Annotated in this window: 67 protein-coding genes, 1 tRNA gene and 1 pseudogene (1 of these 69 running past the window's edge); 49 read left to right on the forward strand and 20 right to left on the reverse strand. The window is 61.2% G+C overall.

The features are described 5' to 3' along the window. The 13 genes and pseudogenes from GTP55_RS25370 to GTP55_RS25425 form a co-directional block, all read right to left on the reverse strand. Window positions 1–1,063: pseudogene (locus GTP55_RS25370) on the reverse strand (hypothetical protein); the annotation flags it as partial. 16 nt (window positions 1,064–1,079) lie between these two features. Continuing rightward, entirely contained in the window at window positions 1,080–1,934 is an 855-nt protein-coding gene (locus GTP55_RS25375; RefSeq protein ID WP_161047579.1) for a lambda exonuclease family protein, read from the reverse strand. Further along, entirely contained in the window at window positions 1,931–2,914 is a 984-nt protein-coding gene (locus GTP55_RS25380; protein WP_161047580.1) for a RecT family recombinase, read from the reverse strand. The genes GTP55_RS25375 and GTP55_RS25380 overlap by 4 nt, the downstream gene beginning before the upstream one ends. A gap of 120 nt (window positions 2,915–3,034) precedes the next feature. Next, on the reverse strand, window positions 3,035–3,169 hold the full coding sequence (locus GTP55_RS30120) for a hypothetical protein (RefSeq protein WP_267876876.1): 135 nt from the start codon (window positions 3,167–3,169) through the stop codon (window positions 3,035–3,037). Continuing rightward, on the reverse strand, window positions 3,156–3,380 hold the full coding sequence (locus GTP55_RS25385; RefSeq protein ID WP_161047581.1) for a hypothetical protein: 225 nt from the start codon (window positions 3,378–3,380) through the stop codon (window positions 3,156–3,158). Before GTP55_RS25385 ends, GTP55_RS30120 begins: the two co-directional genes overlap by 14 nt. After that, window positions 3,377–3,514, reverse strand: coding sequence for a hypothetical protein (locus GTP55_RS25390; RefSeq protein WP_161047582.1), 138 nt, complete (start codon window positions 3,512–3,514; stop codon window positions 3,377–3,379). Before GTP55_RS25390 ends, GTP55_RS25385 begins: the two co-directional genes overlap by 4 nt. Window positions 3,515–4,054: 540 nt before the next feature. Next, window positions 4,055–4,459 (reverse strand): hypothetical protein, encoded by a 405-nt coding sequence (locus tag GTP55_RS25395; RefSeq protein WP_161047583.1) that lies wholly within the window; start codon window positions 4,457–4,459, stop codon window positions 4,055–4,057. Continuing rightward, a complete protein-coding gene (locus GTP55_RS25400) occupies window positions 4,456–4,752 on the reverse strand; it encodes a hypothetical protein (protein ID WP_161047584.1) in 297 nt (98 codons plus the stop codon). The genes GTP55_RS25395 and GTP55_RS25400 overlap by 4 nt, the downstream gene beginning before the upstream one ends. Window positions 4,753–4,997: 245 nt before the next feature. Beyond that, a complete protein-coding gene (locus GTP55_RS25405) occupies window positions 4,998–5,279 on the reverse strand; it encodes a hypothetical protein (RefSeq protein ID WP_161047585.1) in 282 nt (93 codons plus the stop codon). A 132-nt stretch (window positions 5,280–5,411) separates the two neighbouring features. Further along, the gene (locus GTP55_RS25410; RefSeq protein WP_161047586.1) at window positions 5,412–6,284 is read right to left on the reverse strand and encodes a hypothetical protein; all 873 of its coding nucleotides are present in this window, start codon (window positions 6,282–6,284) and stop codon (window positions 5,412–5,414) included. Continuing rightward, window positions 6,275–7,000: a hypothetical protein gene (locus GTP55_RS25415; RefSeq protein WP_161047587.1), complete on the reverse strand. Its 726-nt coding sequence runs from the start codon at window positions 6,998–7,000 to the stop codon at window positions 6,275–6,277. Before GTP55_RS25415 ends, GTP55_RS25410 begins: the two co-directional genes overlap by 10 nt. A gap of 201 nt (window positions 7,001–7,201) precedes the next feature. Then, window positions 7,202–7,684 (reverse strand): hypothetical protein, encoded by a 483-nt coding sequence (locus tag GTP55_RS25420; protein WP_161047588.1) that lies wholly within the window; start codon window positions 7,682–7,684, stop codon window positions 7,202–7,204. A 16-nt stretch (window positions 7,685–7,700) separates the two neighbouring features. Further along, the gene (locus GTP55_RS25425; protein ID WP_161047589.1) at window positions 7,701–8,447 is read right to left on the reverse strand and encodes a LexA family transcriptional regulator; all 747 of its coding nucleotides are present in this window, start codon (window positions 8,445–8,447) and stop codon (window positions 7,701–7,703) included. A gap of 81 nt (window positions 8,448–8,528) precedes the next feature. On the opposite strand from GTP55_RS25425, the gene GTP55_RS25430 reads away from it, so the two are divergent. The 9 genes from GTP55_RS25430 (at window position 8,529) to GTP55_RS25470 (ending at window position 13,583) form a co-directional block, all read left to right on the forward strand. Then, on the forward strand, window positions 8,529–8,801 hold the full coding sequence (locus tag GTP55_RS25430) for a transcriptional regulator (protein WP_161047590.1): 273 nt from the start codon (window positions 8,529–8,531) through the stop codon (window positions 8,799–8,801). Continuing rightward, window positions 8,798–9,169, forward strand: coding sequence for a hypothetical protein (locus tag GTP55_RS25435; RefSeq protein ID WP_161047591.1), 372 nt, complete (start codon window positions 8,798–8,800; stop codon window positions 9,167–9,169). Before GTP55_RS25430 ends, GTP55_RS25435 begins: the two co-directional genes overlap by 4 nt. A gap of 79 nt (window positions 9,170–9,248) precedes the next feature. Continuing rightward, a complete protein-coding gene (locus tag GTP55_RS25440; RefSeq protein WP_161047592.1) occupies window positions 9,249–9,518 on the forward strand; it encodes a hypothetical protein in 270 nt (89 codons plus the stop codon). 47 nt (window positions 9,519–9,565) lie between these two features. Continuing rightward, complete coding sequence (locus GTP55_RS25445) at window positions 9,566–10,276, forward strand: phage antirepressor KilAC domain-containing protein (protein ID WP_202423863.1); 711 nt, start codon at window positions 9,566–9,568, stop codon at window positions 10,274–10,276. A gap of 50 nt (window positions 10,277–10,326) precedes the next feature. Beyond that, window positions 10,327–10,569: a hypothetical protein gene (locus GTP55_RS25450; protein WP_161047593.1), complete on the forward strand. Its 243-nt coding sequence runs from the start codon at window positions 10,327–10,329 to the stop codon at window positions 10,567–10,569. A 2-nt stretch (window positions 10,570–10,571) separates the two neighbouring features. Next, window positions 10,572–10,718 carry a hypothetical protein gene (locus GTP55_RS25455; RefSeq protein ID WP_161047594.1) on the forward strand — a complete coding sequence of 49 codons (147 nt, stop codon included), beginning with the start codon at window positions 10,572–10,574 and terminating at the stop codon, window positions 10,716–10,718. A gap of 47 nt (window positions 10,719–10,765) precedes the next feature. Next, window positions 10,766–10,972 carry a hypothetical protein gene (locus tag GTP55_RS25460; protein ID WP_161047595.1) on the forward strand — a complete coding sequence of 69 codons (207 nt, stop codon included), beginning with the start codon at window positions 10,766–10,768 and terminating at the stop codon, window positions 10,970–10,972. After that, entirely contained in the window at window positions 10,969–11,301 is a 333-nt protein-coding gene (locus GTP55_RS25465) for a hypothetical protein (RefSeq protein WP_161047596.1), read from the forward strand. Before GTP55_RS25460 ends, GTP55_RS25465 begins: the two co-directional genes overlap by 4 nt. A 104-nt stretch (window positions 11,302–11,405) precedes the next feature. Continuing rightward, the gene (locus GTP55_RS25470; RefSeq protein ID WP_161047660.1) at window positions 11,406–13,583 is read left to right on the forward strand and encodes a DNA cytosine methyltransferase; all 2,178 of its coding nucleotides are present in this window, start codon (window positions 11,406–11,408) and stop codon (window positions 13,581–13,583) included. A gap of 19 nt (window positions 13,584–13,602) precedes the next feature. On the opposite strand, the gene GTP55_RS25475 is transcribed toward GTP55_RS25470, so the two are convergent. Then, window positions 13,603–14,073, reverse strand: a complete 471-nt coding sequence (locus GTP55_RS25475) for a hypothetical protein (RefSeq protein WP_161047597.1) — start codon at window positions 14,071–14,073, stop codon at window positions 13,603–13,605. Between the two features lie 38 nt (window positions 14,074–14,111). Between GTP55_RS25475 and GTP55_RS25480 the strand changes: the two genes are divergently transcribed. Then, window positions 14,112–14,549: a hypothetical protein gene (locus GTP55_RS25480; protein ID WP_161047598.1), complete on the forward strand. Its 438-nt coding sequence runs from the start codon at window positions 14,112–14,114 to the stop codon at window positions 14,547–14,549. Next, window positions 14,546–14,968, forward strand: a complete 423-nt coding sequence (locus GTP55_RS25485) for a phage protein NinX family protein (protein WP_161047599.1) — start codon at window positions 14,546–14,548, stop codon at window positions 14,966–14,968. Before GTP55_RS25480 ends, GTP55_RS25485 begins: the two co-directional genes overlap by 4 nt. On the opposite strand, the gene GTP55_RS25490 is transcribed toward GTP55_RS25485, so the two are convergent. Then, window positions 14,947–15,252 carry a hypothetical protein gene (locus GTP55_RS25490; RefSeq protein WP_161047600.1) on the reverse strand — a complete coding sequence of 102 codons (306 nt, stop codon included), beginning with the start codon at window positions 15,250–15,252 and terminating at the stop codon, window positions 14,947–14,949. The genes GTP55_RS25485 and GTP55_RS25490 overlap by 22 nt on opposite strands. A gap of 35 nt (window positions 15,253–15,287) precedes the next feature. On the opposite strand from GTP55_RS25490, the gene GTP55_RS25495 reads away from it, so the two are divergent. From GTP55_RS25495 to GTP55_RS25530, 8 genes are all read left to right on the forward strand, one after another. Next, window positions 15,288–15,995, forward strand: coding sequence for a recombination protein NinG (locus GTP55_RS25495; RefSeq protein ID WP_161047601.1), 708 nt, complete (start codon window positions 15,288–15,290; stop codon window positions 15,993–15,995). A 17-nt stretch (window positions 15,996–16,012) separates the two neighbouring features. Then, window positions 16,013–17,536: a DNA-methyltransferase gene (locus tag GTP55_RS25500; RefSeq protein ID WP_202423864.1), complete on the forward strand. Its 1,524-nt coding sequence runs from the start codon at window positions 16,013–16,015 to the stop codon at window positions 17,534–17,536. Beyond that, entirely contained in the window at window positions 17,533–18,210 is a 678-nt protein-coding gene (locus GTP55_RS25505; protein WP_161047602.1) for an HNH endonuclease, read from the forward strand. Before GTP55_RS25500 ends, GTP55_RS25505 begins: the two co-directional genes overlap by 4 nt. 8 nt (window positions 18,211–18,218) lie before the next feature. Next, on the forward strand, window positions 18,219–18,482 hold the full coding sequence (locus tag GTP55_RS25510) for a hypothetical protein (RefSeq protein ID WP_161047603.1): 264 nt from the start codon (window positions 18,219–18,221) through the stop codon (window positions 18,480–18,482). After that, a complete protein-coding gene (locus tag GTP55_RS25515; RefSeq protein ID WP_161047604.1) occupies window positions 18,475–19,386 on the forward strand; it encodes a hypothetical protein in 912 nt (303 codons plus the stop codon). Before GTP55_RS25510 ends, GTP55_RS25515 begins: the two co-directional genes overlap by 8 nt. Beyond that, the gene (locus tag GTP55_RS25520; RefSeq protein WP_161047605.1) at window positions 19,383–20,225 is read left to right on the forward strand and encodes a hypothetical protein; all 843 of its coding nucleotides are present in this window, start codon (window positions 19,383–19,385) and stop codon (window positions 20,223–20,225) included. The genes GTP55_RS25515 and GTP55_RS25520 overlap by 4 nt, the downstream gene beginning before the upstream one ends. Further along, window positions 20,225–20,650: a hypothetical protein gene (locus tag GTP55_RS25525; protein WP_161047606.1), complete on the forward strand. Its 426-nt coding sequence runs from the start codon at window positions 20,225–20,227 to the stop codon at window positions 20,648–20,650. Before GTP55_RS25520 ends, GTP55_RS25525 begins: the two co-directional genes overlap by 1 nt. A gap of 77 nt (window positions 20,651–20,727) precedes the next feature. Then, entirely contained in the window at window positions 20,728–21,273 is a 546-nt protein-coding gene (locus GTP55_RS25530) for a hypothetical protein (protein WP_161047607.1), read from the forward strand. Here GTP55_RS25530 and GTP55_RS25535 read toward each other — a convergent pair. Then, window positions 21,270–21,815, reverse strand: coding sequence for a hypothetical protein (locus tag GTP55_RS25535; RefSeq protein WP_161047608.1), 546 nt, complete (start codon window positions 21,813–21,815; stop codon window positions 21,270–21,272). The two genes, GTP55_RS25530 and GTP55_RS25535, sit on opposite strands and share 4 nt — an antisense overlap. Window positions 21,816–22,140: 325 nt before the next feature. Between GTP55_RS25535 and GTP55_RS29655 the strand changes: the two genes are divergently transcribed. Both GTP55_RS29655 and GTP55_RS25540 read left to right on the forward strand, forming a co-directional pair. Further along, on the forward strand, window positions 22,141–22,305 hold the full coding sequence (locus GTP55_RS29655) for a hypothetical protein (protein ID WP_202423865.1): 165 nt from the start codon (window positions 22,141–22,143) through the stop codon (window positions 22,303–22,305). Between the two features lie 543 nt (window positions 22,306–22,848). Next, window positions 22,849–22,920, forward strand: a tRNA-Gly gene (locus GTP55_RS25540). A gap of 21 nt (window positions 22,921–22,941) precedes the next feature. Here GTP55_RS25540 and GTP55_RS25545 read toward each other — a convergent pair. After that, window positions 22,942–23,103: a hypothetical protein gene (locus GTP55_RS25545; protein WP_161047609.1), complete on the reverse strand. Its 162-nt coding sequence runs from the start codon at window positions 23,101–23,103 to the stop codon at window positions 22,942–22,944. A 307-nt stretch (window positions 23,104–23,410) separates the two neighbouring features. Between GTP55_RS25545 and GTP55_RS25550 the strand changes: the two genes are divergently transcribed. The 13 genes from GTP55_RS25550 to GTP55_RS25610 all read left to right on the forward strand — a co-directional run bounded on the left by GTP55_RS25550 (window position 23,411) and on the right by GTP55_RS25610 (window position 34,880). Continuing rightward, entirely contained in the window at window positions 23,411–23,656 is a 246-nt protein-coding gene (locus tag GTP55_RS25550; RefSeq protein WP_161047610.1) for a hypothetical protein, read from the forward strand. After that, complete coding sequence (locus GTP55_RS25555; protein ID WP_202423866.1) at window positions 23,656–24,300, forward strand: putative metallopeptidase; 645 nt, start codon at window positions 23,656–23,658, stop codon at window positions 24,298–24,300. Before GTP55_RS25550 ends, GTP55_RS25555 begins: the two co-directional genes overlap by 1 nt. Before the next feature lie 32 nt (window positions 24,301–24,332). Then, window positions 24,333–24,812 (forward strand): DUF2280 domain-containing protein, encoded by a 480-nt coding sequence (locus GTP55_RS25560; RefSeq protein ID WP_161047611.1) that lies wholly within the window; start codon window positions 24,333–24,335, stop codon window positions 24,810–24,812. After that, window positions 24,787–26,106 (forward strand): phage terminase large subunit family protein, encoded by a 1,320-nt coding sequence (locus tag GTP55_RS25565; RefSeq protein WP_161047612.1) that lies wholly within the window; start codon window positions 24,787–24,789, stop codon window positions 26,104–26,106. Before GTP55_RS25560 ends, GTP55_RS25565 begins: the two co-directional genes overlap by 26 nt. Window positions 26,107–26,118: 12 nt before the next feature. Beyond that, window positions 26,119–27,552 carry a DUF4055 domain-containing protein gene (locus GTP55_RS25570; protein ID WP_161047613.1) on the forward strand — a complete coding sequence of 478 codons (1,434 nt, stop codon included), beginning with the start codon at window positions 26,119–26,121 and terminating at the stop codon, window positions 27,550–27,552. After that, the gene (locus GTP55_RS25575; RefSeq protein WP_161047614.1) at window positions 27,549–28,610 is read left to right on the forward strand and encodes a phage minor head protein; all 1,062 of its coding nucleotides are present in this window, start codon (window positions 27,549–27,551) and stop codon (window positions 28,608–28,610) included. Before GTP55_RS25570 ends, GTP55_RS25575 begins: the two co-directional genes overlap by 4 nt. A gap of 12 nt (window positions 28,611–28,622) precedes the next feature. Further along, complete coding sequence (locus GTP55_RS25580) at window positions 28,623–28,853, forward strand: hypothetical protein (RefSeq protein ID WP_161047615.1); 231 nt, start codon at window positions 28,623–28,625, stop codon at window positions 28,851–28,853. Between the two features lie 157 nt (window positions 28,854–29,010). After that, window positions 29,011–29,805, forward strand: coding sequence for a DUF6651 domain-containing protein (locus GTP55_RS25585; RefSeq protein WP_161047616.1), 795 nt, complete (start codon window positions 29,011–29,013; stop codon window positions 29,803–29,805). A 157-nt stretch (window positions 29,806–29,962) separates the two neighbouring features. Further along, window positions 29,963–31,318 (forward strand): major capsid protein, encoded by a 1,356-nt coding sequence (locus GTP55_RS25590; RefSeq protein ID WP_229258163.1) that lies wholly within the window; start codon window positions 29,963–29,965, stop codon window positions 31,316–31,318. Between the two features lie 54 nt (window positions 31,319–31,372). Continuing rightward, a complete protein-coding gene (locus GTP55_RS25595; RefSeq protein ID WP_161047617.1) occupies window positions 31,373–31,801 on the forward strand; it encodes a hypothetical protein in 429 nt (142 codons plus the stop codon). Window positions 31,802–31,867: 66 nt separating this feature from the next. Further along, window positions 31,868–34,111 (forward strand): SGNH/GDSL hydrolase family protein, encoded by a 2,244-nt coding sequence (locus GTP55_RS25600; protein ID WP_161047618.1) that lies wholly within the window; start codon window positions 31,868–31,870, stop codon window positions 34,109–34,111. After that, entirely contained in the window at window positions 34,111–34,656 is a 546-nt protein-coding gene (locus GTP55_RS25605; protein ID WP_161047619.1) for a hypothetical protein, read from the forward strand. The genes GTP55_RS25600 and GTP55_RS25605 overlap by 1 nt, the downstream gene beginning before the upstream one ends. Before the next feature lie 2 nt (window positions 34,657–34,658). Further along, window positions 34,659–34,880, forward strand: coding sequence for a hypothetical protein (locus GTP55_RS25610; RefSeq protein WP_161047620.1), 222 nt, complete (start codon window positions 34,659–34,661; stop codon window positions 34,878–34,880). A gap of 59 nt (window positions 34,881–34,939) precedes the next feature. Here the strand turns inward: GTP55_RS25610 and GTP55_RS29950 are convergent, their stop codons facing one another. Further along, on the reverse strand, window positions 34,940–35,596 hold the full coding sequence (locus GTP55_RS29950; RefSeq protein WP_161047621.1) for a PEP-CTERM sorting domain-containing protein: 657 nt from the start codon (window positions 35,594–35,596) through the stop codon (window positions 34,940–34,942). Window positions 35,597–35,727: 131 nt separating this feature from the next. Between GTP55_RS29950 and GTP55_RS25620 the strand changes: the two genes are divergently transcribed. The 14 genes from GTP55_RS25620 (at window position 35,728) to GTP55_RS25685 (ending at window position 50,739) form a co-directional block, all read left to right on the forward strand. After that, complete coding sequence (locus GTP55_RS25620; RefSeq protein WP_161047622.1) at window positions 35,728–36,243, forward strand: DnaT-like ssDNA-binding protein; 516 nt, start codon at window positions 35,728–35,730, stop codon at window positions 36,241–36,243. Further along, window positions 36,240–36,614, forward strand: coding sequence for a hypothetical protein (locus GTP55_RS25625; protein ID WP_161047623.1), 375 nt, complete (start codon window positions 36,240–36,242; stop codon window positions 36,612–36,614). Before GTP55_RS25620 ends, GTP55_RS25625 begins: the two co-directional genes overlap by 4 nt. After that, window positions 36,611–36,985: a hypothetical protein gene (locus GTP55_RS25630; protein WP_161047624.1), complete on the forward strand. Its 375-nt coding sequence runs from the start codon at window positions 36,611–36,613 to the stop codon at window positions 36,983–36,985. The genes GTP55_RS25625 and GTP55_RS25630 overlap by 4 nt, the downstream gene beginning before the upstream one ends. Continuing rightward, window positions 36,985–37,383 carry an HK97 gp10 family phage protein gene (locus tag GTP55_RS25635; protein WP_161047625.1) on the forward strand — a complete coding sequence of 133 codons (399 nt, stop codon included), beginning with the start codon at window positions 36,985–36,987 and terminating at the stop codon, window positions 37,381–37,383. The genes GTP55_RS25630 and GTP55_RS25635 overlap by 1 nt, the downstream gene beginning before the upstream one ends. Beyond that, window positions 37,380–37,802, forward strand: a complete 423-nt coding sequence (locus GTP55_RS25640) for a phage tail terminator-like protein (RefSeq protein ID WP_161047626.1) — start codon at window positions 37,380–37,382, stop codon at window positions 37,800–37,802. The genes GTP55_RS25635 and GTP55_RS25640 overlap by 4 nt, the downstream gene beginning before the upstream one ends. A gap of 69 nt (window positions 37,803–37,871) precedes the next feature. Next, window positions 37,872–39,050 (forward strand): phage tail tube protein, encoded by a 1,179-nt coding sequence (locus GTP55_RS25645; RefSeq protein ID WP_161047627.1) that lies wholly within the window; start codon window positions 37,872–37,874, stop codon window positions 39,048–39,050. 125 nt (window positions 39,051–39,175) lie between these two features. Next, window positions 39,176–39,631: a hypothetical protein gene (locus GTP55_RS25650; RefSeq protein ID WP_161047628.1), complete on the forward strand. Its 456-nt coding sequence runs from the start codon at window positions 39,176–39,178 to the stop codon at window positions 39,629–39,631. A gap of 89 nt (window positions 39,632–39,720) precedes the next feature. Further along, window positions 39,721–39,963 (forward strand): phage tail assembly chaperone, encoded by a 243-nt coding sequence (locus tag GTP55_RS25655; protein WP_161047629.1) that lies wholly within the window; start codon window positions 39,721–39,723, stop codon window positions 39,961–39,963. 67 nt (window positions 39,964–40,030) lie between these two features. Next, on the forward strand, window positions 40,031–45,748 hold the full coding sequence (locus tag GTP55_RS25660) for a tape measure protein (RefSeq protein ID WP_161047630.1): 5,718 nt from the start codon (window positions 40,031–40,033) through the stop codon (window positions 45,746–45,748). Next, entirely contained in the window at window positions 45,745–46,887 is a 1,143-nt protein-coding gene (locus GTP55_RS25665; RefSeq protein ID WP_161047631.1) for a hypothetical protein, read from the forward strand. The genes GTP55_RS25660 and GTP55_RS25665 overlap by 4 nt, the downstream gene beginning before the upstream one ends. After that, the gene (locus GTP55_RS25670; RefSeq protein WP_161047632.1) at window positions 46,887–48,923 is read left to right on the forward strand and encodes a hypothetical protein; all 2,037 of its coding nucleotides are present in this window, start codon (window positions 46,887–46,889) and stop codon (window positions 48,921–48,923) included. The genes GTP55_RS25665 and GTP55_RS25670 overlap by 1 nt, the downstream gene beginning before the upstream one ends. 276 nt (window positions 48,924–49,199) lie before the next feature. After that, window positions 49,200–49,646 carry a hypothetical protein gene (locus GTP55_RS25675; RefSeq protein ID WP_161047633.1) on the forward strand — a complete coding sequence of 149 codons (447 nt, stop codon included), beginning with the start codon at window positions 49,200–49,202 and terminating at the stop codon, window positions 49,644–49,646. Window positions 49,647–49,672: 26 nt separating this feature from the next. After that, window positions 49,673–50,179 carry a glycoside hydrolase family 19 protein gene (locus GTP55_RS25680; protein WP_161047634.1) on the forward strand — a complete coding sequence of 169 codons (507 nt, stop codon included), beginning with the start codon at window positions 49,673–49,675 and terminating at the stop codon, window positions 50,177–50,179. Beyond that, window positions 50,176–50,739: a hypothetical protein gene (locus tag GTP55_RS25685; protein WP_161047635.1), complete on the forward strand. Its 564-nt coding sequence runs from the start codon at window positions 50,176–50,178 to the stop codon at window positions 50,737–50,739. The genes GTP55_RS25680 and GTP55_RS25685 overlap by 4 nt, the downstream gene beginning before the upstream one ends. A 59-nt stretch (window positions 50,740–50,798) precedes the next feature. Here GTP55_RS25685 and GTP55_RS25690 read toward each other — a convergent pair whose 3' ends face one another. Further along, on the reverse strand, window positions 50,799–51,725 hold the full coding sequence (locus tag GTP55_RS25690) for a hypothetical protein (protein WP_161047636.1): 927 nt from the start codon (window positions 51,723–51,725) through the stop codon (window positions 50,799–50,801). 241 nt (window positions 51,726–51,966) lie between these two features. Then, window positions 51,967–52,668, reverse strand: a complete 702-nt coding sequence (locus tag GTP55_RS25695; RefSeq protein WP_161047664.1) for an SOS response-associated peptidase — start codon at window positions 52,666–52,668, stop codon at window positions 51,967–51,969. A gap of 99 nt (window positions 52,669–52,767) precedes the next feature. Here GTP55_RS25695 and GTP55_RS25700 point away from each other — a divergent pair, with 99 nt between their 5' ends. Then, window positions 52,768–53,132: the 5' portion of a hypothetical protein gene (locus GTP55_RS25700; protein WP_161047637.1), read on the forward strand. It continues 310 nt past the right edge of the window; the window shows 365 of its 675 coding nt (coding positions 1–365); its start codon is at window positions 52,768–52,770; its stop codon lies beyond the right edge, outside the window.

Consider the following 53,132-nt stretch of genomic DNA (forward strand, 5'->3'; position numbering starts at 1 on the left):
CGTCGAGGCGCTCACGCTCGGCGCGCGCTGCGGCGGCCTGCTCGTTGGCGGCGCGCTCGGCGGCGGCCTGGCGCTCCGCTTCCTCGGCGTCGGCTTTGACCTTCGCGGCGGCGGCCTGCTCGGCGACCAGCTTCTCCTTCGCAGCGGCGATCTCGGCCCGCTCCGCATCCAGCTGTGCCTTTGCTTCGGCGGCGGCGCGGTCGATAGCAGCCTGCTGGTCGGCCAGTCGCTGGGCCGTGGCCGCATTCTCGGCGGCGATGCGCGCATTCTCCGCAGCCTCTTCGGCACGGCGCTGGTCGGCAGCAGCCTGCTCGGCGGCGAGGCGCGCGGCCTCGGCGACGCGCGCAGCTTCCGCTTCGGCAGCAGCTACCTCGCGCTGCTGCGCGGCGCCGAACATCGCCACCAACTCCTGGCCGGCGGCGTCCAGTGCAATGCGCGCCTCATCGGTGAATTCCGCGAACTCCTCCTTGGCGATCACCCGGGCGGCCACTCGCTCCAGCAGCGCGCGCAATTCGTCGGATGACTTGCCTTCCGCACGCGAGGGCAGGGCGCGGATTGTTTCGATGGCTGCTTTAATGCCGCCTATGCGCTCCGCTTCCGCGCGCTCCTTTGCCGCCTTGATTTCCGCCTTGCGCTTCTCTTCGGCCTTGATAGCCGCGTCGAATTTCCCCTCGTATGGCGCCGCTTCCTCGACAATCTCCTTGAAGGTCGAGTCAATCAGGCGGCCGATTTGAAGGATAGGGGCTTTACGCGCAGTCTTTGTTTTTTCGACATCGAGGCGCACATCGTCGCGGAACCCGGCGCGATACTTCACGGCGATCGCCATGCCCTCGGTAGTGCTGATGTCAACGTATCGGTGCGGTGCGTCGAAGGTGCGCTTATCTTCGAAGTGGATCGTATCGGCTTCGGCCTTCAGTGCCGCCAGCTTGCTGCGGAAGGGCGCGAACACTTGGGCCACGTATTCCTCGGGTTTGATGGTCAGCAGGGAAAGCGGGTTGATTTCTTCGGGCACGGCCGGCGCGGGGATCAAATCCGGCTTGAGCATATCGGTTGTCATTTCCATTTGAGGCTCCTAGTTTTTATACTGCGGTTTTGAGAAAAGCGGTGCGCCAGTCGGCGACGGGTGCGGCGGCGGGTGCTGCGGTTGCTGGCGTGGGTGCCGGCATTGGCGCCGGGCCGTAGCGCAGCAAGCGCATATTGGCTTCGACCATGGCGTCAAACTTCGCCAATCGCAGCACCATGTCATCGATGAATGCGTCGTCGCGCATCACGCGCTTGATGTACAGGTCCTTGTTGATTGCAGCCAGGTCTGGCGCGTACATCAGAAAATCGCACCACTTGCGGCCGGTGATCCACATGCCGCCCTGCATTTGGTGCATGTATTCGGACACGTCGCCAGTGACCCACATCTCGATAATCTTGGCGCTGTCGATGGGCGCCTTCACTTCGATCAGCCCATCGTCATCCACCAGGCCATCAGTCGAGTACCCGAAAATTTCATCATCGGTCAGGCAGATGCCGGCCTCGGTGACGAGCGCCTCCATACGAGCCTCGTAGTGCATGCGCGCCAGCTCTTCCATCTTGTGCCCGCGTTCCAGCACCCATGCGCGCGCCGGCTCGCCGAAGGGGCTGCCGCTGATGCGCTCGATGGTCAGGTCGGCGGCGTAGCGCTTGGCGATATCGGACGGCACGGCAGTGTCTTCGCCCAGAAGGGCCCGGCGCACCAGATCCGACGAAGGGAGGACTTTGTAGCCTGCTTTGGCGGCGGCGTCTGGCTTGTCCATGCCGCCACGCACCAGGGCGACGTATTTAGCCTGACGCTCATCCAGCCCGCCGACGGTGCTGATCGCGTCAGCGAAGCGGGAGGCGGTGATCTTGCCGCAGCGGGAGGTGTGCCATTCCGGCGTTCCTTGTGCGCACGTCACGAATTTCATTGCGCACTCCGCGCCAGGTCGGCGGCCAGCGCCTCGTCGTCGGTCATCGCGACGCCAGTCGGCTCCATTTCGACGGTATGCGCTTCGGCGGCCCGCTTCGCCAGATCGGCCAGCTTCATGCCGTGAGCGATCATCGCGTCTTTGAGTCGCTTGTGATCGGCTGGCTGGCCCGCGAGCGCGGAGTTGTTTTCCTGCCAATAGGCCTTTGCGTCAGCGGCCGTCGTGGTGCGCAGCACTTCCGCAATCATCGGCGCGACGTCCACCCAGTTGTCCGGGCGATCAGGCGCTAAGCCTTCGCCTGTCGTGTTCAGATGTGTCATGGCGGCGTCGAGGCGCTCGGTCTTAGGCCACAGCTTGTATGCCCGTTTGATGACCGTCTTCTTGATCATTTCGCCCTCGTCGCTGGCCCACGGTGTGCTCTTGATCTTCTTGGCGCAAAAAGCCTTCCAACCTTCGGAGCGGTCGCGGATGCTGCAAACCTCGTCCATATCCATCATCGTGGTCAGGAAGTCGCCGTTGTGCAACTTCGCGACAACGTAGGCCCCGATGATCAGGCCACGGTTCTTGCCGAACGGCTCGAATTCATGGACCGGCTGCTTGTCCATGCCGACGCGCTTAAACAGGTCGTGCTCGCGCACCAGCTCAGCCTGGCCCCAAAGGATCGACCCCGAGGCCACGGCCAGATCGAGCAGGCCGATGTAGCTGATGTCCAGGCAGATTTGACCGTCACGCGGCACGAGGTAGGCCTGCTTGCGGGCGGGGTTCAGGCTAATGCCGATCGCGGCCATATTGGTGACGGCGTTGATCACCGACGCCTTGTTCTTCATGGCGACGCCGAGTGTGTAATCGTTCTTCTGCAGCTGCTGGATGGCGAATCCTGACTCCCGCTCAAAACTCAGACTGCGGTCGCCGAGCACGCGGGAGAAATCCTCGCGAGCTTCTTGAATTGCGCCAGTGACTATGGCGAGGGCGTTACTCATTTTCTTCTCCGGTGTAACTTCGTTAAGCTGCATTCAGCAGGGCAAGGCGTACAGCGTGTTGCGGGCGGTGGCCGGCGCGCAGGTTGCGCAGCGCCTGGCCGGCGATGTGGGCGAGGGCGGTCATTTGTCCGACTTCCCGGCCCACGCCGCCTGGTCGCGCTGCGCCGCCTCTTCGTCGGCCTGCTGCATGAAGGCGTAGGCGCTGCCGATCAGCATTCCCAGCAGAGCGATGGTCAGGGCGTCACGCAGCTTCACTGTCGCCTCCGATCTGCCGCGCGGCGACGTGCTGCAGTGCCACCTCGCGGCGCTCCTGAAGAACCTTCTGGATTTCCGCGTTCCGAGCGTTGGTCGGCACACCCAGGCCTTCCAGCGCCAATTCCATCAGCCGGATCTGGCGGCTTATTCGATGATTCGGGCGGCGGCACAGCTTGACGATGCGCACGAGCGCTCTCTGTTCACGCGTCATGGCATCACCACCGGCGGAAGCACCAGGTCGACCAGCCATTGCGACAGCACGGTCAGCAGCAGCACGGCGCCGAGCATTACGCGAGGGTGACGGCTGCACCAGTCGCCCGGCGTGCCGAAGAGGAAGCGCGCCATCATGCAAACACCTGCGTTTGCGAGAGGCTTTTAGCGCGTGGAGGGCGCACCTTGAAGCCGCAGGCAATTAGATTTTGTACGAGGACCGCCGGCACATTGGTCCAGAAAAGGCCGCCCGGGTATTTTGCTTGCCAGTGATTCGTGCTGTTCATCCTGCGCTCCCTATTGACTTCGTTGTTCGGGGAGCGCGTACGCCGCTCTCTGCGTGTGGTGCTTCGGTACTGGCGCGGTCTGCTGCCGGCACTCCGCGAGGCGTGCGTACTGGCGCATTCCCTACTGGTTCACTACATGGCAGGCGGCTGATGGTTGGCCGGACAGTCCAACTTATCCGAATGCTCGTTCCGCTTTCCTCCCCATTGAGCCTTTTCAGGTTGTCTCCGGGCGGGGCAATCAACCGCCTGCCATGTGGTCCCGCGCTTGCCCTTGCGGGCCGACTGCGCGGGGAGTCGAGGCATTTCAGATCCTGCTGGGCGCATTTCTATCGCCTGGCCGACGGCTATCGCTGCGTTGTGCACCGGGGCAGCGCGCTCCGGTTTCGGTTCAAGGTGGCTCGGCCGCAAAGTTGCGCTGCCACTGCAGGCGCTCGGCCCGGGCGTCCTGCTGCGACACCAGCTTCAGTTCGTGCGCGCTGGGCAGATGGCGGTCGCACCAATCGCTCATCTGGCGCAACTGCTCCCGCGTCAGCCAGACAGCGATGTCGATCTGGTCCAGCGCGCCGGTGAGCGCCGCGTGTTCAACTTCGTAGCCGGCAGCGTCCAGCGTGCCGTACAGGTCGATCCGCAAGCCGTCATGCTCGTAGCCGGCGCGCAGCAGTCGGGCGGCGGTTGGGACCAGCGGCTGCTGGACCACGTACACGGTGCGCAGCGGCTCGTCACCTTGAGTCACCGGCGCGGCGACCTGGCCGGCGCGCAGCTGGAGCAGGGCAGCGGAAATAGGGGCGTTCACAGCGTCTCCGCGTCTATCTGTTCGTAAGCCAGCGCCAAGAGGTCGGCACGGTACGAGTTCACCTCGCCGAACAGCGCGCACGGCACCTTCACCGGCTGCAAGTCCTGCTTGCGGCTCAACGCGGAGGCGCGGCGGCCGATGCGGTTCATGTCGGTAATCGAGAGCGAAATGTCGCGCTCGGCGCACAGCTGGGCGACGGTCTGCATGCCGTTCTCGCCCATCGCTACTGGCAACGACTTCACCAGCTCCAGGCGGCGCGCCGGCGCGGTCATTTGCTCAGCGGCTAACTGCATTACGTTCATGCCGGCAGCACTCGGTAGACCAACGATCAGGGCGATCATTTGCGCACCTGGGCGGCATAGGCGGCATCGCCGCGGTGGGTTGCTTCTGCGAGTGCTGCAAGTTCAGCTGGGGACATTTCGTTCTCCATCGGTGTGTCGATGGATGAATAATAGCAAAGCTATTTTTAATATGCAATAGCGATGCTATTAAAGAATTCGGTAGCGTTGCTATTTATCGAAAAATCAGAGTTGCTGGCTTAGAAGGGAGTTTCGCCAGCTTGAACTGGTAGCGCCGCCATCTGCCAGTCAATCTCATCCGTATTGATGTGTTTGATGATGTTGGTGGTGTCGAAGTGCGCGAAGCTGCGCGAGAAGCCGCCGATGCGCGGCGACACCAGGATGATGGGGAGGGTCGGGAAGTAGCGCTGCACCCCGGCGATTAGGCGGGTGCCAGGCGCAGTGTAGGTCTGGTACGAGTCAACCAAGAACGCGGCGACGGTGAGGTGGTTGATGGTGACGACAGCGGAAGGATATTGCATTTAGGAATTATGACAGATGCTGCATGAAGCCCAGCCTCCTTTTTTTTTCACTGCCGGTGAGCACACACTGTAAGACAGCCTGACAGAAGTGCGCGACGCCGAAGACTCACCTGTTTATTCGCCCCTCATTGATTAGGCGAAAGTCTCAAGGGTATGCACGGCTTCTTGCTTTGACCGGACTTCGATCGACTCGACATCGTGCTGGCCAGCGAACCATACGAACCGTTCGTTTGCCTCGACGCCGATTTTATGAAGCTCGCCAGACTCATCTAAGACTGGTTGCTTATTGATAATAAGAATAGTTTTTGTCGATGCTTGAACAAATTTTCGTGCAGTGATGAGTTCTAAGATTTTGCTTTCTGCCTCTTTTTCCAGATACCGTCTCTGGCCGACCGTGGCGGGAATGCTCGCAAATTGGACCAGCCACTTATCGTGTGCATAGTCGAGCATAACCTGCCTCGCTCCTTCACTGGTGAAACGCTTGAAGAAGCGAGAGCGGCGCGTCTTATCGTCAACGGAGAACTCGGCCTGCACAGAGCGAAGAAACGCGAGCGTAGTTGCGGAAGAGCGACGGCCGGGCCCATCTACCTCCAAAATCTCGTCCGCGTCGCCCAGCGCCGACACCATTTGCACAGCGCCAGAAAGGACCTGCTCCTCGGAAAACGCCCTGATCTCCCTTGGCTTTCCAACTGTAAATCCGCCGAATGGCGCATCCAGTTCTTCAAGGGTCAGACCAGCGGCCAATCTAGTCGTCATAAACTCAGCGACCAAGCTCAAGATGCCGTGGGCGGAGCTACCGCGCGTCATACCAAGCATCGCTTTTAGACGACGTGCGGGCAAGACAACGTGAGCGATAGGAGACAGATCCGAAGCGCCGGGTTCCGGCTCAATGGCGACAAGAGCGGTAATGCGCTCCTCGCTGCCGACCATCGGTTCCCAATATATTGGCGAAAACCGGGCTGCCACGGTTGGTGCCTGAAAATCCATTCCGTAGTCTAATTCCATAGGCTTTCTGCACTCGGTTGCGCTATTCGGTTCGATATGTGCTGCGCCAAAGGCGGGAGACGCAATTCGATAGCTGTCAAAAGTATAGCAGTGGTCGAGAAAATCTCTTGAATTTTTGGGTGCGTGTGCGACCACTTCGCTGCTGTTAATGATAGTAACGACATCTCAGCCTTGTATCGATCAAACTGAGCCGGCTGGGCAGAAATGTTATTCTGCGACCTTAAGCGGTTAACCATTTGTTCCGCAAGTATGTTGCACCGCGCTGAAAAATTGCACATTAGCGAGCGCTGTGTTTGATCAAGCGGATTCTTACAAAACGCGCCGGAATCCAACAGCGCTTGGTCGTGATCGAAGAGCCACCAGTTCACGCCGTCAAATAACGCATTTTGGTGATGGCGATCTGGATTCGCAATAAGCTCATCCCAAGCCGCACCCTTCGCGCCAGACTCGCTGTCGCAAAGTTTACTCCAGATCAGTTCCTCTGCCGCCGGATTCCTCGACAGAGCTTGCGCAAAAAAAGCATCCGGCGTTTTATATTCGCTCCCAATCAATAAGACCAGCTGCCCGGTTGACGCAGCAGGTAGGCCTGGTAGGTAGTTCTTTGGCGCGAGAACCACTGCTGGTGACGGAACTGGTAGCCGTAGGCATTGAGCCGCCAGAGCGCACGCTAGTTCAATCGATATCGGAAGGTGCCCATCGATCCATTTGAGGATCATGGGGCGAGCGCGCTCTGACGCTGGAGAGGCAACTTGAGCTCTCCATGCTGGATTGGTGTGATCTCCCTCCAGAAGACAAGCTGGGGATATCAATGAATTAATTGCGGGCTGGGATAGCCAATCCGATGCGGTCCTTGCTCTGCTCATCCTCTAGCGCCTCAGGTAGTTTTGTGTGGCATCGTAATTGGCTACAGTTAATGTTTATGCCTTCTCGCAAATAGCCTTCCAGTGATCTTCGAACACTTCGCCGCGCGCGCGATCATAGCGATCAGCATCAGACTCATTCGGGTATTTGAAGTCAGGGTCTTTCGCCTTCATTGCGTTTTGAGCTTTCATGCGATCGATCACTTTATCGGCCAGCAGAAGCACCTCGGCGGTCGTTTCTTCGCCAACCATGCCAGTGCGTTCCAGATAGACTTCTTTGTTGATTCTCCCTGATATAAAGCGCCTAAACCCGACGTAGCCACCCATCGCATTTTTCCCATTCACTTCGCCGCAGTGCCAGTTATAGTCAATAAGGCGATCATTGCGGAATTGTGCACTAAGCGGGTCGTTCAACTTGTCTGCAACGAGCTGCCGAGCCTTCGGCAGGACAAACCAGTCATCATATTTAACGTAGATCGCGAACCCACCGACGACAGCAATAAGAGCAGTGGCCGCAGCAAATGTGACAACTCTGTTCATCAACCCTCCAATTTAATTACAGGCGGTCGCGGAAATTCTTCGGAGTGAAGTGGACAACTCGACCGATGACCAGGCAGTCGGCGCCACGGCAGGGCACTGACTTGAATTCTGGATTGTCTGATGCTAGATACCAGTCGCGGCGCTCGTACAGTAGGCGCTTGATGACGGCCTGACCCTCGTAGTTCATAGCGAATACGCCGCCGGTCTTGCGAACCTTGTCGGCAGTGTTCACGACCGCTATGTCACCCTCGTACATCAAGGGCTGCATGCTTTCGCCTTTTACCTTCACCGCCACGAGCGCGGCAGGGTAAAGGTCATTTTCCTCAAGCCACTGGCGAGGTACATGGTGTTTGCCACCATCGTAATCTATCGGCTCAAGAATGATGCGATCAACGCCGGCCTGCACATCGATCGAAACCATCCGGATCTCAACGTTTGGCTCCGCGTGGTCGTCGTCATCAGTAACCGCGCGCGCACCAGGAATCTCGCCAGCGGCCTGCGACGCTTCGTTAATCTGAGCTGCGATGGTCGGACTGAAGTCGACCACGGCCACGCCGAGGCCTCGCGCGAAGGCTGTCGCGGCCTTGATGTTCAGCGGACGCCGGGCAAGGAGATATTGGGAAACCATCCCCTGAGTTCCAAGCTCAAACTGCGAGCCAAACTCCGACTGCGAAATCTTCGGTTCGCGCTTATCGAACAATGCTTTCAGCCGATCAGCATCATCGACTTGCCATTGCTCTAAAGGTTTGGGATCTGCTTTCATTCGGCGAAGTATAGCAATGCTATTAATCATCGCAACGAGCAATGCTATTGACTTATGTAATAGCGGTGCTATTATTGCGACATGGACCTGAAAAACTACTTCTCAAGCTCGGACACTACGAAGGCGGCCTTCGCTCGCTCCATTGGCGTTTCGTCAGCGCTGCTCCACCAGTGGGTTGAGCGCATTCGCCCAGTGGCGCCGCAGCATTGTCCTCAAATCGAAGTGCAGACGAGCGGTGCTGTGACCCGCGCCGATTTGCGCCCAGACGACTGGCATCTCATCTGGCCCGAACTCGCTGCATCTTCCGCCGCGCCAGCGCCCGCCGCCGTCAACACCACCGGAGAAACCACATGAAGCGCTTCATCAACCGCCTGGTGGCTCGCCTCGGCTACGTGCCAGCGCCGGCCAAGCTCGCGCCCAGCACAATCACCATGGAACTCAACTTCCAGATCGACAGCGCGCCGCTGGATAACGCGATCGCCAAGCTCGACCAGCTCAGTGCTGCCGCCAGCCGCGCCGAGGCCGCAGTGACCGACGCGCTGCTGGCGCACGAAGGTGAGTTCATCGGCGCCGAGCTGGTTGCCGATGAATCGCAAGCTCTCATCCTCACCGCACTGCAAAAGCAGACCACGCTGTTGGAGGTGCTGGCGAAGCAGGGCGATCACGCCGCGCTGCGCACCGCGCCCACCACCGGAGCTGCCGCATCCGGCCCGCCTGGCTGACGGCGCCAGCCCAACGAATCGCAATACCAGAATCATCCGCATCACCTGAAAGCCTGAATCACTTTTATAGGAAACCACCATGAAAACCAAGATGCCGAAACCCCGCGTCCTCGTTGCGAAAGCATTGTTTAACGAGGATGAGTACCGCGACTTCAGTCAGGCCTGCACCGACGCCGGCGAGTCGCAGAGTCGGACGCTACGCCAGTTGGCGAACGACTGGTCAGCGCGTTTTCGTAATGATAAGCAGCGCCGCGCGCAACAGGAATGGCCTAAAGCTGGCCAGAACATGGCCATGTTGCTGCCGGGCCGGGCGAACTACGCGCAGCCGCGCCACCACATGCGCATGTGAATCCTCGGCCAGCCAGTCGCCTACGCCACCAACGCAAAGGAGCCACCGTGAATTTGATCAGCGCCATAGCAGCACCGAAGATGACGAGCCGCGAAATTGCCGACTTAACGGGGAAGGAGCATTTCCACGTCAAGCGCGACATCGAAAAGATGCTTCGCGAGCTGGGCGAGGATGCATCCAAATTTGGATGCATCTATCTCGACGGCTCGAACCGCGAACAGACCGAGTACGCGCTGGACCGCGAGCTGACCGACGTGCTGCTGACCGGCTACAGCGCGATCCTGCGCCGCAAGGTGATCGCACGTTGGCGCGAACTTGAAGCGGTCTCTGCCGCTGGGCAGATCGCTTTGCCGGACTTCACCAACCCAGCGGCTGCCGCGCGCGCCTGGGCTGATGAAGTCGAGGCCAAGCAGGCGCTGCAGGTCGAATTGGCCGCCGCCGCGCCGGCCGTCGAATTCGTCGAACGCTACGTCGATGCGTCTGGTCTGCTTGGCTTCCGTCAGGCCTGCAAAGTGCTGAAGGTCAAAGAAAACGTGTTCCGTGAGTTCCTGCTGACCAAGGAGATTGCATATCGGCTGGGTCGCGAACTTGCTCCGCGCGCTGAGCACCTCAACGCGGGTCGCTTCGAGGTGAAAGCTGGCGTATCGGCGAAGAACGAGCACGCCTTCAACAGCATGCGCTTCACCACCAAGGGTTTGCATTGGGTGGCCGGCGAGTTCGCCAAGCATCAACTGGCAAGCCAGGCACATCACCACTGAATTCGGGATGCCGCGCCCCGTTGTGCGTGGCGAAGAAGATGGAGAACCGCATGCCTCAAGCATCGCAAATTCAACCTGGCGCCGGCGCGGCGCTGCTCGACCACTTTATCGAGAAACTCTGCCTGAAGAACGACGCCGCTCTGGCGCGTGCCTTCGAGGTGGCGCCGCCCGTGATTAGCAAGATCCGCCACGACAAGCTGCCATTCGGCGACAGCATGATTCTCAAGGCGCACGAGAAGTACAACTTCACCGTGCAGTCGATCCGCCAGTTGCTGGCCGGCGAGGGCGCGTAACGATGATGCAGGAGCGCCAGCAGCATGCCGCTGAGGAAGCGCGGCCGATGGATGTAGAACCGGCGCACGTTATGACTCGCGAGAAGCACAAACAGCGCGAGCACTACGAGCGCTTGCTGCGCGAACTGGAAAACGAGCAGCGGAAATAAAAAGGGCCGCGTTGCAGCGCGACCCGATCACCCACTAGAGGAATTACATGCCCACTATTTTACAGCAAGGACCGGCGCCAGCACAGACTGGCACGCCGGAGGAGAAAGTCACGCTCGCGGCCCGTGAATGGCGCGAAAAAGACCGTGAGCACATCGCGGAGAAGAGCGCCACCACCGGCGCTGCGGAGTACCGCGCGCGCCGCAAGCTGCGCATGACGGTTGACCTGACCGACGGGAAGGCTGGCCAGCCATGAGGAAGCTCCCACACCCGACCAGCCTCGCGCATGCGATGCTGCGCCAACTGGCCGCCGGGCCCGGCACCTTTTACCAGATCTGCGAACTGCTCGAATTCGATATCGAAGACGACAAGGTCGAGGCTGTTTGCCGTGCGCACTTCAGCGACCTCGTGGACGCTGGCCATGCTCACCTGGTCGACCTGACCTATCACATCACCACCGCCGCTCGCGCCGCCATCGCGCCGCCAGCGCCATACGTCGGCCAGATCGCCGGACCAGCTTATCGCGGAACGCCGCATCCTATGCCAGTCACCATTGCGCGCCGCGCAGCGGGAGCGCGGGCATGAAGCGCGATGACTTCAACTTCGATCTGCCTCTCGAGGATGTCGCCGCCATGATGGCTGCGCCGCTTCCGGCATCCCGGCCGGTCGCGCGCCGCACGCCGCGCCGCATGAAGCGTGACATGCTGACGCCGCAGCTGGACCTGGGCCATGAGCTGATCATCGACAACTTCGCCGGCGGTGGCGGTACCAGCACCGGCCTTGAGGAGGCGTTCGGCCGGCCGGTCGATATCGCGATCAACCATGATCCCGAGGCGCTGGCGCTGCACGCGATGAACCACCCGCACACGAAACACCTGTGCGAGAGCGTGTGGGACGTGGACCCGATCAAGGTCACGAACAATCAGCCGGTGGGCCTGGTCTGGCTGTCGCCGGACTGCAAGCACTTCAGCAAGGCCAAGGGCGGCACGCCGGTCGCGAAGAACATTCGCGGCCTGGCGTGGGTGACGCTGCGCTGGGCGGCGAAGTGCAAACCGCGCGTGATCATGCTGGAAAACGTCGAGGAATTTAAAACCTGGGGACCACTGCTGGTGGACGCCGAGGGCAACTTCCGTCCAGATCCGGCGAAGAAGGGCAAGACGTTCGAGAGCTTCCTGCGCCAGCTGCGCGGCCACGGCTACACGGTCGACCACCGAGAGCTGCGCGCCAGCGACTTCGACACGCCGACCATCCGGAAACGCTTCTTCCTCGTGGCGCGCCGCGACGGCCTGCCGATCCGCTGGCCGGCGCCGACCAACGGCGCTCCGACGTCCGCCGGCGTGCTGGCCGGGAACCTGGCACCGTGGCGCACGGCCGCCGAATGCATCGATTGGTCCATTCCATGCCCTTCGATCTTCGAGCGCAAGCGCCCGCTGGCCGACGCCACGCTGCGCCGCATCGCGAAGGGCATTCAGCGCTACGTGGTGGACGCGGAAACACCGTTCATCATTGGCCAGGGCGGTCCGATCTACTCGGGCAAGCCGGTGTCGGCTGGCCAGCCGTTCGGCACGCTGACGACGGAGAACCACCGCGCCATTGTCGTGCCCAGCATCGTCCCTGTGACGCATCAAGGAAGCGACCGCAGCGAATCGGTTCACGAGCCGTTCCGCACCATCACCGGCGCGCAGCGCGGAGAGAAGGCGCTGGCTGTCGCTACCATGGTGCAGACCGGCTACGGTGAGCGTGATGGCCAGACGCCCCGCACGCTGGACATCGAGAAGCCGCTCGGCACGGTCGTGGCCGGTGCCAGCAAGGCGGCGCTGGTGACCGCGTTCTTGAACGAGCATGCCAATTCAAGCAACCAGCGCACGATGCCTGCCGACGAGCCGCTGCGCACCATCTGCGCCCAGGTCAAGGGTGGTCACTTCAGCGCCGTCTCGGCGACGCTGGTGGGCGTAGGCGGCCGTGCCGGCGACAGCCGCCCGCGTGGCGCCGACGAGCCGGCCGCCACGATCACCGCCAAAGGCGACACCGCATTGGTGACCGCGCATATCCAGCGTGACATGGGCATGAGCGTTGGTCATCCGGCGGACGTGCCGATGGGAACGGTGATGCCAGGTGGTGGTGGGAAGTCGGCGCTGGTAACCGCGCATATTACTAAGTTCCGTGCCGGTGCGGTTGGCAGTTCGCCAGAAGAGCCGCTGCACACAGTGACGGCTGGCGGCACTCCGGCACGCGCCAGCACTGGCAATACCATGGGCATCGTGACCGCTCACATCGAGGCCATGTATTCGCAGAAGGGCGACGAATCTCGCGGCCAGGATGCGCGTGGGCCTATCAAGACCGTGACGGCCAGTGCGCGGCATGCGGTGATGACAAGCAGTCTGGTGAAGCTGCGCGGCACCAGCAGCACCGCCGGCATGGACGAGCCTCTGCACACGGTCAGCGCCGGCGGCCAGCACCACGCCGAAGTGCGCGCCTTCCTCGTCAAGTATTACGGCTCCGATCAGGACCCGAGACTGGAAGAGCCGCTGCACACGGTCACGACGAAGGATCGTTTCGGCCTCGTGACCATCGAAGGGGTGGACTACCAGATTGTCGACATCGGCCTGCGCATGCTGGAGCCGGCCGAGCTCTACCGCGCGCAGGGCTTCCCGGCCGGCTACGTGATCCGCGAAATTCCGGATCCGAAGCTGCTATTCAAGGATGGCCACCAGGCCGAGGGCAACCCCTTGGAATTGCCGCGTGTGCCGCTGACGAAATCAGCGCAAGTGCGCATGTGCGGCAACAGCGTTTGCCCGCCGATGGCCCGCGCGCTGATACAGGCGAACTTCATGCACGAGCGTGAGATGGGCATGGTGGCGGCGTGAACAATCATCAAAACATAAGTTACACCACCGGAATTAGCCTTAGCGAGCCGTTGACATCTATGTCACCAATTCTAAAGACCATGGTTTTGGTTTTGGGACTTTCGAGGCTATCAAAGTGTGACAGCGCCATTTTTGCAACGATGTCTGCTGTCACTGACTCACTTGCGAGTGGCGGCATGGTGCCACGAAATTTATACGTCAGTGTCTGTACTAAGTCGCACGGTCCCCAGGAGACTTCGGTGATCGCGCCGGAATTAGTCAAGCGTGCCGAAACCAAGACTTCCCCATGTCGAGTCGACGCATTGAAACGATTGTTGGTGCCCGTTGGGGAGCTCGCATCGGACCAACGCTCGAAGTCTGCAAGCGCTTCTTCTTGGCTACTGAATCTTGCCGTCGCGTCATGAATCCCGATTCCGAGCTCGCCAAGATTCCGAATGGTCCAGAACCATTCCCCATTGGGGTCTTGCTCGAAGCGAGGGTCAACAACCATTTCCGTCTCCAATTTGATGAACGAATAGGAATCCTACCATGATGTACGACCTGAGCCGCGAAGAGCGGCGCCACCTCGCGATCAACCGCGAAACCACGACCGGCGCGCTGATCCCCAAGCGCTGCGCCTGCGGCAAGGCGGCCAAGGCCAAGCAGCTGGACCAGCACGGCAAGTGCGTCGCCTGCCAGCTGGCCGACCGCGTCGCTACGCTGCACGAGGGTGACCTCGACATCCTGCGGCACATGCTCGGCGCCACGCCGCATCACGCGCAGGTACGCTGGGGCTTCCGCAACGAATACTTGGTGAATCGCCGCGACGCCGCGGCGCTGGAGCGCTTGGTCGCCGCCGGCTTCGCACGCGCCGGCCGGCCTCTGCTCCAGCTGCAATACTTCCATGCGACTGATGTCGGTTGCCGTCTGGCTGGTTTGTCGGCGAAACGCGCAGCCGTGGCGCTGTCACTGGGAGCAAAGCCATGATGGCCGTTGCTGATCTGAGCGGTGCCGACCTGGCGGTGTGGGCCGCGCGCGCGCAGAGTCTGAAGGTCGTGCGTGATGGCGATCATGACGGCGCCCCCTGGATCGTCTACTTTCCAAACGGATTTTGCAGATCATTCGGTGAGCACGGTTATCGCCTTGATTTGAACTGGGAGCAGGGCGGTTCGATCATCCAGCACGCCAATATCTCACTCCACCCGCCGACAAGTCCGGTGCACCGCTGCGGCGGCCCGAATGCCGGCGCTGGCCAGAGCGGCGTGTGGTCAGCATGCACCTGGACGCGCGGCGCTAGCGGCAAGCGCGCTTTCGGCATGGACGATCACAGCCCGCTGGTGGCGGCAATGCGCTGCTATGTTCGTTTCGTCTTTGGCGAAACCGTTCAGGATGAGGTGAGCCCTTGATGTTTTTGCATCCGCCTAATCTCATCGATCTTCTCGTGCGCCTCACGTTTGAGCGACCTGTATGCCTCATTCCAGTCGTAGAACGTTCGGGCTCCGTGCTCTGGGATCGTGAACTGCTTTTGGCCCGTCCATTCGAACGGAAATTCTGGCGTATTGTGCAAGCGCGCCCGCAGATTGGCCAAATAAGGGATAGGCTCGCCAGGCTTCCAATCGTCAGGCTTATTTTCGTGGCAATGGGCGTCGATATCCCAACCATCATAGCTACTCGTATCTGCGGTGATCATTCGGTGTTCCTTTGTAAAAAGAGCATCGTAGCATGATGCGCCGCACACCCATGAAGCCCGGCGCCGCGCCGATGAAGCGCACCGCGTTTGCGCGCGGCGAGCGCATCGAGGCTCGCGAGGTGACGAAGATCGCCACCAAGGCTGCGCGCGAGAAGAAGCACAAGTGCGCGGTCCGCACCTGCCGCGCCGAGTTCGTGCGTCCGGCGCCGTTCGTAATCTGGTGTTCGCCGGAATGCGGCACGGTGCTGGCCATGGCGAAGCTGGAGAAGCAGAAGCAGACGACGGCGCGCGCCGAGCGCAAGGATCGCCAGCAAAAGCTGGTCAAGTTCAAGCGCAAGGCTGACCACGTGGCCGACTGCCAGAAGGCGTTCAACGCCTGGGTGCGATTCCGCGACCGCAATGAGCCGTGCATCGACTGCAATCGGTATTCAGACGGCTCCGCGCTGACCGGTGGCGAATATGACGCTGGACACTACCTCTCGCGCGGCAGCCATCCGCACCTCCGCTTCGACGAGCGGAACGTGTTCAAGCAGCTGAAGGGCTGCAACCGGCCCGGCGGCACCACGGCTGCGTCGTTCCGCGCCGGCGTCATCGCGCGCATCGGCTTGGCCGCCGTCGAGGCGCTGGAGGCGGACAACGAACCACGCCACTACACGGTCGACCAGCTGGTCGCGATGACCGCGCGCTACAAGAAATTATTGAAAGACCTGAAGGCAACTGCTGCACCAGCTGCTGGAATTTAACCTGAAACGGAAAAGACATGAGCGCATTTAGCCCTGAAGAACAGGAGCAGATCGCCGCGGCAGCATACACGCTACACGCGGGCGACTGCATCGAAGTGATGAAAACCTTGCCGGACAACAGCGTCGACTCGGTCGTCACCGATCCGCCGTACGGTATTCGTTTCATGGGGAAGGCCTGGGACGGCGCTGATATCGAGGCACGTGCCGACCGGCGCCGCAGCTTCGCCAGCCATGCGCCGGATGCAGGCCCAAACGGCGGACACAAGTCGATCGCAGCCGAGGCTGGCAAGTACGACCTTGCGCCGGCCGCGATGCGAGCATTCCAGCAATTTAGCGAAGAGTGGGCGCGCGAGGCATTCCGGGTATTAAAGCCTGGCGGACACCTGCTTTCATTTTCGTCGCCGCGCACGTTTCATCGCATGGCCTGCGGCATCGAGGACGCCGGCTTCGAGATCCGCGACCAGATCATGTGGGTTTTCGGCTCCGGGTTCCCGAAGTCGATGAATGTGGCCAAGGCCATCGAATCCGGCACCGGCCGGCCGAAGGACATCCGTCGCATGCAGATGGGTGAAGACTACAGCCCATCCGGGCGCGGACCGGGGGATTACGACTACCCTGGCCAAGAGACGATGAACGGCACGACTGCGCCATGGGTTCCGTTCACAGAGGCAGCCAAGGAGTGGGAAGGCTGGGGCACCGCGCTGAAGCCGGCGCACGAGCCGATCTGCGTCGCACGCAAACCACTTTCAGGAACCGTGGTTGCCAATGTTCTGCTGTTCAGCACTGGGGCGCTGAATATTGATGCCTGCCGTGTCGAGCCAACGGGCGAGAGTCGCGAGCGCGCTGGCGAGACATCGCAGGACCAGCGGTACACAAGTGCCGGCAGTGCAAACTTCGCCGCGAAGCCCGGTGTGCGTGGCGACGCTCCAGAGGGGCGGTGGCCGGCAAATTTGATACACGACGGCAGCGAGGAAGCGTTGTCGATGTTTCCGCAGGCTCCCGGGCAGCAAGCGTCAGTGCGCGGCAGCGAGCCAAGCGCCAAGACGGCCCACGCGTATGGCGAGTTCTCCGGCCGCGCGCCAAGCGCACCACGGGGCGACTCGGGCAGCGCCGCTCGGTTTTTCTATTGCGCAAAGGCCAGCCGCCAGGACCGTAATGAAGGCCTGCCAAGCAGTCTAGAGCCAGCGGTGAGCACAGACGCCACCATGCGCGCCTGCGAAGACGCCGACTGGACGAAGCGCAATGGCAACCACCACCCGACGGTCAAACCCACGGATCTGATGGCCTACCTGGTGCGATTGATGACGACGACTGGCGGCACGGTGCTCGATCCCTTCATGGGCAGCGGAAGCACCGGGAAAGCTTGCATGCGCGAGGGGATGCAGTTCATAGGCATAGAAATGGAACCCGACTACCTGAAGATCGCTGAGGCTCGGGTTAAATATGAAATTGGTGCGGTGGCCCGCCGCGCGGAAGAGGCAGCGTTGGTGGCGAAAGCCGCGTCGCAGCAGAAAACGATTTTTGAATTGGACGGAATATGAGCGCTACAAAATCTACTATCCCACGGCCAACTAATGAGCAACTGGCTGCGCTCTACGTCGAGCGGAAGCTGGGCTGCGGCGAACTTGGCAAAATGTTTGAGCGCGACCCCAAGACCGTGTACTACTGGCTGAAACAGGCGGGCATCCAGACCCGCGCGCGTGGCACTGACCCAGCGCAATGGTTTGCGAAGGGTGGCCAAGACCCGCGCAGCTTCTCCGGGACAAAGCACTCAGCCGAGTCGAAGGCGAAGATCGGCGCAGCGTCTCGCGGACGAACACCCTGGTTGCGAGGCGGCGTGCACTGGTTGCATACCGTTCCAGCCGATCGAAATCCGAAGTGGAAGGGCGGCATTACGCCGGAGCGCCAAGAATTCTATCGCTCTGCAGAGTGGAAGCGGGCGGTCAAAGCAGTTTGGTGCCGCGCGGACGCTTGTTGCGAACGGTGCGGCCTGGACTGGCGCAACGTTGATCGTAAAGCTACGCCTACGTTCCCAATCCACCACATCGTCACCTTCGCGGTCAGTGAGCTGCGCGCGGCAGTTGACAATCTCGCGTTGCTTTGCCGCCCATGCCACATTTGGGTGCACAGCAATGAGAACTCGATCCAGGCTTTCCTCGCATCGCCGTGGCCGCGACGTGATTTCGCCGCGCTGGACCAGGAGAATGCATCGTGAGGGGGCGGATGAATCGTGACGAATGGCAGCAGCGGGCGCGCGAGTTGGCGCAGCGCGGCGAGGCGCTGCCGCAATCTAAACTCACGGACGACGATGTCTTGGCGATCCGTGCCGCACAGAAGGAGCGCGACACCCAGCGGCAGCGCATCGCAACCGAGCTGAGCAATGCGGCGCTGGCGCACCGCTTTGGTGTACATGTCCGCACGGTGGAGAAGGTGCTGCAGCGCGATAGCTGGTCGCATTTGCTGCGGAAGGAGTCCCCTCATGCGTGACTATTCGAAGGTCGGTCCGAAGTTCTGGATCGGGAAGACCGGCAAGGCGCTTAAGAAGCAGGGTATCGAAACTGTTGTGGTGGCGATGTACCTGCTGACTGCGCCGCACGCGAACATGCTGGGTCTTTATCACGTGCCGCTCGTCTATATCGCTCACGAAACTGGATTGGGCTTGGAAGGGGCTTCAAAGGGCCTTCAAGGTGCTATCAAATCCGGGTTTTGTGCATACGATGAGGATGCTGAGATGGTTTGGGTGTACGAAATGGCTTCTTATCAAGTCGCCGATCACCTCGAGCCGCGCGATAACCGCTGTTCCGGAGTTCAGCGTGAGTACGATGACCTGCCGGAGAACCAGCATCTGCGCGGGTTCTACGAGAAATACGCCTCCGCTTTTCACATGAAAAACATGCGTGATTTCGGAAGCCCCTCGAAAGCCCCTTCCAAGGCCCTTGCAAGCCAAGAACAGGAACAGGAACAAGAACAGGAGCAAGAACAGGATCAAACACTTGTCGAGCAAAAGCAGCTCGACCCCGTACGAACGATCTTCGAGTACTGGCAAAAAATCATGAACTCCCCAGGCTCGAAATTGGACGACAAGCGCCGCAAGGCGATCGTGAAGGCGTTGAAGAGCTATTCGCCCGCCGACGTCTGCCGTGCCATCCGTGGGTGCGCGAAGACTCCGCACAACATGGGGATGAACGACAGCAAGACGAAGTACAACGCCATCGGCCTGATCCTTCGCGATGCCGACCACATTGACCGCTTCATCCTGAACGACGCAGGCAATGCTCGTGCGCCAGCCGGCGCCGAAACGATGGAGCAGACAAACGCGCGCGTCATGGCTGAGCTGCTGGGCGATGCTGCGCCAGCAGGCGGCGAAATCATCGACATGGTGCAGTCATGACGCCCGCTGACAAGTCGGAGTTCGGGCAGTTGCTGGCCGAAACGCTGGCCGCCTATGGCAAGCCACTGCCCGAGGCGACGATGGTCAAGGCCTGGCTGGCGAATCTAGCGCCGTTCCCGATGTCGGTGGTGCGCGCCGCGATGCAGGCCTATCGCGACCAGAACGGCGAGTTCGCGCCAGTGCCGGCCGGGATCGCGATGCGCTGCAAGCTGCTGGATGGCCGACCGGGCGCCGAGGAAGCCTGGGCGATCGCGCTGCGCAGCCAGGACGAGGCGGACACGGTGGTGTGGACCGCCGAATGCGCAGCAGCGTTCGCGCTGGCCAGCCCGATCCTAGCGCTGGGTGATGAGGTCGGCGCGCGGATGGCGTTCAAGGAAGCTTACGTCCGGATGGTAGCAGCGGCACGCGCGGATTGCGTGCCGGCCACGTGGTCAGTGTCGATCGGCTGGGATGGTGCGCGGCGCGACGCGGCGATCAGCCGCGCGGTGGTCGCGGGACAACTGCCGGCGCCGGCGGCGCAGGTGATGCTCGGTGGGCCGGCCGGTGGCGAAGCCGACACCGATGCAGCCCGTGCGCAGTTGGCCAAGGTGAGGCAGTTGCTCGCCGACGGCGCCGCCATGCGCGATGCTCGCCGCGAGGCCGCGTTCGATGCACGGGTCGCCGCAGAAGATGCGGAGCGGTTGGCACGCGCCCAACAAGTGGCCGAGTACGCAATGCAACATGGCCTCAACCTGCCGAAGGCATCTGCGGCTTCACCAGGAGCCCGCCACGCAGCGAATGGCATCGCGGCGCTACCTGCGGACACGTCACTCCAAAAAAATCGCCCTGGGAGGCTCTGATGGCAAATACGAAGAAAACGCGCAAGGCATACAAGCCGAAGCCATGCGTCCTTCCGCTCGGCATGCGCAAGGCCATCGCCTTCGAGATGCCGGGCTTCCAGGCCAGCGTCGCGCTCGGTATGGACCACTTGGAAGAACAGCACGTCTACGACCTGCTGTCGAACGCGGATATGGTGCGCCGAATTGCGCCCGACGGCCACGAGATACTTCCGATCGCGCACGAGATGGTGCTGGCCGTGGCCGAAATCCAGGCCCGGGCGCAGCGGGTCGGCAAGTTGGGCGTGACGGGCGATGAGATGCGTGTGCTTCGCGAGGGCGTCGGCCGGACGATGGTCTACCTGCGCACGGTGTCGAACTTTGCCATCGACCAAGCGGCGCGCGCAGCGTTGGCGGAGTTTAATCGCGCGGGGGTGTTGCGCGTTTGAACGAATTGCCACATCGACAGTCTAGCGCAACGGCAATACCTGTGTTAACGTCCAGCCACACCTCTTGGAGCAGCGAAATGGGCTTTGCCGACCGATACCTTCATGCCGTCAACTCGTCCGACCTTCGCGACGATGAGCACCACCACGCTACGGATGCGCTGTGCGCGGCGGCGCTGGCCGACACCGCCGGCGCGGGCATCGGTTCGCTGCTCTCGCGCGTGAAGTACGCCGACGGCACGCAGCACAAGCTGTTCGAATCCGGCAGCGCCAATCTGGCCCAGCTGCTGCGCATCTGGACCGCGCGCGTGATCGAGAAGGGGCGCGAGCGCAAGTGGGTTCGCGAGGGCACAGCATGGGATGCACAGGCAGCGCAGGCGCTGTACCGCCGCGTGGCCGAGCGGTCGCTCGCGCACTGGTTGGACGGCAAATGCGAGGGGTGCTCGGGCAGCGGCAACACGGCAGACCGACGTATCTGCGTGCCTTGCAAGGGAACTGGTCGCGGAGAGATCGGTGGCGGAGGTTTCGAGCGCGAGAAGGCGCTTGATATGGTCAGCGAATTGGAAGCTCTGCTGCAATCGCATAACGCCCGCGCTTCTGCACTTGATCGTGGAGCGCGGGTTTAGGACCAAATCTCTTTGACTCTGTCCGATATCTTCATTTTAAAATTGAATGCCGCCTTCTCAAATTCAACTTGCTTTTGCTCGAATTTTTCAGTGCTGATGTTTCTAGAAGGTGCCGCCTGAATGAACGGAGTGATATCGCGCCGACACTGCTCAATCGAAGTATATTCTTTCGCCAAGTCGGGGAAGTAGACGTTCATAAGCATTTGAACTTTTTGATGCTCTCCTAATTCCGCTCGGGCTTTGTTCCGTTCCAACTCCAAGTCGAGAAGATCCGCATATTCCAATTTATGCTTCTGGAAACGTAGATGGTTTAAATACGTGATGCTGTAGTTCATCTGCCATCTGTCAAACAAAAAATACAGCTCTTCAAGCTTTTGGATCTTTAGTTCTCTATCTTTCGCCGCGGTCTGGTTTTTCGCTAATATTCTTTGACTGCGGATATTAAAAAGATTTGCGACAACGACTCCACCCAATGAAATGAGTGCCCCTACCCCTGCGGATATGATTGGGATTGCTTCCTTAAGTCCTACGTCGGTGATCATAGCCGGGCCTAAATAAAAATGTAGGAGTAGCATCATACCGTGGACGGACTGCTATTAAGTGCGTGGAATAGGTGATTTTTCTCAAAAGTATCCTTCTCGCGTTCGTTGACATGGGTCGGAAAGTACGTTAACGTCGGTTCCTACACATTCACCGCACGCGTAATGCAGGCTCCGCGCCTCGCCGCTAGCAGTGATTCGAAGATAGCACCCACTATGTTGATGCTTTCGCTCGCGTGTACCGCTCACTTCGCAGATAGCGCTGGAGCACCAAACCGAACCGCCCTTGTGGCGGTTTTTCTTTTTCCGCATCCGAAGTGAGGCGGCCATGACGCAGGCGACAAAGCCCTCCAAGGAAGACGTCCGCGAGTGGTTCGAACGCCGCACGCACGCGCCATTGGACCCGCCGCCAAGCCCTGACGAGATCCGTCGCATCCTGGGCTGGCACCTGCTTCCGCAGAACCGCCAGCCGGACCGCGACGAGCGAGATTGAAATGAGCAGGCCGCGCGAAGCCGGCCGCCAAGGAGGTGCATCATGAAGAAGTAGCGAAGCCAAAAGCCCGACCGCCAGCCGCCATCGCGGCGCGCCGGCGGCGTAGAAGCGCGACGTGATGCGCACGGGGCAAAAATTGGCTGATGAGTTTCGGAGCACCCGCCCGGAGATACTCAGGGGGCGCCACAAAGCGCAGCTATCGAATTCACGGCCCGCGGGCCAACACCAGCCGGACGCCGCCGCAAGGCCGCGCGCCAGACCGGCACCGGACGCTGTACCCGGTAACCACACCTCCACGCATTGCCGAACTGTCGGCGCGCAAGGAGCGCTTTCAGCAGGCATGCTGGCAGCGCGATCTGTGCGTCACAGCGAGGTTCCTCTGGGCGCGCTGCAGCGCAAACAGATCAAGACCAGTGCGTGGAGGTGTGGTTGTGGAACCTGCGTTAATCCCGAAGCTACGGCAAAGGATGAGACCGCAGGGCGGCAATAAGCAGCGCCGGTTTCAACGCGGTTCAGGCCCGGGCGTCCCGTGTGCCTCAATGCGCGTGTAGCTCAATGGTAGAGCCGAGGCCTTCCAAGCCTATGACCAGGGTTCGATTCCCTGCATCCGCTCCAGAATTCTCTCTGAGCTATGAATTACATAATTTCCCCGCTGTAATTCGGCAATTCGATTTCACGCTCCGACCAGACGACGAGCGCCGCCATGATGGCCACAAGTATAAGCATGATGATGGTGTTGCGATGCTTCTGGAGTGCGGTTTTGGATTTGGCAGCCGCCTGCGCACGGGTATCGTCCATGAGTCCTAATTTGTATTGGTATGTTTATATCGATTCTATCCAATATGAAATGTGTTGGAAAGAAAATAAACGTAGCAAATAGCAATAGGTAACCCTCTGCGCCATGGCCGAGATTAGCGCCGATTGCGAACGTGAGAGTCCCTGCATGAAGTCTCGTTGTTGGCCGTCCTTCGCGTTCCAGCGGACGGGCTTAAAAAGCGGACGCAGTCGCTGACGAAACATGACCGGGTGGTTCCGGCCGCCGTGTGCAGCCCATCGCGCCGGCGGTTCCAGCCCGGAGCGGGCAGCGACAACCAGAAAGAACGCAATGAATAAGCACCAGCACCACACGAACAACGCAGTGCTGGGCGCACCCAAGGATTGGGACCAGGCGCAGCTGCCGTGCGACGCGCTGCCGATCACCCGCATTGAGGTTGAGGGCATGTCCGCCGTGGTCAGCTACTGGAAGCCGTCCGAGAACGAGCTGGCCATGCTTGCCGCCGGCGGGGCGATCGCGCTGACGGTGCTGGGCGTGACGATGCCGCCGGTGATGCTGGCGGTCGACCCGCTGTAATGGCGAAGAAGCCAGTCGCGCCCGGGCTGTCCCGCCCGGTGCCGCCGGAGAGCTTCACTGACCCGCTGTCGGCGAGATACGCACCAGCACCCGAGGTGCTCACCTGGGCCCGGTCCACGATCCTCACCGAAGGCGGCCAGCTGCACAATCCCGATCACGCGCACTTGGAGTACTGCGACGTGCAGTTTCTGTGGGCGCCGAGCGGCTTCAACAAGCAGGGCCGCACGGTGATCGGCCAGTGCGAAGAGGTGCTGTTCCGCTGCGGTCCGTGGCAGAAGGGGCGCCAGCAACAGCAGATGGTCGACTGGTTTGGCATAGTGCCCGATTATCTGATCACGTTGGATGCCAGTTACTGCCTCAAGTGTAGCGACGCCGAGTTCTGCGCGCTGGTTGAGCACGAGCTGTATCACATCGGCCAGGAGCAAGACGAGTTCGGCTCGCCCGCCTTCACCAAGGACGGGATGCCGAAGCTGATGATCAAAGGCCACGATGTCGAAGAGTTCGTCGGCGTCGTCCGCCGCTATGGTGTCGGGCATCCCGAAGGCACGCTGGCCCAGCTGGTCGCCGCTGCAAACGCCGCCCCAGAGGTGGCAAAGATCAATATTGCGAGGGCGTGCGGTACCTGTCTGCTGAAGGCGGCTTGACATTGACGGCCCCTTGACGGAAGGCAATCCCCATGGCGGCACTCAAGGATGACGTAAAAGCCTTCATCGTGCAGGCCCTGGCGTGCTTCGACAAGCCCACGCAGGTGGTTGCGCAGGTCAAGGAAACCTTCAAGCTCGACGTCACCCGCCAGCAGGTGGAGACCTACGACCCGACGAAGTACGCCGGCCGGACGCTGAATATCAAGTGGCGCACGCTGTTCGAGGACACTCGGAAGCGCTTTCGCGAGGAGACGGCCGAGATCGGCATCGCCAACCGCGCGTATCGCCTACGCGCCCTGGACCGCCTGGCCGAAAAGGCTGAGAGCAAGGGCAACATGCCGCTGGCCATGCAGATCATCGAGCAGGCCGCCAAGGAAGTGGGCGACCTGTACGTGAACCGCCGACTGGACGCCCCGAAAGCGCCCGTCGGTACCCAAGAGGGCGGCATTCCTGCTGCGCCGGAGTATGTGCTGAAGCCTGACGAAGATGTCCCAGACCAGCCCGTACTCTGATCCGCCGGTAAAGTTGACGCCGAAGCAGGCGAACATCTACTGCTGGGGATTTCAGAAAAAGGCCCGCTTCCGCGACGCGGTGTGCGGCCGGCGCTTCGGCAAGACGTTCCTGGGTAAGGCAGAGATTCGCCGCGCGGTGCGACTGGCAGCCAAGTGGAATGTCAGCGTCGAGGACGAAATCTGGTACGGCGCGCCGACGTTCAAACAGGCGAAGCGCGTTTTCTGGCGCCGGCTGAAGCAGGCGATCCCGGCCAGTTGGCGCGCGAGCAAGCCGAACGAGACCGAATGCTCGATTACGACGAAGGCCGGCCACGTGGTCCGCATCGTTGGTCTGGACTCCTACGACAACCTGCGCGGCTCGGGCCTGTTCTTCGTGCTGGTGGACGAATGGGCGGATTGCCCATACGAGGCCTGGGAAGAAGTACTGCGCCCGATGCTGTCGACCTGCAAGTATGAGATCGACGGCGAGCAGCGCGTCGGTGGCCATGCGCTGCGGATCGGCACGCCGAAGGGCTTCAATCACTGCTACGACAGCTATCTGGATGGTCAAGGCCGCGAGCCGGACCACAAGAGCTGGCTCTACACCTCGGTGGACGGCGGCAACGTGCCGGCGGAAGAGATCGAGGCGGCGCGGCGCAAGATGGATCCGCGCACGTTCCGCCAGGAGTATCTGGCCAGCTTCGAGAACTACCAGGGCGTTGTCTACTACTGCTTCGACAGACGCAAGAGCCACACCGACGACACGGTCAAGCCTGGCGACGCGCTGCACATCGGCATGGACTTTAACGTCGCGCACATGGCGGCCGTGGTCTTCGTGATCCGCGACGACATGCCGCGCGCGGTGGACGAATTCATGGAGGTGTTTGACACGCCGGCCATGATCAAGAAGATCAAGGAGCGCTACGAGCAGGCCGGACAGCAGCATGCCATCGCCGTGTATCCGGACGCATCGGGCCAAAACCGGAAGACCAGCGGCGCGAGCGAATCAGACCTGACGCTGCTGCGCGCTGCGAAGTTCACCGTGGTGGTGGACCACAGCAACCCGGCCGTGAAGGATCGGATCAACAGCGTGAATGCGATGTTGTGCAATACCTATGACCAGCGCCGCATGCTGGTGAACACCACGAAGTGCCCGAAATACACTATCGGTCTTGAGCGCCAGGTGTATGACGACAAGGGGCAGCCTGACAAAAAAGGCGGCTTTGACCACGGCAACGACGCCGGCGGCTACTTCATCACGAAGCGCTGGCCGGTGACGAAGCGCGAGGCGACCGTCGCGCCGCTCAGAATGTAGAACAGGAATCCCATGACCCATCCAGTACGCCTACAATCGAAGGAGGCCGCCGCGCTGAATGAGCACTGCGAGCTGATCTCGGCGCTGCTGGGCGGCACCAAGGCGATGCGCGCCGCCGGCGAGACCTACATGCCGAAGTGGCCGGGCGAGGATGCCGAGGCGCTGAAGGTGCGCATCGCGGTTGCGACGCTGTTCCCAGCCTTCGGCCGCACCATCGAAGTATTGGGAGCCAAGCCGTTCAGCAAGCCGGTGACCATCGGCGAGGATGTGCCGGCCAAGCTGGTGCCGTGGCTCGAAGACGTCGACCGCGCTGGCCGCAACCTGCACTCGTTCTTATCCGAGATCGGCCAGGAGGCGCTGGGCTACGGGTTCAGCGGGATCCTGGTGGATTATCCGCCGACCCGCGACAAGGACGGCAAGCCTCTCTACGTCACCAAGGCTGACGAGCAGGCCGCCGCAGTGCGCCCGTACTTCGTTCAGGTGCACCCGAAGAATATTCTCGGCTGGCTCACTGACAAGGACGGCATGTCGCAGCTGCGCCTGCTGGAGTCGGTGGACGTCGAGGACGGCGATTACGCCACCAAGGCTATCGAGCAGGTGCGCGTGCTGCGTCGCGGCTCGTGGGAGACCTGGCGACAGGTGCCGAACAAGCCGGAGGAGTGGGTCTTGCACGATAGCGGCAGCACCACGCCCCTGGCCAAAATTCCGTTCGTGCCGGTCTACGGCCAACGTCTCGGCAACATGATGGCGCGGCCGCCGCTGCTGGAGCTGGCCTACGCCAACGTCGAGCACTGGCAGAGCAAGAGCGACCAGCAGAACATCACGCACGTGGCACGCGTGCCGATCCTGTTCGCGAAGATGCTGGGCGAGAACACCCAAATCACCGTTGGCGCCGGCAGTGCGGTGAAGGGCGAGACACCTGAATCCGACCTGAAGTTCGTGGAGCACACTGGCGCTGCAATCGAGGCGGGTCGCAAATCGCTGCTCGACCTGGAAGACCGCATGCGCCAGGCTGGCGCCGAGCTGCTGGTCATCAAGCCCGGCAACGTGACCGAGAGCCAGACGCTGGCCGACAACGAGCAGGGCGCCTGCGCGCTGCAGAAGGTCGCCGAGAACCTCGAGGATGCCGCTGATCAGGCGCTGCAGCTGATGGCGGATTGGGTAGGTGAGCAAGAGGGCGGCCACGTCACGGTCTTCAAGGACTTCGGTGCCGCCACCCTGGCCGAGGCCAGCGCAGAGCTGCTGCTGAAGACCAATCAGGCCGGTAAGCTGTCGGACGAGTCGTTGCACGAGGAACTGCAGCGCCGCGGCATCGTCAAGCCGGACACCGATTGGGCTACCGAGAAGGATCGGATCGATTCGCAGGGCCCACCGCCGGGCGCGATGGAAGACGTCCCGCCGCCGGCAGGCAAGAAACCAGTGAAAGCTGACCCAGCACAGCCATGATCGATCCGCTCCTCGACCAAGCGATCCGCCACCAGGTCAACATGACCCAGTACGGCAACTTCGTGCTAGCGAAGATGATCCGGATCCTGAATCTATCCGACGCTGACCTGATGGCCCAACTGAACGAGGCGCTGGCCGACGTCGACGCGGACTCGTTCAAGGTCCAGCGCCTGGACAAGCTGCTGGCCAGCGTCCGCGAGGTGAACACCCAAGCCTACGCCGCGCTATACGGCGGCATGACCGATGAGTTGCAGGCCTATGTCGAGTACGAGGGCCAGTTCCAGTACGACCTGTACCGCAGCGTCGTGCCGGCCACCTTCAGCATCGCCAGCGTCGTGCCGGAGCAGGTCTACGCCGCCGCGATGGCGCAGCCGATGCAGGGCCGCCTCCTGAAGGAGTGGGCGTCGAACTTGGGCGCCAACCGCCTGCAGCGCATAAAGGACACCATCGCGGTGGGCTACACGCAGGGCAAGACCACGGCCGACATCGTGCGCGAGATTCGCGGCACCAAGGCGCTGAACTATGCCGACGGACTGCTGGACACGAGCCGGCGCCAGGTCGACGCTGTCGTGCGCACCGCGCTGAGCCACACTGCGCAGATCACGCGCACGCGGTTCGTGAAGGAAAACGAGGACATCCTCGGTGATGAGATGTGGGTCAGCACCCTGGACGGCAAGACCAGCCCCGAGTGCCGGGCCCGCGACCACCTGCTGTACACGAAGGTCGACCACAAGCCTGTGGGCCACAGTGTGCCGTGGCGCAGTGGGCCGGGCCGGTTGCACTGGTGCTGCCGTTCGACATCGATCGCGCTGCTGAAAGGCCAGAAATCGCTCTACGGCAGCCGCGCTGCGGCGGGCGGGCCGGTCGATGCGAACCTGAGCTACGCCGACTGGCTTAAGCAGCAATCGCCGGAGGTGCAGGACCAGGTGCTCGGCAAGACGCGCGGAGACAAGTACCGCGCCGGCGGCAAAGACGAAACGATGTTCACGAACGACAAAGGGCGCATGCTCACGCTCAAGCAGATGGCAGAACGAGAAGGCCGCGCGCTCAGCCAGTGATAAAATGCGCAGATGACCTTGCACCTCATCCCTCCCGCGCCCAAGCCCGACGACCCGCCGAACAGCCGCGCCAAGCGCGCCTCGAAGCCGGCCGACATGGTGCAGTGCCCGCGCTGCGGCGGCCGTGAGGTGATGGAGACGGTCATCGGCGCCATGATCCAGGCGCGCAAGCTGAAAGGCGGAACGCGACAGATTATCTGCGTTGGATGCATGATGAAGGGCGAGCGCGTCGTGCTCGGATAGCCTGATCGCCCCAATACAACCCGCTCCGGCGGGTTTTTTTACGCCCACAGATTTGCCAGACCGCCCTTGAGGCGGTTTTTTTATGCCGCAAGCGGACGCGACGCGGTGCACGGCCGGAAGGCCATTCGATAGGGCGGATGCCCGGAAAGCTCTCAAAATGAAACTGAAACTCGACGCAAATGGCAATGTGGTCCTGCAAGATGGCAAGCCGGTCTACATTCTGGACGACGGCCGCGAGGTCGCTCACGACGCCGCTGCAACCGTAGCGAAGATTTCCAGCCTGAACGGCGAGGCCATGAGCCACCGCCAGGCCAAAGAGGCTGCCGAAGCCGCCCTGAAGCCATTCAAGGACGCTGGTATCACCGATGCCGCCGCCGCCGCCGAGGCCCTGCAGACCATGGCGAACATCAAGACGGGGGACCTGACCACCGCTGCCAAGGTGCAGGAGATCAAGGACGCGGCGACGCGCTCGGCGAACGAAGCCGTTGCTGCCGCCACGCGCGCCGCCGAGGAAAAGCAGCGCGAGCTGACCGAGCAGAATACCAAGCTGACGCAAGACCTGAACAACCACATCGTCGGCGGCAGCTTCACCGGCTCGAAATTCATCGCCGAGAAGCTGGCCATTCCTGCCGACATCGCGCAGAAGGTCTTCGGCGACCGCTTCAAAGTTGAAGGCGGCAAGCTGGTTCCGCTGGATGCGAACGGCAATCCGATCTTCTCCGCCACCAACCATGGCAATCACGCCGACTTTGACGAAGCCATCCAGGTGATGGTCAGCCAATATCCGAACAAAGACAAGATCCTGAAGGGCTCGGGCGCTTCGGGCGGCGGTGCTTCAGGCGGTGGCGGCGGTTCCGGTGGCGCGAAGTCCATCAGTCGCGCGCAGTTCGATGCCATGGATGGCGCCGCGCGCGCCGCTGCCATGAAGGGCGGCGCAACCATCAGCGACTGATTCGCCACAACGACTTCACGAGGCCCGCTGCGTGCGGGCTTTTTCGTATCCGCAACACTGCAATTCCTTAGCCGGCGCCTGGATGGGCAAGTCGGTGCTTTGGGCTGGATGGCCTGTCTGCTGTGAACCCCAAACCACTAAACTGAAAGGCAATACCATGAAGATGATTATGTTCGCTGTCGCCGCAATGCTGGCGCTGGCGCTGGCCCCTGTTGTCGACCTGTTCGCCGATGTGACCGGCATCGGCAAGCCGGCTGCGCGCAAAATCGAGCTGTACGGTAAGGCATTCGCCGAAATCGCGCGTGCACACCTGCAGAACCACATGTCCGCGACGGGCATGCAGTTGGGCATCCTGACCCTGAACGGCCTGATCCCGACCATCTATGAAGCGATGGACACCGTCTCGCGCGAGCTGGTCGGCTTCATTCCTGCTGTATCCCGCGATTCGACCGCTGAACGTGCCGCGGTCGGCCAGGTGGTTATGTCGCCTGTCGTCGGTGCACTGCCAGCTGAAGATCTGGTGGCGGCGGCGTACGCACCGATGGCACCGGACCGTCCTATCGGCAACGTCCAGATGACCATTTCGAAGGCCCGCTCCGTTCCGTTCGGTATCACCGGCGAAGAAACGCGCGGCCTGCAAAGCGCTGGCACGCTGGGCACGATCAACCGCGACAGCATCGTCCAGGCCTTCCGCACGCTGACCAACGAGGTCGAGACCGACCTGGCCGCGCTGCATATCTACGCTTCCCGTGCCTACGGCACCGCAGGCACCACGCCGTTTGGTATCGCCACCGACCTGAGCGACTTCGCCCAGAGCCGCAAGATCCTGGACGATAACGGCGTTCCCCAATCCGACCTGCACATGGTGCTCGGCTCGTCGGCCGTGGCGAACATTCGCGGCAAGCAATCGGGCTTGTTCAAGGTGAATGAAGCTGGCAACGACGACCTGCTGCGCCGGGGCGCGTTGGGCTCGGTGGAAGGCTTCGACCTGCACAACTCTGGCCAAGTGAAGAAATCCGTCACCGCCGGCACCGCTGCGGGCGCCACCACCAATGCTACCGGCTATGCTGTCGGCGCAACTGTGATCACCATCGCCTCGGCTGGTACCGGCGCGGTGATTTCGGGCGACATCATGACCGTCGCCGGCGACACCGAGAAATATGTGATCGTTAGCGGCGACGCCGACGTGTCCAACGGTGGCACGATCACCATCGCCGAGCCGGGCCTGCAAAAGGCCATTCCCGCCGCTGCGACCGCGCTGACCCTGATTGCGGCCACCACCCGCAATATGTTCTTCCACCGCTCGGCGATTCAGCTGGCGACCCGCGCACCTGCCATGCCAGAAGGTGGCGATTCGGCGGACGACGTGGTGCTGATCACCGATCCATACTCGGGCCTGACCTACGAGTTCGCGCTGTATCGCGGCAAGCGCTCGGTCCGCTGGGAGGTCAACTTGGCATGGGGCGTGAAGGCTGTCGCTTCGCGTCACATCGGCCTGCTGATCGGCGGCTAATCCATCAACAACGCCCGGCGGCCAGCGCGGCGCCGGGCAACCTGCGAGAACAACATGATCACCACCATCAAAGTCCATTCCAGCCACCCAGCGAGCCAGGGCCCGTACGTCATCATAGAACGCGCTGACTTCAACCCAGAAGTGCATGAGAAGTACGACGACGGCACCGATGATGACGCCGCATCCGGGCGCTTGCCCACCATGGCGGAATTGCTGGCCGCACGCGACCAGCTGCTGGAGCGCGAGCGCGAGCTGAACGCCGAGCGTGACCGTCTGGCGGGCCAGGCTGCCGCCAATGAGGCCGAGGCCCAGCGACTGGCCGCTGAGCGTAACGCGCTGACCGCTCCAACCGCCGGCGCCACTGCTCCGGACTACAGCAACATGTCCAAGGACGAGCTGCAAGCCGCGCTCGCCGCAAAGGGCAAGAACTTCCCGGCCGCCGCCAACAAGGCCGACCTGATCGCGCTGCTGACCGCCGCGTAATCCCGCCTCGCTCCACCGCCAGCCTGCCGCGCGCGGGCTTTTTCAATTCCACCGCCGAGATAGCCAATGTCCCAGACCACCACGATCAAAGTAGGCGAGTCCGCCAAGACCATTACGCTGCCGGAGGGCAAGTCGCTGGTCATCACCGGCTCGGCCGGCGCCGCTGGCGTGGCCTACTTGCTGGACCCTGTCCTCGGCGGCACCAATTCGTTGAAGTCGTGGGCGGTCGGCACGGGTGCGCTGGCTCCAATCGGGCCGTACACCAACAGCCAGAAGATCCGCGTGCACTGCTCGGCCGGCACTATTGATGCGACAGTGCAGGAAGCGGTGTTGACAGTAGTTAACTCGGGCTCCACTGTCGCCACCATCACCGGCACGCCGGGCATCAACAACACGCTGACCGCCACGCTGCCCGCCGGCGTCGTAGGCACGCTGCAATGGACCCGCACCACCAAGGCTGTACCGCCAGTGAAGTCGAACATCGCCTCGGCCGTCGCCAATGCCGTCAACAGCCTGACCTACGTTCAGCAGCAGGCGGACGTCGGATGCTTTATCGGGTGTGACGCATCGAACCAGGTATCGCCTTCGAGCTTGATCGATTGCCCGGCTAGCGTACCTGATGCACCGACCATTGGCACGCTGACGGCGTCGGCCAACTCGGTCTCACAAGCATTCACCGCTCCAGCTAACAACGGGGGCGCGGCCATCACCAACTACCAGCTGTCGGTCTATCGCGCATCGGATAACGTCCTGCTGGGCCAAGCGAACGGCAGCGGATCGCCAATTGCTCTGGCCGGCCTGACGAACGGCGTTGCCGTTTATGGCAAGGTGGCCGCGCAGAATAGCATCGGTATCGGCGCGCAGTCGGCAGCGTCGAATACGGCGACGCCAGCAGCGATCCAGGGCTTCAGCAGCACGCAGTCCTATCCAGCCGGCCAGCAGGTTCTCTACGCCGGCGGCCTGTACACTTTCACCGCCAACCATCCGGCAGGTAATTGGACTGGCGCTGACGTGACCTATAACGGTCAGAACGGCTCGTCGCCACTGAACACCGCAGGCGTCTCCAAGCTGTTGGGAGTTGTCGGTTTTGGCGTCGGCTCAATCTCCACTACGGCAGTCGCCAGCCCGACCACCTCGCGCGGCATGAAGATGACCATGGAGGCGCCGTTCACCAAACTGAAGGCGCTGATGTATCAGCGTGAACCTTCGCCCATCCGGGGCATGGCATTCTCGGTTGCCGCTACCGAGACGGACAAAGTGGATACGATTTCCAACGCGGTCGACCCAATCGTCGGCGGCGTGGCGTACAGTGTGCTACGTGCAAATGATACACGTGGTTTCCTCCGTCTGACGTGGTCCAGCAATCAGCGCTCGCGCCCGCAAGCGCCTGGCGCGGCATCACCGATTCCCGTCAACTACATCACGAATATGAGCGTGGAAGCATCGGATTGGGCGAACTGCAACAGCGTGCCCGTCGTGACCGGCCGCCTGCCGATGCTGGTGGCGCGCTACAATCGCGTTGTCGCCGTTGGTGATGCGGAAAGCAACGCCTCGGGTGTCGCGCTGCAGACGCAGTACAACCTGTATAACTCTGGCAGCCCACGCGGCCGTCTCATGTACCACCCTGTAGTAGGCACGAACGGCGACCATGTTGCAGACCCGACACTATCAAAATCGACGGCCGTCCTCTACGATCCGACCACCACAGCAGGCTTCTGGAAGAACATGGCTTGGGTAGCAGAACACGGCATCCCGACGCGGAACTTCGCTGGCTTCGGCGACTCGATCACCGAGGGTTATCAGTGGTGGCAAAATGCGGTGCTGGACCTGAGCACGCAGACGGCACCGTGCTACGTGATGAACTTCGGTTGCAGTTCGAACCGCAGCAACCAGTACCTTGGCCTCATGCACAGCATGATCCGGGAGCCTGAAAATCGGATTACCGATGTCATCCTGGAAGCCTTCTCGTCCAACGAGCCGTCCAACACTATTGACGTCAATACTGCGGACATCTTCATCGCCGAGCTGAGCGACGCGATTGACGCAGCGTTCGCACGCAACATGCGGATCTACGTGTGGACTTCTTACGCCGCGAAAACCCAGGGCTACAACGGCGCAAACGCGATTGCCTGCATTACTAAAATCAATAATTGGGTGCGCAACAACGCCGGTCCAAAATTCCAACTGGTGGAGATAGAAGCTGGTTGGAATAATTCCACGATGATCGCTGGCGACAACACGCACCCTAACGCCACAGGCATTGCTTATATGTCGGCCCAGATTCTCCCAATTATCCAGCGAGGTGTGTAATGGCCATCATCAATCTTAATTTGCCGGCGCTGGGGGCTACAGCAATGGTACAAAACGGCACCTTCAGCACCGACACGGCTGCCGACGTAAGCACTACACTGTCTGCCAACGCCGTGGCCAGCGCTTCTACGTTGAGCGTGGCGAGTAGCGCAGGGTTCGCCACTGGTGCAGAGCTGGTTACCATCCCCGGAGCTGGCCCTGCTGGAGCCACTGCGTTCGTTGCATTAGACGGGTTGAACCTGTTTGGAGCGAACCAGCTCAGTTGCCAAAACCAAAGTATCGTCACTGGTGTGGCTTCGGGCACCGCCGTTACTATGTGGGGCCGTATCGCGCTCAAGGGCACGCCAAAACACGTTCGGCTGACGCAAGCCAACGGCGACTGGTGGGACTGGGTTCAGGGCATGGAGCCGTACAGCGTGAACTCGTCGGTTGGTGGCGTGACTGGCCTGCTGACTAACAAGATGTTGTGCTGCCCCGGTGCGGTCAACTTCGCACCTAGCTTCCTGGCGGCGTCGACAAACTACAGCATTCTGATCGAGTATTGACCATGTACAGCCTTCTTCTCGTCATCACATTGCTGGCCAACCCGCCGCAGGGCGCGCCGGCGAAGTTCCTGGAGACGGCCTCAGTATTTGGGACCAACTCCAAGGCGGATTGCGAGCGGCTGATCCCGTACGCGGTCTCGTACTGGACGCGGATGTACGCCGAGAAGGGGCAGTACGTCTCCGTGGTGCCGACCTGTGTCGGGAGCGACGGGCCGCGACCTTGATCGCCGCAGCCGGCCCGCTAGTCTAGAAAATCCCCGAAGTGCTCGGGGTGTCGATTGCCTCAAGCCTTGCGGCGACGCGCCACGATTGCCATGAGGCCCAGGCCGGCCAGCAGCATGCCGTATGTTTCTGGTTCAGGGACGGCGCCAACATGGGTGTCGTACAGTCCGATAGCAACCCCTCCAATGCCTTGGTAACCAGACCGCCAGCTTCCAGCCAAGTATTCTGCAGCGCCTGAATTATCGGCACCTTGTCCGAGGTAAGTTTCAAGAAATGGCGATATCGCCTGCACGGCGAAATAATAGCTACCCGAAGCCAAGGAAACAGAGGCTGTGTTAATAAATTGCTTATGCCAACCGTAACCGAACTGAGAGCCGATTAAAGTCGCGGTGTACGCGATAGCACTTGAGCCTGAGGCCAACAACGTTCCTGGCAGCCCTCCAGCGCCGTCAGCAGCCAGTATTTGCCAGCTAGCACCCGTTGGCATGCGTCCGGAATCAAAAATGCTAAAGCTTGCGGAGTTGATTGTTGCAGAACTTGAAATGGAGAATCTTTGCGCTGCGTAGTCGCCCGTGCGGCCGAACTGCGCCGCGCACGTCGTGCTGAAAGAGCAGTCGCCGGCGACAGGATTTAACGGATTATCGTAAATCGTAGCGGCATATGTTGCAGATGCGTTCAAAGCAACAACTACAGCGGCGGCAAATAACTTGATTTTCATGGTGGCTTTCGGTGGGTGCGGCTGCCCGCGAGTTGTTAAATTGAAATATTAAAACGGCATGTAATTGATGGTATCCAATTTTTATTAAAAAAGCACTATGTGTTTGTAAAAACAACAATTAAAGGATCTTCATGCTCAACACCGAAACCGGGGCCGGCCTGCCAAATGCCGAAAGCTATGCCAGTGTGGCGCAGGCTGATGCACGCTGCGCAGCGCTGGGCGTGACCGACTGGGCCCCGCGCGCGGAGGCTGACAAGGAAGTGGCGCTGCGCAACGCCACCCAGTTCATGCTGGCGAACTACCGTCAGCGCTGGGCCGGCCGCCGCGTCTACCAAGCGCAGGCGCTGGACTGGCCGCGCTACGACGTCTGCGTTGACAGCTTTCCGGTACCAAGCACTATCGTTCCGGTCGAAATCACCAACGCCTGCATCGACCTGGCGGCGCGTGCCGGTGCCGGCGAGCAGCTGATGCCTGACCTGGACACCGGCTCGAACGTCGTCAAGCGCGACAAGACCGGTCCGCTGGAGACCGAGTACTTCCAGAACACTACCGACGCGCGCGAGCGCTTCGTGGCCGTCGACGCCGCGCTTCAGCCGTACTTCGGCGCGGCCGGCGGCAGCGGCATGATCAAGCTGGTGCGCGGATGAGCGCCTATCCAGTAGTGAAGATCGAAGGCTGTGCGGTATTCGAGAACACGTACAGTCACGACGGCAAGGTCTGGTCGGTGACGAACCTCATCGCGCGCGCCAAAGATCTTGAACAGTTTGACCTGCCGCTGGCTGCAATCTACGCGGATACCGAAGTGTGGACGCCGACCGGGTCGGCCTACGGAATGGCTTTCCATATGCGCCGCGCGCTCGACGTCGACACCACTTATCCGGTCATCCTGTCGCAGGAAGGCTTCATCATGGACGGGTGGCACCGCGTTTTGCGTGCGCTGATCGACGGCAAGGCGACGATCAAGGCTGTCCGCTTCCATAGCACGCCACCGCACGATCATCTGGAGCCTAAGGCATGACCGACTATGCCAAGAAAGCCCGCGACGCCGACGCTAAGCTGCGCAAGAAGGGCGGCACTGTCACCCTGCGCCGCATCGTGCTGGGCGACGACGACCCGGACACCGGCAAGCCGATCAAGACCGTCACCGACTACACCGCCACTGGCGTCAAGCTGAACTACGAGGCTGAACGCATCGACGGCACGTTGATCCAAGCCGGCGACCAAGAGCTGTACCTTTCGCCTCTGCAGTTGAACGGGCAGCCGCTGCCGGCACCGACCGTCGGCGACCTGGTGCTGGTCGCCGGGGTGCAGTACGCCATCGGGCCGGTGCAGAAAATCGAGCCGGTCGACGTGCCGGTGCTGTACATCGTGCAGCTGAAAGGCAACTGATGGCCGGGTCGTTCAGTGCGGACCTATCGCGGTTCATCCAGCACTTCGACGGCAACATCGACAAGGCGCACCGCATGGCAGTGGTGCTGGTGGCGCAGGGTACCGTGCTGGGCTCGCCCGTCGACACAGGCCGCTTCCGTTCTAACTGGCAGTTCGGCAAGGTTCTGCCGCAAGGAGCGCTGGACACCTTCGATAAATCCGGCGCCGCGACGATCGCGCGCATGGCTGGCCAGGTCACCAGCGTGAAGGCGGGCGGCGAATTGTGGATCGTGAACAACCTGCCGTATGCCGGCAAGCTGGAGTACGGCTACAGCCAGCAAGCGCCGAGCGGTATGGTCCGTATTACGCTCGCCAACCTGCCAGCGGCGCTGGAAAACTATGTGCGAGGCCTGCAATGAGCAACAAGATTATCCGCGCGGCGCTCGAAGGCCATCTCAAGGCCTGGGCTGCCGCACAGGTGCCGCCGATTGCCCTGTTTCTGGAGAACCGGGGCGCGAAGCCGGCCGTGGGCGTGCGCCACATCCGCGCCGACCTGATGCCGGCCGAAACGCTCGACCCGAGCCAAGGCGCGCAGCACCGCCGGTACCACGGAATGTATCAGGTCGGCATCTTCCTGCCGGAGAACGAGGGCACCGGCGACAGCGACGACCTGGCCAAGGCCATCGAGGTGCTGTTCAAGTGCCCGACCACGATCACTAAGCTGGGCCTGAACATCCAGATCCTGCAGACGCCATCCATCGCACAGTCGCGCCCCGACGGCGCCGGCTTCTGGATGACGCCCATCACCATCAAGTACTCGGCGAACGATTTCAGTTAAACCGCCGCACATCGCACCATCCACCAGCGCCTTCGGGCGCTTTTTTTTCGTCCGAAGAAAGGCAATACCATGACCATTCAGACCCAAGTTCTGACCAAGATCGTGCGCAAGAAGGAGAGCGCCTACGGCACGCTGCCCGGCGCCACCGGCGCGCGCGAGGCCCGCCGCGTCAGCGACAGCCTGACGCTGAAGAAGAACAAGATCCAGTCGGCCGCAATTCAGACCAACGCCCAGCGCCCGATGGCACGCCACGGCGGCCGTACCGTCGACGGCAGCACCAACTTCGAGATGGCCCTGGGCCTGATCGACGACCTGCTGGCTTCCGTGCTGCGCCGCGACTGGACGGCCGTGACGCCGATTACCGGCCTCACCATCACTGCGACTGCGACTGCGCCGCATTTCGTGCGCTCGGCTGGTTCGTTTATTGCGGATGGCCTGGCGCTGGGGATGCTGTTCAAGCCGAGTGGCTTCACCGCCGGCGGCGCTGCGAACAACGGCAAGCTGTTCACAATCATTGCGCTGACGGCGACCGAGATTACCGTGGCAGAAACTGTTGTTGCTGCGGCGAGCGCCAGCGGTATCGGCATCACCGTACCGGGCAAGATCACCTACATCCCAGAGACCGGCCACACCAACGACAGCTACATGATCGAGAAGTTCTACGCCGCCGTGTCCGAGTCGTATCGCTTCACCGGCCAGCGTGTCGCCTCGGCCAAGCTGGGCCTGAACGCCGACGATAAGGTTAGCGCCGAAGTGGCCTTCATGGGCCAGGATCGCCAGAAAGCGAACGTCGCCTACTACACGAACCCGGCCGCCCCGAGCTCGGGCGACATGCTGGTCACGCCTTCCGGCTTGGCCGTCATCAATGGCGTCGCCACCAAGGTTTGCACCAACTTCAGCCTGGACATCAACGGCAACGCCTCGGTGGGCAAGGTGGTCGGCTCCAACGTGACCCCGGATGTGTTCATGGACATGATCGACGTCAGCGGCCAGATCAGCGTGTACTACGAGAATGGCACCATGGACGACTACTTCGACCAGGAGCAGGCGATCTCGCTGATCAACCGTCTGGACGACGGTATCGGCGGCGCCTTCGTCATGGCGATGCCGGTCGTGAAAATCTTTGGTGGCGGCGAATCCGGCGATAAGGAGATCATCCGCCAGTACGACTTCACCGCCGGCCCGAATGCTGCCGGCACCGGCGCTGGTAAATCCACCATCCTCCTCCAGGATACCAGCCTCGTTTAACCCTGACCCGGCCACACGCCGGGTTTTCTTTTTGGCGCAAGCCTCCCCAGCACCGACCGGCTGCCGTCGCCTTCGCGGGCGCGGCAGTCGGTACGGGCACTTATTTACCCGCGAAAGGCAATACCATGACCACTACCACCGCACAAAAAATCATCTCGGCCGGCTTCGATATCGCCCTGCTGTCCAGCCCGGAGAAAATCTCGAAAGTTCACACCGTGGAAGTCGTGCACGACGACGACGGCAACATGCTGGCCGGCTTCGATATCGTCGGCAAGAACTCGGTCCAGTACAAGGACGTCATCCGCTCGACCTCGGTTGCCGCCATCAAGCGCAGCCAGACCAAGAAAGAGCAGATCGACGCCAAGACCGAGAAGGGCGCCGGCACGCTGTACGACTTGGGCGAAGACCGCAACCGCAAGATCGCCATCGCAGTCGTTGTCGGCGCGCCCGGCTTCGTGTCCAACGGCGAGCCGGTGGCGCTGACGCCTGAATTCCTCAACCTGTGCTTCGACGCTCAGCCGACCTGGGAAGCGAAGATCCTGGCCGCCCTGGAAGCTGACGCCAATTTTTTGGCGATCTAAAGCAGCAGCTGGTCGAGCACGCGCAGGCGTCGCTTAAGCTCAGCGCCAGGCAGAAGGACGGCAGGACGCTGGGCTGGCACCTGAATGTGGTGTACGAGCAGACCGGCATCATGCCGCCGCAGCTTGACGTCCCGTCAATCCCGCATGAGCTGGAGCACGTCTGGGGCTACTTCCTGCAGATGAACGCCAAGCGCACCGCCGGTGCCATGGCTGCAAATCCGCTTTCGGATGAACAGATCATGGCCTGGGAGCGGCGGCACCGCATCCAGCTCACGCCGTTCGAAGGCGAATGCATCGACGCGCTGGACCAGGCCTACTTGGCCAGCGATTAGGGCGGCCGCGCACCGCCCACCACGAACACCGACCGCCCTCGAGGCGGTTTTTTCATTTAGGCCACCCATGACCGTTGATATCGCCACTCTCGCAATCCGGATCGATTCGACCCAGGCGCAGGTTGCCGCCCAGGCGATGGACCGGATGCGCGACTCTGGTGCGCGCGCTGAACAGCAGGCCGCCAGCCTGGATGCGGTGACCCGCAAGCTGTCGCAAGCGTTGCAGCTGCTGGGCGTCGGCGCCGGCGTTGGCGCGATCATCCGGATGGCCGACGAGTACACGAAATTCAACGCGCAGATCAAGTTGGCCACTCAGTCGCAGCGCGAGTATGCCGCTGCTGTCGATGATGTGCGCCGCATCGCCAACACGGCGCAGCAGGATCTGGCCGCCACTGCTACGCTGTACGCGCGGATCGCCAATGGAACGCGTGAACTCGGCGTGCAGCAGAAGCAGGTTGCTGCCATCACCGAAACCGTCAATCTGGCGCTGAAGGTCTCTGGAGCAACGGCGGCCGAGTCGGCATCCGCACAATTGCAGCTGTCGCAGGCATTCGCCTCCGGCACGCTGCGCGGCGAGGAGTTCAATGCCGTCAACGAGGCGGCGCCACGTCTGATGAAGGCGCTGGCCGACGGCATGGGTGTGCCTATCGGCGCGCTGCGCATGATGGCGTCCGAAGGCCAGATCACGTCGAAGATAATGGCTGACGTCCTGCCTGGGGCGTTGGAACAGCTGCGTACGGAAGCCAAGCAGGTCCAGACCATCGGCGGCGCCTTCACGGTGCTGAAGAACAACGTCATGGAGTTCATCGGCGTGCAGGCCCAAGCGAGCGGAACCGTAGCGATCCTGACTGGCGCTATCGGCCTGCTGGCGGACAACCTGAACCTGCTGGCTGGCGTCATGGCCACCGTCGCGGCCGTGTCGATCGTGAACTGGCTCACTGCCTGGACGGTCAAGACCTATGAGCGTATCGCGGCTGCCTATGCCCAAGTAGCTGCTGAGAATGCAGCGCGCGCGGCTACCATTGCCGCCGCCGAGGCTGACTTGGCTGGCGCCACCGCATCTGGCGCTCGGGCCGCCGCCACTCAGGCTGCGATCCTTATCGCCCGCGAAGAGGCGGTCGCGCGGCTGGCCCAAGCGCGGACCAACATCGCAGCGGCCAACGCCGCCATCGCCGCCTCCACTGCCGCTGGAGCGCAGAGCTTTGCATTGCGTACCCTCACGTTGGCCACTGCAGAACTCGCGACTGCCGAAACCGCACGTGCCGCCATGGTCGCCGAACTTGCCCTTCTGGGGCAGCAACAAGCTCGGGTCGCGGCACAGGTAACCGCAGCGACTGCCTCCCAGACGGCTGCGCAGGCCGCGCTAAATACCGCGAACGCTGCTGGCGCGGCCTCTATCGGACTTGCCAGCCGTGCGATGGGATTGCTGGGCGGCCCAATCGGCATCGTCATCACGCTGCTCGGCCTGGCTGCGACTGCATGGTCAGTATGGGGCAAAAAAGCGGAAGACGGCAACAAGCAGGCCGCTGAATCGTTTGACGAGGCTCAAGCGCGCATAGTCAAGGGCCTTGACGAGCAAATCGCGAAAAACGAGAAACTGATCCAGCTGCAAAAGCTCGGCTCGACCAAAACGAAGGCAGAGCAGGATCTGCCAATCTTGGACCAGTTGCAGAAAGCGTCGGCGCTGCTGAACGACATCAATAACCGGACCGGTGACTTCGCGCAAGGAAAAGGTAAGAGCAACGACGATGTGTACTTCGCTCGTCTGAATGTGCTCAAGGATATCGCCGAGCTGACCACCAAGATGCAGAAGCGCGATTCGTCCAATGACGAGGCCGCCGCTTTTGGGCCGGCTGCGCAGGCCTTGGTCGCAGTGCGCGAGCGCCTGACTGGCGTGAACAAGCAATATATCGACGACCTGAAGGCGCTGCAAGCTGCCCGCGATGCGAATGCGATAGGCGAGCAGGAGTACATCAACTTGACAAGCACGCTTGCAACTGAGACTTGGAAGAGTTCGGATGCAGGCAAAGCCGCGACTGCTGCGGCCCAAAAGTCGGCCGAGGCCTACAAGACCCTGATCAGTTCAATCCGCGAGGCGACCGCTACCAATAAGCTAGAGCTTGCCGCAGGCATCGATGCCACCGACACGCAGAAAGCCCGGATCAAGCTCGACCAAGAGCTGGCCAGCGGAAAGGTAAAGTTGACAGCCGGTCAGCTGGCATCGGTACGCGCGGCACTGGCTGAGCAGGACGCCTCCGAAAAAGCGCTCAAGTCGCAACGTGGAGTCGCTGCTGCTATTGCCGAACTCAACGAACAGCGCCGCCAGGACTTCGCCTCGGCCGCAGCTGAAGCCGCTGCCAATGAACAGGCGGTAACGGCATTTGGCCTGACTAAGGCCCAGATCGAAGCGCTGACCGTCGCCCGTTTGCAAGATCGGCTGGTTCACGCTGCAGACCTCGATCTGACTGCTGACGACATCGCGCAGACCGAGCGCCTGATTGCCGTTAAGCAGAAGAGCGCCGACGCTTTGACCAAAACCGATGCGCTGGGCTATATCAAGCAGCTTACAGAGGAAAACCGGAATTTTGCCGCCAATTCAATTGTAGACGAGCGCGCTCGCGCGGTAGCGCTGACCGAGATCGACGCCGACCTGTGGCGCAAGCGTATTTCACTGGCAGGCGATGGCACCGAACAGCAGAAACAGCTGCAGCAACAGTTCGATATTTGGTATCAGAATCAGTCGCTCAAGCCTATGCTTGACGAGCAGCGCGAGGCGGTCAAGAAGTACGACGACATCTTCCGCGAGGGCTTTGCCGACATGCTCAACCACGGAAAATCTGGCTGGAAGTCGTTCAGCACCTCGCTCATCACGACTTTCAAAACCACTGTTGCGGACCAGATTTACAAGATGCTGGCTCAGCCGTTCGTGGTAAAGATGGTTGGCAGCCTTCTCGGCGTTACCGGTGCCGGCGGCGCCGCCGCATCGGCGGCATCGACTGCTGCTGGCGGGGCCGGAACGGCATTGGCTGGATCGGCCCTGGGCGGCATGTTTGGTGCAGGCGGTCTCAGTGGCGCCCTCATGGGCGGTGCGGGCTGGCTTACTGGCGCGACCACGTTCGGAGGAGCGCTCACCGCCGGCACTTCGCTTATTGGCACCGGCACGCTGGCGGGCTTGACCTCCGGCATCGGCGTGTTGGCCGGTGCGCTTGGGCCGATCGCGCTGGGCATCGCTGGGCTCACCGCACTGGTGGGCAAGTGGGACAGCTCCGGCACGATCCATACCGGCGGCGCCGCCAGCGCGTCGGCGGCGGGCGCGCAGACCATCAGCGCCGGTACGCTGGGCCTTCAGCGCATCAACACTACCGACGCCGCCAACCAGATGACGTCGCAGCTGGCGCAGAGTGTTGTGGCCATCCTCGACAGCACGGCTACCACCTTTGGCAAGACCGCAGGCTACACCGCCGCAACCGCCTTTGCCGATGACACCAGCAAGGACGGTGCATGGGGCGCGCTGATCATCAGCAACCTCAACGGCATCGTCTCGCAATGGGGGGACGCCAACAGCCGCTGGGCACCGAAAGTGTTCGCAGATGGTGAGGCTGGCCAGAAAGAGTACCTGGCATCGATCAGCACGTCGGTGCGCGCTGCGCTCGATGGCATCGGCATGCCCGAATGGGCAAAATCAATGCTTGATGGCCTGGGCGCCACGCCGGCGCTGGAGGACTTGGCCAAGGTGGTCGACACGATCAATGCAACGCAGAAGGCGCTGGTACTGATGGGCGATCGCCTGGTGGGTTTCGCCGGGCTCAGCGATGCGGCGGCATCGGCGCTGATCAACGCTTCAGGCGGAATCAATGCTTTGGCGACCAATGCAGGGGCCTTCTACGATGCCTTCTACAGCGAGGGTGAAAAGACTAAGGTAGTCACAGACCAAGTCGCCGCCGCACTGAAAGCGGTGGGCGTGCAGATGCCCGAGACCAGAGACGCGTACCGTGCGCAGGTCGAGGCACAAATGGCTCTTGGTGCCTCTGGCGCGCCGGCCGTCGCTGCGCTGCTGGCCAACGCGCAGGCTTTTGCCTCAGTCGTACCGGCCGCCGAGGCAGCCACCGGCGCGCTGCGCTCGCTGCAGGACGTCGAGAACGAGCGCGGCAACCTGCAGAACCAGTTAGACCAGCTGACCATGACGCAGGCGCAGCTTGCTGAAAAGGCGCGCGCCGCCATTGACGGTCACAATCAGGCACTTTACGACCAGGTGACGGCTGCACAAAAGGCGGCAGATGTCGCCTCTGCGAATGCTGATTACCAGAAGCAGATCGACCAGCTGCTGGCGGCGCGCCAAGGCGAGGCAGCTATCCGCCAGCTCGAAATCGTCGGAATGAACGCGAGTACTGTTGCGCTGTACGACCGGCTTAAAGCGCTCAAGGATGAAGATGCGGCGGCCGCCGCAGCCGCCGCAGACGCTCAAGCGCTCGCCAGCACGAATGCCGGCTATCAGCAGCAGATCAATGAGATTCTCAAGTCGAGCATGAGCGCCGCCGAAGTGCGCGCGCTCGAAACGAAGGGAATGGATGCCAGCACGGTAGCGCTGTACGATCGTCTCGCCGGCCTCAAGGCCGAAGCGAAGGCTGCGGTGGACGCCAAAGCAGCAGCGGATGCGCTCAGCAAATCACTGTTCGCTGCCGTCGACAATGCGTTCAACAGCCTGACCGCCGCCGTCAACGCGCAAAAGAAGGTGCTTGACGCTGCAAATAAAGCCACGATGGACGCGATGCAGGCGCAGATTGATAAGACATCTGCTTCAGTCACAAAACTGAAGTCGTTGTCTGACTCGCTACACAGTGCGCTCGACGGTATTCGTGGACAGACCGCTTCGCCGGCGGAAGACCGAGCATCCGCCCAGGCGCAGATCGTTGCTGCCTTGGCCGTCGCCAAGGCAGGCGGCGCGATGCCGGACGCTGATTCGTTGAAGGGCGCTCTGGCAACGCTGAGCAAGGATTCGTCGGATCAGTTCGCTTCGTACATCGACTATCAGCGCTCGAATTATCAGGCCGCGCTGGTGATCTCAGACCTGGCCGACCTGACCGATAACCAGTTGAGTGTGGAGCAACTGATGCTCGACTCGCTGAACGCGCAAAAGGACCAGGCGGCTCTGGCGTACGAGGCGGAAATCTCACGTCTCGATGGTGTTCTGGAGGCCGCGAAAGCACAGGTCGACGCGCTGAACGGCATCAACGCTGGCGTGGCCTCTATTCCGGCCGCGCTGGCGGCGCTGGCTACAGCGATGGGAGCCGTGAAAGCCAATCCCGTCGCATCTGGCACGGCCGACATCGGCGGTCTGTACCAGTCGCTGCTCGGCCGCGCGCCTGATGCTGATGGCCTGGCGTTCTACCAGGCGCAGATCGCGAAGGGCGACTCGATCGATAAGATCGCGAGCTACATCAAAAACAGTCCCGAGTATGCAGCGCTGCATCCGCCGGGGTTCGCCACCGGCGGCGACTTTATGGGGGGCTTGCGGATTGTCGGCGAGCACGGTCCCGAGCTCGAAGCTACTGGACCCTCTCGCATTTTCAACGCCAGCCAGACGGCTTCGATGCTGCGCGGCGGGGATGGTAGCGAGTTGCTGGCCGAGTTGCGCGCGCAGCGTGCTGAGAATGCCGAGCTGCGCTTGATGCTGGAATCGCACCTCTACGCGATCGCCAAAAATACGCTCAACACGGCCGATTCGCTCGATGGCGCCATCAACGGCGAAACGCCAATTGCAACCAAGGAAGTGGAGGCCGCATGATTATTCTGGACCCAATTGCGGTATCCGATCCCGGCGTATTCGTGAGCTCCAACGTACCGGAGGATGACACCGCGCCGACGCAGATCCTGACGCGGGTGTATGCCGCGGGCGACGCCGTTATGGATCCGGCCACGCACACGAAGTTCGAGTCGAAGCTGGGCGTGCGCGCGGTCGCTGCCATTTCGATAGGCTCCCCCGGAGTCGTTACCTGGGCGGCTCACGGGCTGGTGGCTGGTACGCCAGTGTCGTTCACCAGCACCGGCTTGCTGCCGACCGGGTTTCTTCCGGACGTCGTTTATTACCTGGTGGCGCCAGCGACCAACACCTTCCAGTTGAGCGCGACGCTCGGCGGCGCTGCAATCAACACTAGCGGCAGTCAGTCGGGAGTGCACAGCGCGGCGGCCGGACAGAACTTCGGGCGCGCGCTTTCTGATAAGACATATTGGCTTCCTGTCGGTGCAACGAACCGCTGGAAGATGTTCGATGCCTATAACAACACGCAGACGGAGCGCGCGGATTCGATCGTGATTGAGATCGACCCTAAGGCGATCGCTCAGGGCGTCTACCTCGGTAACGTCGATGCAGCAGAGATCATCGTCACGTCAACCGACCCGACGGCGGGTGTGGTTTATCGGCAGGTGACCAGCATGCAAACGTCGAGCTCGGGCAGTAGTTTCTACCGCTGGCTGTTCGGCCGGCGCAGGCGCAGGAGCTATTTCCTCACGCTGGACTTGCCTTTGTACTACAACACCCGCGTGAAGATTGAGATCAAGAATCCGGGTGGTATTGCTCGCTGCGGCATGTGCAACATTGGTCCAATCGAGGATATCGGCTTCTCGCAATATGGCTTGGGAACGGACATCAAGGACTACTCGACAACGCGGTTTAACTTCGATGGCACCAGCGAAACAACCGAGCGCGGCTTCTCAAAACGAATGACGCTGGACGTGGTTCTCGACAACGACATGATCGATTACGTGCAGGAGTGGCTGGCCGCTCGGCGCCAGAAGTCCCTGGTCTACATCGGAGCGGTCGAATTTGGCTCGACCGTCCTTTGCGGGAAGTTCTCATCGTTTAAAAACGTCATCGAGGGCTTCACGAATTCAAAAATGGCACTGCAAATCGAAGGGGTAGTTTGATGGCAATTACGAAATTGATGGATGGCTTGCCGAATCAGTCGATGTCGCAGGCGGACTTCGATCAGGCGACGGGCAAGTACATGAGCGACCTGCCGGCGTGGGGCGGTGAAGCCAACGCACTAGCGGCCGACGTGAACGCCAAGCAGGTTGCCGCTGCAGCCAGTGCAACCGCTGCCGACGCCAGCCGGGCTGCCTCTGCCACCCAGGCAGGAAACTCCGCGGCTTCGGCGGCCACTGCGGCAACCCAGGCCGGTATCGCCACCGCGAAGGCTGCTGATGCCGCTGTTCAGGTCGTAGCCGCGACGGCGAAGGCTGGTGAAGCGGCTGCCAGCGCGGCTGCTTCCGCCAACAGCGCCACCGGCTTGATCGCCACCAGCACCACTTCACTGGTGATGGGGAACGGTACCCAGGTGCTCACCGTCCCGGCCGGCAAGCAGTTTCCACCGGCTGCGCCGCTGGCACTGGTCAGCGCTGGCGCGCCGACGAACAAAATGTTTGGCACGGTCGCCAGCTACAGCGGCACCACGCTGACGATGACGATCACCAAGACGGAAGGCACCGGCACGTTCAACGACTGGACGATCTCGCCGGCAGGCGCGTACGGTCCCACGGGCGGCACGGCCGGCGGCCAGCTTACCAGCGCACTGGACGAGAAGAAGGGCGCCGACCTGGCCAGCGCGGCGACGATTGACCCGTGGTCGACCGGCGGCAACCTGGTATCGCTCACCGGTAGCGCAGCAATTACCGCGATCGCGAACGCGCCGCAGGCAGGCGCCAAGCGCACTTTGCTGGTGGTGGGGGCGCCATCAATTACGGCCAGCGCCAACTTGGTAGTCAAGGGGGGGTCTCTTTCGCTGGCTGCAGGTGATGAAATCGACATCGAGGCCGAGACCGTCACGAAGTTTCGCATTACCATTCGCCGGGGCGACGGTACGCCGACGACGCCTATCGCGTTCCGCAACTGCATATTGGTGACGCAGAGCCAAGTGTTTGTAGCAAAGGCCGATGGTCCCATTCGATTTACTCTGTCTGGCCCATGTGGAACAGGAGCGGTACTGGTCAGCACAGATAACGCCAATCTTTCGGCGACTGGCGGCGGCGTAGGTGGATTTGGGATCAAAACCGTCTACGGCAAAGCCGGAGATGCCTACGTCATCACATTGACCGCAGGTGGCGTGTCCGTTAGCAAAGATGGTGTGACCGGTAGCGGCGGGATAAATGGAAATGATGGTGCTGGGCCAGCCACAATCGTTGGGCCCAACGCGTCCATGACCGCTAACCCGGGGAGAGGCGGAAAATTCCTGATAGGGGCTGGAACCGCGCCCGGCGGCTTGGGAGGGACGTTCTCCGGGGGAGATATAAACATAACGGGTGCAGCGGCGGGTTCAGCTACGACATCGTCTGTAGCCAATGGATATTCGATTGCTGCAACCGGTGGTGCCTGTATCGGATTCTCCGGCGTCTCATATTCCAGTGGAGCAGCAGCCGCCTCTGTCACTGTAGCCAACGGTCGAGCATTTGCTGCCACCGGCGGGGCTGGTGTCGGTGGCAAAAGTGGTGATGCAACATCGACAGCCACATCGCTTGGCGATCGAGCTGTATTTTCAGGCGGGGCCGGTGCGTACGGCGCTTCCGCAAACAATGCTGCGCCGGGGAGTAGCGCCCCAGCGGGAGTGGGATCGGCTCAGGCTTTTCCGGTGTTTCAGGGAGGACTGCCGCTTTACAGCGCAGGTACTGAAGGGCGAAATGGCTCGGCAAGTTCTGGCCTGTCAGCCGCATCGGGTGCCGGTGGTGGCAGCGGCGCCTCCTATGATTTCGGCAGCGGCGGTGCTTTTAGCGGATCGGTATTTTTCTTGGGCGGATCTGGTGCGGCCATCATTTCAACCTCTTCCGGTAACTTTAGTGCAATAAGCGGGACGGTGAACTTTGGCGGCGCCTCGGGGGCCGCAATTTTGGTCGGCATTGGTGGTGCGAATGGCGGTAGCGCCACCGCTCAGTCTGGTGGCGCGGCTTACGCGATTGTCGAGTTTAATTAAGGGGAAATGTATGGGTATGACAGAAGGTGATCCGTGGTCATGTACGGGTTCGGAACCAGCGGGCGTTGTCATCGCACTTGACGGTAATGGCTACCCAGTGTCCAACAACGGAATCGTAGCGTCGTCCTGCTTTGCAGACTGGTACTACGGTGCAGAAAAGTGGGTGTGGCGCCCCGACACCGATCCAGATAATCCGCCCGCTGATCCGGAGCCGCCCGGCCCGGCCGTCGAAAATCACTAACCACTACAACCCGCTTCGGCGGGTTTTTTAATGCCATGAAAGAAACTATGCCCGCACTCGAAACAACCACTGCCGCTGGTGGCGCGCTGATTAAAATCTTTGGCGTGCCCGTACTGGCCGGCGCCGCCGCGACCGCGCTGGTGTTCCTGTTCATGTGGCCCAAGACGCTGCGTGAGGCATTCTTGCGCCTGACCAGCACCATCGCCACCAGCGGCATCTTCGGTCCGTTCGCGGTGATGGCCGTGCACAGCTGGTGGCCCTCGCTGTTCGACTCGGCGAAGGCCGTCACGATCCTCTACGGCGGCGACCCGGCGATGGGCGTGCTGTTCGTGGCCGCTCCGGTCATGGTAGCCGCTGGTTTGCCGGCATGGTGGTTGATCGGCGGCGTGATCCGCTGGCTTGATCGCCGCCGCGACAAGGATATCGGGGAAATCGTGCACGATGCCGTTGAAGTGGTCAAGGATGCGCGAGGTGCGCTGTGATAACGGCCGCTCAGCTCGCACAGATCATGCCGCTGGCCGGGCAGCGCCGGATCGCTCAGTTTCTGGCGCCACTGACGGTTGCCATGGCCGAATTCGAAATCAATACGCCCGCGCGCCAGGCTTCGTTCCTTGCGCAAGTCGGGCACGAGTCTGGGCAGCTTCAGTTCGTGTGCGAGCTGGCCAGCGGCGCCGCCTACGACACCGGACCGCTCGCCGCACGGCTGGGTAACACGCCACAGGCGGACGGCGACGGACAGCGCTACAAAGGGCGCGGCCTGATCCAAATTACCGGCCGGACGAACTACGCCGCGTGCGCCACCGCCTTGGGCCTTGATCTGTTGAGCCAGCCCGAATTACTCGAGCAGCCGGTCAGTGCCTGCCGCTCGGCAGGTTGGTTTTGGAAAACACATGGTCTCAATAAGCTAGCGGATGCCGGCGACCAGATTGCAGTTACCCGCCGGATCAACGGCGGCACCAATGGACTGGCTGAGCGCCTAGCGCTGTTTGCTGTGGCGAAGCGGGTGCTGTCGTGATCGCGGCGCTCCCGTGGTGGTGGAAGGTAATCGGCGGCGGCGCAGTACTGGTGGTGATTTTGCTGGCCGAGCAGAGCTATGAGTCGCATCTGATCGCGAAAGGTGACGGCGCAGGTGCGGCGCGAGTGCACGCAGAGTGGAAAGCCTCCGAAGCCGCGATCGAAGCAAATGCACGGCGCGAGGCGGCAGCCGATGCCGCTCGCGCACGCGCCGAAACCGCAGCACTTCAATCGAAATTTGCCCAGTTGGCGGAACGCCAGCAGAAAGATCGCGTAGACCATGAAAACGAAAAGCGTATCGCTGTTGCTGCTGCTCTCGCTGGCGATGTCCGCCTGTCAGTCACTACCGCAGGAGGAGCGGGTAATCCGCTACATGAAGTCGGAGCGGACGAAGGTTCCGGATCTCGAGCCGGCCCTCCGGCAGAAGCGCGAGCCAACCTCTTGCCGGCAACTGCTTCAGCTATTCTCGGCATCGCCGGAGACTACGGACAGCTTGTGCGGGATTACAACTCCCTCCTTGGACGGTTCGACACCGCACGAGCCACTTGCAATTCCGAATAAGCCAAGTCTCTAATTCCCCAAACCGGAGCTTCGATGAATATTTTTTGCCACTACCTAAGTTACTCGCGCTTCTGACGTAGTTCGAGTACACGGGGGTAGTCGTTTGTCTGTACGCTTTCGGTGGCCGCCATATGGTTGGCATGATCGTCGCACATTTTTAGCATTTTATTAATTGGAAATTCTGCTTTGCCGCGCTCAGCACTTGCATATGCGAGTTTAAAATTGGGTGGAAGAAAAAGCCCAAGAAACAATGGTATTGCGCGTTGGTTTATACCGTCAATTTTTCCGAGGTCGCTATCGGTGAAGATAAGAAAATTTTTGGTTTTGGAGGTGGCAGAATTGCTTAAGGATTGTATTAAAAAAAATATTGAAACTAGTTCAGAATTTATTTCTTCTTCTTGTATTAGATTTGCCTTCATATTGCAGTGATCAGGAAGTATCTTGAATTCGTGATCATCAGGGGAATTCAGAATATATTCAGCCACAGCAGTGTAATACACTGCTTTCTTTTCAATGGTATATTCGCGTTTGTTGGTATCAATTCCATAAATAAAGTCGTATTTCTGGAATGCCGTATGATACGAAAAGGTTGGTCTTTCATTGTAAAAAAAGAGTCTGCTCATGGAGCGCTTGCCATACATTGTTCTTAATATTGACTTTATCGGTATGATTTCTTGTGTCTGCGCACCTGGGACAGTGATTTTTGGTTTTCCGAAAATTTGTATTTCTTGTGTGAATCGATCAATCCGGAAGTATTCGATCAGGTATTTCCGATCAAACTCCAGAACTAACTCCATACGTCTTGGAATCCGGTCCTGCTTAATCTTTTTGAAAGCCAGAGGTGGGCTCTGTCCATGCTCCCAAAACTTCGACTGCACTTTAACGTCTGGGCGATGTATCGTAATTATGCGTTGAACTTTTCCTTGTGGCGGAGGGAAGATTGTGTAGCGCTCGTTTGTATTATCTGGAATCGTTATTCCTATCACTTATCTCTCCGTTAAATTCTGGCCGTGGTTTGTTGTATTGCGACCAGTTATCCAAGTCTAAATACCCCGATTTCCTAAGCACCCATCTGCCATCCATGAACACAGAATGCCTTTTTCTACCTTTTTCATAAAATTTTCCTCGCCTAAAGTGGATGATTCGACTACTAATATCGGTACGCCGAGAACGCTTATCGTGTGCACGAGGCCGCCTCGCACGCGCGAACTTCTCCGAGTTCGGCAATCATAGCAATCCCATCTGCGTATCTGATGCCGGCGTGACCGCCTCCTGTTTCTTGGCGCGCGGCGGCACCGGGAACTCCCAGGCGCGCATCTGTTCGGCCGGGTAGGGGCGCAAGAAACTGCGCGTGTATTCGGGAGCGGTGCAGTCCAGCCAATCGTCCCACTCTGCCTGCGGCACGATTACCAGTGCGCGCTTTTCATCGCCCGGTTTGTGAAAACGCCGCATCAATGGGTGCTCGTCCGCGTTTATCGTCAGTTGCGTGAACGAGTGCTCCGGCCCGGCCTCACCATCCCATTCCCGCCACAGCCCGGCCACGGCGAACATCGACTGGTCTGCCATGCCGATCCCCCAGCGCACCGGCTTTCCGATTTCATAATTGGGCTCGTAGAACGCGGTCATCGGCACCAAGCACAGCTGTGACTTCTTCCAGGCGCCGGAAAACGAGCGCAGTTGGCCAACAGTTTCGGCACGCGCATTCATCGTGTCGAACGGCCGCACGCCGGGTGGTATTCGCTTGCGCGGCACCATTCCATAGCTGGCCAGCAGGCCCTCGCGCTGACCGTCGACGCCGCGGCGAACAATCGGCGCGCCGTAATCCTTCCAAGTCTCCGTGCGCCAGAACCCAGTGTCGTGCAGATCAATGATCACGCCCATGACGGTATCCAGCAGCTCCGGATCTGGAGGACGAAAGTTCACGCACATATGGATTCCAGTCGTGATGATGAAAATCAAATAATAGCGCGATTTTGCTTCGGAGATTATACTGTATGTAAATACAGTATTCTTGACGGGAAACAAAAAATGAAAGCATGGGTGGCGCGACGGCGGGAGGGAGGTGCCGTCTTGGCAGCGCCGGTGCCCGCGATTGAAGGGGCTGGCCTACTTGAGCTGGTGGTGGTCGAGATAACGGAAGAGGGGAATCGCCGCCCCATCCGTGTTGCTAGGCTACACCCATTGGGTGAGCAGCGCATCCTTGCGCAGCTGAAGCTACCCGCCCTCGTCCAGCTGAAGGGCTGGAAGCTGGTGCTGAGCGGGATAGAAGAAACGCGCAATGACGACGGCCAAGTTCGGGGTGTCGCGCAGACTTGGCTGTGCGAACTACGGCCGCCGGAAAACGCACTCGGATTCCGTGTTAAGGACACCTACATCAGCGGCGTGCGGCGGCC

Origin of the sequence: Duganella margarita, from assembly GCF_009857535.1 — a bacterium.
Taxonomy (GTDB): domain Bacteria; phylum Pseudomonadota; class Gammaproteobacteria; order Burkholderiales; family Burkholderiaceae_D; genus Rugamonas; species Rugamonas margarita.

Bases quoted from the DNA above. Each gene is read 5' to 3' on its own strand.
- GTP55_RS25420 (WP_161047588.1), bottom strand. From the start codon at position 7,684: ATGAACAGAGTTGTCACATTTGCTGCGGCCACTGCTCTTATTGCTGTC.
- GTP55_RS25650 (WP_161047628.1), top strand. From the start codon at position 39,176: ATGACCACTACCACCGCACAAAAAATCATCTCGGCCGGCTTCGATATC.
- GTP55_RS25575 (WP_161047614.1), top strand. From the start codon at position 27,549: ATGATCGATCCGCTCCTCGACCAAGCGATCCGCCACCAGGTCAACATG.
- GTP55_RS25640 (WP_161047626.1), top strand. From the start codon at position 37,380: ATGAGCAACAAGATTATCCGCGCGGCGCTCGAAGGCCATCTCAAGGCC.
- GTP55_RS25450 (WP_161047593.1), top strand. From the start codon at position 10,327: ATGCCTCAAGCATCGCAAATTCAACCTGGCGCCGGCGCGGCGCTGCTC.
- GTP55_RS25485 (WP_161047599.1), top strand. From the start codon at position 14,546: ATGATGGCCGTTGCTGATCTGAGCGGTGCCGACCTGGCGGTGTGGGCC.
- GTP55_RS25545 (WP_161047609.1), bottom strand. From the start codon at position 23,103: ATGGACGATACCCGTGCGCAGGCGGCTGCCAAATCCAAAACCGCACTC.
- GTP55_RS25385 (WP_161047581.1), bottom strand. From the start codon at position 3,380: ATGACGCGTGAACAGAGAGCGCTCGTGCGCATCGTCAAGCTGTGCCGC.
- GTP55_RS25470 (WP_161047660.1), top strand. From the start codon at position 11,406: ATGAAGCGTGACATGCTGACGCCGCAGCTGGACCTGGGCCATGAGCTG.
- GTP55_RS25580 (WP_161047615.1), top strand. From the start codon at position 28,623: ATGACCTTGCACCTCATCCCTCCCGCGCCCAAGCCCGACGACCCGCCG.
- GTP55_RS25390 (WP_161047582.1), bottom strand. From the start codon at position 3,514: ATGGCGCGCTTCCTCTTCGGCACGCCGGGCGACTGGTGCAGCCGTCAC.
- GTP55_RS25680 (WP_161047634.1), top strand. From the start codon at position 49,673: ATGCCGCTGGCCGGGCAGCGCCGGATCGCTCAGTTTCTGGCGCCACTG.
- GTP55_RS25695 (WP_161047664.1), bottom strand. From the start codon at position 52,668: ATGTGCGTGAACTTTCGTCCTCCAGATCCGGAGCTGCTGGATACCGTC.
- GTP55_RS25605 (WP_161047619.1), top strand. From the start codon at position 34,111: ATGGCCATCATCAATCTTAATTTGCCGGCGCTGGGGGCTACAGCAATG.
- GTP55_RS25550 (WP_161047610.1), top strand. From the start codon at position 23,411: ATGAATAAGCACCAGCACCACACGAACAACGCAGTGCTGGGCGCACCC.
- GTP55_RS25465 (WP_161047596.1), top strand. From the start codon at position 10,969: ATGAGGAAGCTCCCACACCCGACCAGCCTCGCGCATGCGATGCTGCGC.
- GTP55_RS25455 (WP_161047594.1), top strand. From the start codon at position 10,572: ATGATGCAGGAGCGCCAGCAGCATGCCGCTGAGGAAGCGCGGCCGATG.
- GTP55_RS25570 (WP_161047613.1), top strand. From the start codon at position 26,119: ATGACCCATCCAGTACGCCTACAATCGAAGGAGGCCGCCGCGCTGAAT.
- GTP55_RS29655 (WP_202423865.1), top strand. From the start codon at position 22,141: ATGACGCAGGCGACAAAGCCCTCCAAGGAAGACGTCCGCGAGTGGTTC.
- GTP55_RS25600 (WP_161047618.1), top strand. From the start codon at position 31,868: ATGTCCCAGACCACCACGATCAAAGTAGGCGAGTCCGCCAAGACCATT.
- GTP55_RS25490 (WP_161047600.1), bottom strand. From the start codon at position 15,252: ATGATCACCGCAGATACGAGTAGCTATGATGGTTGGGATATCGACGCC.
- GTP55_RS25380 (WP_161047580.1), bottom strand. From the start codon at position 2,914: ATGAGTAACGCCCTCGCCATAGTCACTGGCGCAATTCAAGAAGCTCGC.
- GTP55_RS25610 (WP_161047620.1), top strand. From the start codon at position 34,659: ATGTACAGCCTTCTTCTCGTCATCACATTGCTGGCCAACCCGCCGCAG.
- GTP55_RS25565 (WP_161047612.1), top strand. From the start codon at position 24,787: ATGTCCCAGACCAGCCCGTACTCTGATCCGCCGGTAAAGTTGACGCCG.
- GTP55_RS25595 (WP_161047617.1), top strand. From the start codon at position 31,373: ATGATCACCACCATCAAAGTCCATTCCAGCCACCCAGCGAGCCAGGGC.
- GTP55_RS25660 (WP_161047630.1), top strand. From the start codon at position 40,031: ATGACCGTTGATATCGCCACTCTCGCAATCCGGATCGATTCGACCCAG.
- GTP55_RS25590 (WP_229258163.1), top strand. From the start codon at position 29,963: ATGAAGATGATTATGTTCGCTGTCGCCGCAATGCTGGCGCTGGCGCTG.
- GTP55_RS25375 (WP_161047579.1), bottom strand. From the start codon at position 1,934: ATGAAATTCGTGACGTGCGCACAAGGAACGCCGGAATGGCACACCTCC.
- GTP55_RS25435 (WP_161047591.1), top strand. From the start codon at position 8,798: ATGAAGCGCTTCATCAACCGCCTGGTGGCTCGCCTCGGCTACGTGCCA.
- GTP55_RS25675 (WP_161047633.1), top strand. From the start codon at position 49,200: ATGAAAGAAACTATGCCCGCACTCGAAACAACCACTGCCGCTGGTGGC.
- GTP55_RS25460 (WP_161047595.1), top strand. From the start codon at position 10,766: ATGCCCACTATTTTACAGCAAGGACCGGCGCCAGCACAGACTGGCACG.
- GTP55_RS25515 (WP_161047604.1), top strand. From the start codon at position 18,475: ATGCGTGACTATTCGAAGGTCGGTCCGAAGTTCTGGATCGGGAAGACC.
- GTP55_RS25535 (WP_161047608.1), bottom strand. From the start codon at position 21,815: ATGATCACCGACGTAGGACTTAAGGAAGCAATCCCAATCATATCCGCA.
- GTP55_RS25530 (WP_161047607.1), top strand. From the start codon at position 20,728: ATGGGCTTTGCCGACCGATACCTTCATGCCGTCAACTCGTCCGACCTT.
- GTP55_RS25405 (WP_161047585.1), bottom strand. From the start codon at position 5,279: ATGCAATATCCTTCCGCTGTCGTCACCATCAACCACCTCACCGTCGCC.
- GTP55_RS25400 (WP_161047584.1), bottom strand. From the start codon at position 4,752: ATGCAGTTAGCCGCTGAGCAAATGACCGCGCCGGCGCGCCGCCTGGAG.
- GTP55_RS25480 (WP_161047598.1), top strand. From the start codon at position 14,112: ATGATGTACGACCTGAGCCGCGAAGAGCGGCGCCACCTCGCGATCAAC.
- GTP55_RS25475 (WP_161047597.1), bottom strand. From the start codon at position 14,073: ATGGTTGTTGACCCTCGCTTCGAGCAAGACCCCAATGGGGAATGGTTC.
- GTP55_RS25665 (WP_161047631.1), top strand. From the start codon at position 45,745: ATGATTATTCTGGACCCAATTGCGGTATCCGATCCCGGCGTATTCGTG.
- GTP55_RS25635 (WP_161047625.1), top strand. From the start codon at position 36,985: ATGGCCGGGTCGTTCAGTGCGGACCTATCGCGGTTCATCCAGCACTTC.
- GTP55_RS25630 (WP_161047624.1), top strand. From the start codon at position 36,611: ATGACCGACTATGCCAAGAAAGCCCGCGACGCCGACGCTAAGCTGCGC.
- GTP55_RS25430 (WP_161047590.1), top strand. From the start codon at position 8,529: ATGGACCTGAAAAACTACTTCTCAAGCTCGGACACTACGAAGGCGGCC.
- GTP55_RS25670 (WP_161047632.1), top strand. From the start codon at position 46,887: ATGGCAATTACGAAATTGATGGATGGCTTGCCGAATCAGTCGATGTCG.
- GTP55_RS25620 (WP_161047622.1), top strand. From the start codon at position 35,728: ATGCTCAACACCGAAACCGGGGCCGGCCTGCCAAATGCCGAAAGCTAT.
- GTP55_RS25500 (WP_202423864.1), top strand. From the start codon at position 16,013: ATGAGCGCATTTAGCCCTGAAGAACAGGAGCAGATCGCCGCGGCAGCA.
- GTP55_RS25560 (WP_161047611.1), top strand. From the start codon at position 24,333: ATGGCGGCACTCAAGGATGACGTAAAAGCCTTCATCGTGCAGGCCCTG.
- GTP55_RS25645 (WP_161047627.1), top strand. From the start codon at position 37,872: ATGACCATTCAGACCCAAGTTCTGACCAAGATCGTGCGCAAGAAGGAG.
- GTP55_RS25505 (WP_161047602.1), top strand. From the start codon at position 17,533: ATGAGCGCTACAAAATCTACTATCCCACGGCCAACTAATGAGCAACTG.
- GTP55_RS25555 (WP_202423866.1), top strand. From the start codon at position 23,656: ATGGCGAAGAAGCCAGTCGCGCCCGGGCTGTCCCGCCCGGTGCCGCCG.
- GTP55_RS25425 (WP_161047589.1), bottom strand. From the start codon at position 8,447: ATGAAAGCAGATCCCAAACCTTTAGAGCAATGGCAAGTCGATGATGCT.
- GTP55_RS25510 (WP_161047603.1), top strand. From the start codon at position 18,219: ATGAATCGTGACGAATGGCAGCAGCGGGCGCGCGAGTTGGCGCAGCGC.
- GTP55_RS25520 (WP_161047605.1), top strand. From the start codon at position 19,383: ATGACGCCCGCTGACAAGTCGGAGTTCGGGCAGTTGCTGGCCGAAACG.
- GTP55_RS29950 (WP_161047621.1), bottom strand. From the start codon at position 35,596: ATGAAAATCAAGTTATTTGCCGCCGCTGTAGTTGTTGCTTTGAACGCA.
- GTP55_RS25415 (WP_161047587.1), bottom strand. From the start codon at position 7,000: ATGATCCTCAAATGGATCGATGGGCACCTTCCGATATCGATTGAACTA.
- GTP55_RS25525 (WP_161047606.1), top strand. From the start codon at position 20,225: ATGGCAAATACGAAGAAAACGCGCAAGGCATACAAGCCGAAGCCATGC.
- GTP55_RS25440 (WP_161047592.1), top strand. From the start codon at position 9,249: ATGAAAACCAAGATGCCGAAACCCCGCGTCCTCGTTGCGAAAGCATTG.
- GTP55_RS25585 (WP_161047616.1), top strand. From the start codon at position 29,011: ATGAAACTGAAACTCGACGCAAATGGCAATGTGGTCCTGCAAGATGGC.
- GTP55_RS25495 (WP_161047601.1), top strand. From the start codon at position 15,288: ATGCGCCGCACACCCATGAAGCCCGGCGCCGCGCCGATGAAGCGCACC.
- GTP55_RS25410 (WP_161047586.1), bottom strand. From the start codon at position 6,284: ATGGAATTAGACTACGGAATGGATTTTCAGGCACCAACCGTGGCAGCC.
- GTP55_RS25625 (WP_161047623.1), top strand. From the start codon at position 36,240: ATGAGCGCCTATCCAGTAGTGAAGATCGAAGGCTGTGCGGTATTCGAG.